Source organism: Parafrankia soli (assembly GCF_001854695.1).
Lineage (GTDB): Bacteria > Actinomycetota > Actinomycetes > Frankiales > Frankiaceae > Parafrankia > Parafrankia soli.
In genome coordinates, this window is sequence record NZ_MAXA01000169.1 from 1 (window position 1) to 57,671 (window position 57,671).

General features: G+C 70.4%; 43 protein-coding genes, 3 tRNA genes and 2 pseudogenes (1 of these 48 running past the window's edge). 34 read left to right on the forward strand and 14 right to left on the reverse strand.

Annotated elements, in window-relative coordinates:
- Positions 1 to 182 precede the first annotated feature (182 nt).
- Positions 183 to 1,241 carry a LacI family DNA-binding transcriptional regulator gene (locus BBK14_RS14075; RefSeq protein ID WP_071062833.1) on the reverse strand — a complete coding sequence of 353 codons (1,059 nt, stop codon included), beginning with the start codon at positions 1,239 to 1,241 and terminating at the stop codon, positions 183 to 185.
- Between the two features lie 267 nt (positions 1,242 to 1,508).
- Here BBK14_RS14075 and BBK14_RS14080 point away from each other — a divergent pair, with 267 nt between their 5' ends.
- From BBK14_RS14080 to BBK14_RS38280, 13 genes are all read left to right on the forward strand, one after another.
- A complete protein-coding gene (locus BBK14_RS14080; RefSeq protein ID WP_241831474.1) occupies positions 1,509 to 2,996 on the forward strand; it encodes an ABC transporter substrate-binding protein in 1,488 nt (495 codons plus the stop codon).
- 14 nt (positions 2,997 to 3,010) lie between these two features.
- Positions 3,011 to 3,952: an ABC transporter permease gene (locus BBK14_RS14085; protein WP_071062695.1), complete on the forward strand. Its 942-nt coding sequence runs from the start codon at positions 3,011 to 3,013 to the stop codon at positions 3,950 to 3,952.
- A complete protein-coding gene (locus BBK14_RS14090) occupies positions 3,949 to 5,697 on the forward strand; it encodes a dipeptide/oligopeptide/nickel ABC transporter permease/ATP-binding protein (RefSeq protein WP_071062697.1) in 1,749 nt (582 codons plus the stop codon). Before BBK14_RS14085 ends, BBK14_RS14090 begins: the two co-directional genes overlap by 4 nt.
- Position 5,698: 1 nt before the next feature.
- A complete protein-coding gene (locus BBK14_RS14095) occupies positions 5,699 to 6,508 on the forward strand; it encodes an ABC transporter ATP-binding protein (protein ID WP_071062699.1) in 810 nt (269 codons plus the stop codon).
- A 30-nt stretch (positions 6,509 to 6,538) separates the two neighbouring features.
- Complete coding sequence (locus BBK14_RS14100) at positions 6,539 to 9,073, forward strand: alpha-L-rhamnosidase (protein WP_071062701.1); 2,535 nt, start codon at positions 6,539 to 6,541, stop codon at positions 9,071 to 9,073.
- Positions 9,074 to 9,076: 3 nt separating this feature from the next.
- Complete coding sequence (locus BBK14_RS14105) at positions 9,077 to 10,432, forward strand: glycoside hydrolase family 43 protein (RefSeq protein WP_071062703.1); 1,356 nt, start codon at positions 9,077 to 9,079, stop codon at positions 10,430 to 10,432.
- The gene (locus BBK14_RS14110) at positions 10,429 to 12,156 is read left to right on the forward strand and encodes a PKD domain-containing protein (RefSeq protein WP_071062705.1); all 1,728 of its coding nucleotides are present in this window, start codon (positions 10,429 to 10,431) and stop codon (positions 12,154 to 12,156) included. The genes BBK14_RS14105 and BBK14_RS14110 overlap by 4 nt, the downstream gene beginning before the upstream one ends.
- Positions 12,157 to 12,165: 9 nt before the next feature.
- On the forward strand, positions 12,166 to 13,875 hold the full coding sequence (locus BBK14_RS14115; RefSeq protein ID WP_071062707.1) for a DUF5605 domain-containing protein: 1,710 nt from the start codon (positions 12,166 to 12,168) through the stop codon (positions 13,873 to 13,875).
- Positions 13,875 to 14,912 (forward strand): family 43 glycosylhydrolase, encoded by a 1,038-nt coding sequence (locus tag BBK14_RS14120; protein ID WP_071062708.1) that lies wholly within the window; start codon positions 13,875 to 13,877, stop codon positions 14,910 to 14,912. Before BBK14_RS14115 ends, BBK14_RS14120 begins: the two co-directional genes overlap by 1 nt.
- The gene (locus tag BBK14_RS14125; RefSeq protein ID WP_071062710.1) at positions 14,909 to 17,278 is read left to right on the forward strand and encodes a glycoside hydrolase family 3 N-terminal domain-containing protein; all 2,370 of its coding nucleotides are present in this window, start codon (positions 14,909 to 14,911) and stop codon (positions 17,276 to 17,278) included. Before BBK14_RS14120 ends, BBK14_RS14125 begins: the two co-directional genes overlap by 4 nt.
- A gap of 9 nt (positions 17,279 to 17,287) precedes the next feature.
- A complete protein-coding gene (locus BBK14_RS14130) occupies positions 17,288 to 18,313 on the forward strand; it encodes a LacI family DNA-binding transcriptional regulator (RefSeq protein ID WP_012157877.1) in 1,026 nt (341 codons plus the stop codon).
- Between the two features lie 128 nt (positions 18,314 to 18,441).
- Positions 18,442 to 19,638: a multidrug effflux MFS transporter gene (locus tag BBK14_RS14135; protein ID WP_071062712.1), complete on the forward strand. Its 1,197-nt coding sequence runs from the start codon at positions 18,442 to 18,444 to the stop codon at positions 19,636 to 19,638.
- A gap of 20 nt (positions 19,639 to 19,658) precedes the next feature.
- The gene (locus BBK14_RS38280) at positions 19,659 to 19,805 is read left to right on the forward strand and encodes a hypothetical protein (protein WP_157904267.1); all 147 of its coding nucleotides are present in this window, start codon (positions 19,659 to 19,661) and stop codon (positions 19,803 to 19,805) included.
- Here the strand turns inward: BBK14_RS38280 and BBK14_RS14140 are convergent.
- The 4 genes and pseudogenes from BBK14_RS14140 to BBK14_RS14150 all read right to left on the reverse strand — a co-directional run bounded on the left by BBK14_RS14140 (position 19,802) and on the right by BBK14_RS14150 (position 22,859).
- Positions 19,802 to 20,869: an integrase core domain-containing protein gene (locus BBK14_RS14140; RefSeq protein ID WP_071062714.1), complete on the reverse strand. Its 1,068-nt coding sequence runs from the start codon at positions 20,867 to 20,869 to the stop codon at positions 19,802 to 19,804. The two genes, BBK14_RS38280 and BBK14_RS14140, sit on opposite strands and share 4 nt — an antisense overlap.
- Positions 20,845 to 21,093: pseudogene (locus BBK14_RS42205) on the reverse strand (hypothetical protein); the annotation flags it as partial. The gene BBK14_RS14140 and the pseudogene BBK14_RS42205, both read right to left, overlap by 25 nt.
- 204 nt (positions 21,094 to 21,297) lie before the next feature.
- Entirely contained in the window at positions 21,298 to 21,855 is a 558-nt protein-coding gene (locus tag BBK14_RS14145) for a GNAT family N-acetyltransferase (protein ID WP_071062716.1), read from the reverse strand.
- Entirely contained in the window at positions 21,852 to 22,859 is a 1,008-nt protein-coding gene (locus BBK14_RS14150; RefSeq protein WP_241831475.1) for an NsdA family TPR-like regulatory protein, read from the reverse strand. Before BBK14_RS14150 ends, BBK14_RS14145 begins: the two co-directional genes overlap by 4 nt.
- A 585-nt stretch (positions 22,860 to 23,444) precedes the next feature.
- On the opposite strand from BBK14_RS14150, the gene BBK14_RS14155 reads away from it, so the two are divergent.
- The 8 genes from BBK14_RS14155 to fxlM all read left to right on the forward strand — a co-directional run bounded on the left by BBK14_RS14155 (position 23,445) and on the right by fxlM (position 30,290).
- Entirely contained in the window at positions 23,445 to 23,777 is a 333-nt protein-coding gene (locus BBK14_RS14155; RefSeq protein WP_131802302.1) for a hypothetical protein, read from the forward strand.
- A 199-nt stretch (positions 23,778 to 23,976) separates the two neighbouring features.
- A complete protein-coding gene (locus BBK14_RS35260; protein WP_083390943.1) occupies positions 23,977 to 24,153 on the forward strand; it encodes a DUF397 domain-containing protein in 177 nt (58 codons plus the stop codon).
- A gap of 160 nt (positions 24,154 to 24,313) precedes the next feature.
- Positions 24,314 to 25,318 (forward strand): hypothetical protein, encoded by a 1,005-nt coding sequence (locus tag BBK14_RS14160; protein WP_198541274.1) that lies wholly within the window; start codon positions 24,314 to 24,316, stop codon positions 25,316 to 25,318.
- On the forward strand, positions 25,315 to 26,313 hold the full coding sequence (locus BBK14_RS14165; RefSeq protein ID WP_071062723.1) for a thymidylate synthase: 999 nt from the start codon (positions 25,315 to 25,317) through the stop codon (positions 26,311 to 26,313). The genes BBK14_RS14160 and BBK14_RS14165 overlap by 4 nt, the downstream gene beginning before the upstream one ends.
- Entirely contained in the window at positions 26,310 to 26,837 is a 528-nt protein-coding gene (locus BBK14_RS14170; RefSeq protein WP_083390944.1) for a nucleoside-diphosphate kinase, read from the forward strand. The genes BBK14_RS14165 and BBK14_RS14170 overlap by 4 nt, the downstream gene beginning before the upstream one ends.
- Complete coding sequence (locus BBK14_RS14175; protein WP_083390937.1) at positions 26,834 to 28,084, forward strand: radical SAM protein; 1,251 nt, start codon at positions 26,834 to 26,836, stop codon at positions 28,082 to 28,084. Before BBK14_RS14170 ends, BBK14_RS14175 begins: the two co-directional genes overlap by 4 nt.
- A 24-nt stretch (positions 28,085 to 28,108) precedes the next feature.
- Positions 28,109 to 28,762, forward strand: a complete 654-nt coding sequence (locus BBK14_RS14180; RefSeq protein ID WP_071062728.1) for a 3'-5' exonuclease — start codon at positions 28,109 to 28,111, stop codon at positions 28,760 to 28,762.
- A gap of 319 nt (positions 28,763 to 29,081) precedes the next feature.
- Entirely contained in the window at positions 29,082 to 30,290 is a 1,209-nt protein-coding gene (gene fxlM, locus BBK14_RS14185) for a methyltransferase, FxLD system (protein ID WP_071062730.1), read from the forward strand.
- Positions 30,291 to 31,123: 833 nt separating this feature from the next.
- Here fxlM and BBK14_RS14190 read toward each other — a convergent pair.
- Both BBK14_RS14190 and BBK14_RS14195 read right to left on the reverse strand, forming a co-directional pair.
- Positions 31,124 to 32,101, reverse strand: a complete 978-nt coding sequence (locus tag BBK14_RS14190; protein WP_071062732.1) for a replication-relaxation family protein — start codon at positions 32,099 to 32,101, stop codon at positions 31,124 to 31,126.
- Complete coding sequence (locus BBK14_RS14195; protein WP_131802304.1) at positions 32,098 to 32,691, reverse strand: hypothetical protein; 594 nt, start codon at positions 32,689 to 32,691, stop codon at positions 32,098 to 32,100. Before BBK14_RS14195 ends, BBK14_RS14190 begins: the two co-directional genes overlap by 4 nt.
- A 1,777-nt stretch (positions 32,692 to 34,468) precedes the next feature.
- On the opposite strand from BBK14_RS14195, the pseudogene BBK14_RS42210 reads away from it, so the two are divergent.
- A pseudogene (locus BBK14_RS42210) lies at positions 34,469 to 35,467 on the forward strand (recombinase family protein); the annotation flags it as partial.
- A gap of 547 nt (positions 35,468 to 36,014) precedes the next feature.
- Here the strand turns inward: BBK14_RS42210 and BBK14_RS14210 are convergent.
- Positions 36,015 to 36,088, reverse strand: a tRNA-Phe gene (locus tag BBK14_RS14210).
- Positions 36,089 to 36,115: 27 nt separating this feature from the next.
- Positions 36,116 to 36,190, reverse strand: a tRNA-Asp gene (locus tag BBK14_RS14215).
- A 541-nt stretch (positions 36,191 to 36,731) separates the two neighbouring features.
- Between BBK14_RS14215 and BBK14_RS14220 the strand changes: the two genes are divergently transcribed.
- The 8 genes from BBK14_RS14220 (at position 36,732) to BBK14_RS14260 (ending at position 50,453) form a co-directional block, all read left to right on the forward strand.
- A complete protein-coding gene (locus tag BBK14_RS14220; RefSeq protein ID WP_071062739.1) occupies positions 36,732 to 40,793 on the forward strand; it encodes an nSTAND1 domain-containing NTPase in 4,062 nt (1,353 codons plus the stop codon).
- On the forward strand, positions 40,794 to 43,031 hold the full coding sequence (locus tag BBK14_RS14225) for a serine/threonine-protein kinase (RefSeq protein ID WP_071062741.1): 2,238 nt from the start codon (positions 40,794 to 40,796) through the stop codon (positions 43,029 to 43,031).
- A 244-nt stretch (positions 43,032 to 43,275) separates the two neighbouring features.
- A complete protein-coding gene (locus tag BBK14_RS14230) occupies positions 43,276 to 45,672 on the forward strand; it encodes a hybrid sensor histidine kinase/response regulator (protein ID WP_071062744.1) in 2,397 nt (798 codons plus the stop codon).
- Between the two features lie 119 nt (positions 45,673 to 45,791).
- Positions 45,792 to 46,649, forward strand: a complete 858-nt coding sequence (locus BBK14_RS14235) for a hypothetical protein (RefSeq protein WP_071062835.1) — start codon at positions 45,792 to 45,794, stop codon at positions 46,647 to 46,649.
- Between the two features lie 130 nt (positions 46,650 to 46,779).
- Positions 46,780 to 46,852: transfer RNA gene (locus BBK14_RS14240), tRNA-Glu, on the forward strand.
- A 921-nt stretch (positions 46,853 to 47,773) separates the two neighbouring features.
- Positions 47,774 to 48,694: a metal ABC transporter solute-binding protein, Zn/Mn family gene (locus BBK14_RS14250; RefSeq protein ID WP_071062754.1), complete on the forward strand. Its 921-nt coding sequence runs from the start codon at positions 47,774 to 47,776 to the stop codon at positions 48,692 to 48,694.
- Entirely contained in the window at positions 48,691 to 49,491 is an 801-nt protein-coding gene (locus BBK14_RS14255) for a metal ABC transporter ATP-binding protein (protein ID WP_071062755.1), read from the forward strand. Before BBK14_RS14250 ends, BBK14_RS14255 begins: the two co-directional genes overlap by 4 nt.
- On the forward strand, positions 49,488 to 50,453 hold the full coding sequence (locus BBK14_RS14260; protein WP_071062757.1) for a metal ABC transporter permease: 966 nt from the start codon (positions 49,488 to 49,490) through the stop codon (positions 50,451 to 50,453). Before BBK14_RS14255 ends, BBK14_RS14260 begins: the two co-directional genes overlap by 4 nt.
- A gap of 16 nt (positions 50,454 to 50,469) precedes the next feature.
- Here BBK14_RS14260 and BBK14_RS14265 read toward each other — a convergent pair whose 3' ends face one another.
- Positions 50,470 to 51,189, reverse strand: coding sequence for a cation diffusion facilitator family transporter (locus BBK14_RS14265; protein WP_071062759.1), 720 nt, complete (start codon positions 51,187 to 51,189; stop codon positions 50,470 to 50,472).
- Positions 51,189 to 51,539 (reverse strand): ArsR/SmtB family transcription factor, encoded by a 351-nt coding sequence (locus tag BBK14_RS14270; RefSeq protein WP_071062761.1) that lies wholly within the window; start codon positions 51,537 to 51,539, stop codon positions 51,189 to 51,191. Before BBK14_RS14270 ends, BBK14_RS14265 begins: the two co-directional genes overlap by 1 nt.
- Before the next feature lie 176 nt (positions 51,540 to 51,715).
- Here BBK14_RS14270 and BBK14_RS14275 point away from each other — a divergent pair, with 176 nt between their 5' ends.
- The 4 genes from BBK14_RS14275 (at position 51,716) to BBK14_RS14290 (ending at position 56,684) form a co-directional block, all read left to right on the forward strand.
- A complete protein-coding gene (locus tag BBK14_RS14275) occupies positions 51,716 to 53,281 on the forward strand; it encodes an ABC transporter substrate-binding protein (RefSeq protein WP_241831480.1) in 1,566 nt (521 codons plus the stop codon).
- A gap of 63 nt (positions 53,282 to 53,344) precedes the next feature.
- Positions 53,345 to 54,298: an ABC transporter permease gene (locus tag BBK14_RS14280; RefSeq protein WP_071062763.1), complete on the forward strand. Its 954-nt coding sequence runs from the start codon at positions 53,345 to 53,347 to the stop codon at positions 54,296 to 54,298.
- Complete coding sequence (locus BBK14_RS14285; protein ID WP_116430073.1) at positions 54,295 to 55,110, forward strand: ABC transporter permease; 816 nt, start codon at positions 54,295 to 54,297, stop codon at positions 55,108 to 55,110. Before BBK14_RS14280 ends, BBK14_RS14285 begins: the two co-directional genes overlap by 4 nt.
- Complete coding sequence (locus BBK14_RS14290; RefSeq protein ID WP_083390939.1) at positions 55,107 to 56,684, forward strand: ABC transporter ATP-binding protein; 1,578 nt, start codon at positions 55,107 to 55,109, stop codon at positions 56,682 to 56,684. Before BBK14_RS14285 ends, BBK14_RS14290 begins: the two co-directional genes overlap by 4 nt.
- Positions 56,685 to 56,714: 30 nt before the next feature.
- Here BBK14_RS14290 and BBK14_RS40030 read toward each other — a convergent pair whose 3' ends face one another.
- The 3 genes from BBK14_RS40030 to BBK14_RS14305 all read right to left on the reverse strand — a co-directional run.
- Positions 56,715 to 57,020, reverse strand: a complete 306-nt coding sequence (locus tag BBK14_RS40030; RefSeq protein ID WP_071062766.1) for a hypothetical protein — start codon at positions 57,018 to 57,020, stop codon at positions 56,715 to 56,717.
- Positions 56,986 to 57,300, reverse strand: coding sequence for an ArsR/SmtB family transcription factor (locus BBK14_RS14300; RefSeq protein ID WP_198541275.1), 315 nt, complete (start codon positions 57,298 to 57,300; stop codon positions 56,986 to 56,988). The genes BBK14_RS40030 and BBK14_RS14300 overlap by 35 nt, the downstream gene beginning before the upstream one ends.
- Positions 57,301 to 57,370: 70 nt before the next feature.
- Positions 57,371 to 57,671, reverse strand: the final stretch of a protein-coding gene (locus tag BBK14_RS14305) for an ABC transporter ATP-binding protein (RefSeq protein WP_071062771.1). The gene runs 1,484 nt beyond the window's last position; only the last 301 of its 1,785 coding nucleotides appear in the window; the start codon falls outside the window, past its right edge; the stop codon is at positions 57,371 to 57,373.

The window sequence follows — 57,671 nt, forward strand, 5'->3', positions numbered from 1 at the left end:
ACGCACGGACATGCCCCTACAGGGCGAAAGGCACAAAAGCCGTCGGCATCAAAGGCGACTTATCGTCACCAGGACTACGTAAACATCCAGTGAGAAGTTGGCGCATCTGTAACGCGCTCGACCGGACGGTCGGCCTCGAGCAGACCCCGGACGCCTACCGGGCMATGGGCCAGCGTGAGGCCTCAGACCGTGCGCCCACGGTTGCTGATCCCGGTGCCGGACGGGGCTGTGGTGGTCCGACGGGTCACCAGGTGCGGGGACACGACGAATTGCCGGGGCTGGGCGCGGCCTTCAATGCGTTCGAGCAGCAGACGGATGCTTTCCGCGCCCGTGCCGTGGCCGGACTGGTCGACGGTGGTCAGGGAGACCCGGTTGATCGTGGAGGTGTAGATGTTGTCGTAGCCGGCTACCGACACGTCCTCCGGCACCCGCAACCCGCGTTCCTCGGCGGCACGCAGCACGCCGAACGCGGCGATGTCGGCCCCGGCGAAGATCGCGGTCGGCGGGCGGGCCCGATCGAAGGCCTGCTGGGCGGCCTGATGGCCGCCCTCCTCCGACAGCCAGGTCTCGATGACGTCCGGTCGCAGGCCGTGGCTGCGCATCGCCTGTTCGTACCCCTGGCGCCGGGCCGTGTGCGACAGCACGAACGTGTCCTCGAACGCGGCCCGCGGCGCACTGGTGTGCGCGATCTGCCGGTGCCCGGCCGCGACGAGATGGTCGACCATCAGCTGGGCGCCCAGCCGTTCGTCGTCGACGACGGTGTCGAAGTTGCGGGGAGTGCCGTGCAGGGCGACAGCTACCACCGGGAGGGCTTGCGCGATCTTTTCGATCCACGCGACTTCGATCCAGGGCGCGATMAGCACCAGCCCGTCGACGTGGCGGTCGAGCAGGGCCTCGATACGGCTCTTCTGGCGCTCGGGGGTCGCGCCGGCGGTGACGAGGATGTCCTGGTACGACGTGTCCTCGAGCGCGTCGCTGATGCCCTTGGCCACCTCGGTCTGGAACGGCGAGGTGAGTTCGACGAGGACTACGCCGACGGTGTACGTGCGGCCGCGCATCGCCCGTGCGCCGGTGTGCGGGCGGTAGCCGAGCCGGTCGATCGCGGCGGTTACCCGGGTGCGCATCTGCGGGCTGACTCCGTACGCGCCGCGCAGCACCTTCGAGACCGCCGAGACTGAGACGCCGGCGGCGGCGGCGACGTCCTGGATGGTGGTGCGTTCGGTTCCCTCGGGGTCTGCCACGTCGCGGAGCGTACTGACGATGCGGGCGTTGTGCAACGTTCTACGAAGCGTCGGCGCGACAATTGGCTCGCTTCAAAATCGTTACCCCGGGGTTTCAGCAGGGCTCCCGGGGTTTCAGCAGGGCTATTGACGGGCTGTGACGCACGTCCCTACAGTGCCGCGTGGAACGTTGCACAAACTTCCTCCCCTCGAAGCCCGAGTGCCCCGTCTGCGGCACCCTCGAAGGAGTTGCTCATGCGACGCAGTAAGTTAGCACTCGTCTCGGCGGTGGCGCTCGCCGCGCTGCTGGCCGGGTGCACCGGAGGAGCGGCGCCAGGTGCCGAGTCGTCCGCCGGCGCCACCAAGAACACGCTCACGCTCGCCATGTCGGCCGACATCACCGGCTGGGACCCCTCGAACCAGCCTGGATACCAGGGCTGGGGACCGGAAGCCATCTGGGACAGCCTGATCAAGTGCGATGCCTTCGGCAAGCCGGAGGCCGACATCGCCGATAAGTGGACGGTCAGCGCGGACGGCAAGTCCTTCACCGCGCACATCCGCGAGGGCCAGAAGTTCTCCGACGGCACGCCGGTCGACTCGGCCGCCGTCGCGGCATCGTTCCAGTACCTCACCTCGCACGGCGGGTCCCAGGGCGACTACAAGGGCCTCAAGACCGACGCTCCGGACGCGCAGAACATCACCCTCACCTGGCCCGAGGCGCAGCCCATGATCATTAACCGGGTCTGCAACCCGAAGATCACCACCAAGGCGCTGCTCGACTCCGGCAAGGTCAACGACAAGCCGGTCGGATCCGGTCCGTACGTCCTGGACGAAACCGCCACTACCCGCGGCTCGGTGTACACGTTCACCAAGAACGAGAGCCACTGGAACACTGCCGCTTACCCGTACAAGAAACTGGTTTTGAAGGTCATCGAGAGCGAGACCGCGCGCGTCAGCGCCCTGAAGACCGGGCAGGTCGACGGCTCGCTGATCACGGCGGCCAGCTACAACGAGGTCGAGGCCTCAGGCCTGAACGTGGTGACGATGCAGGGCCAGACGACGCGCCTGTTGCTCACCGATCACCTGGGTAAGGAGGTCCCGGCTCTGGGCAGCCTGAAGGTGCGCCAGGCGATCAACATGGTCTTCGACCGTGACGCCATGGTGAAGAACCTCTACCAGGGTCACGGCAAACCGGCGTACCAGATCTTCCGGCCCGGCAGCGACGCGTACATCGACGGCATGGCGGACCCGTACCCCTTCGATGTCACCAAGGCCAAGGCGCTGATGGCCGAGGCCGGCTACGCCAGCGGCTTCGACCTGAGCCTGCCGACCATGGCCGGTCAGAACCACGAGACCCTCATGCCATACGTGACGCAGCAGCTCGGCCTGCTCGGCATCAAGGTCAAGCAGGTGCCGCTCTCCGGCGCGAACGCGATCGATGACCTGCTCAGCGGCACCTACCCGGTGGTCCTGTGGCAGCTCGGCAACTTCGGCCAGTCGCTGCTCGACATCGACATCGTGGTGCGATCGACCGGCTACTGGAACCTCGAGCACCAACCCGACGCGACGGTGGATGGTCTGTGGAAGAAGATCCTCACCGGCGACGAGGCCACCCGCAAGACCGCCCAGCAGGACATCAACAAGTATGTCATTGAGCAGGCCTGGTTCGCGCCGATGGTCAACCCCGACGGGTTCTACGCGCACAGCCCGGACGTGAAGATCGATCACGTCTCGGACCACGAGGCGCTGACCCCGAAGCTGCGCGACTTCAAGTAGCCGGGAGACCTGCGATGATGCTCACGCTGCTGAAGAACCTCGCGCGCTCGCTGGCCGTGCTGCTGGTGGTCACCTTCGCCACGTTCACGCTGATGTTCGGTAACGGGGACGGCATCGCCCGGGCGGTGCTGGGCCTGAACGCCCGGCCGGAGGACGTCCAGCGTGAGGTCGTCACTCTCGGTCTCGACCAGCCGCTGCTGGTGCAGTACTGGCATTGGCTGCGCGACGCGGTCACCGGCGACCTCGGCGAGTCGTTCTACACCGGACAGTCGGTGACCGAGGCGCTCTCGTCGAGGGTGCCGGTCACCCTCGCCCTGGTGATCATCACCCTGCTCCTGACGGTCGTGCTCAGCGTGCTGCTCGGCGTCACGGCCGCCGTCAAGGGCGGCTGGGTCGACCGTCTCCTGCAGTTCGTGACCGTGCTGGGCACCGCGATCCCGTCGTTCATCATCGCCATCGTCCTGGTCTTCACCTTCGCCATCGCCTGGCGGGTGCTGCCGGCCACCGGCTACGTCACGCCCGAGATCAGCGTCTCGGGCTGGGCGAAGTCGGTGACCCTGCCGGTGCTGGCGCTGCTGGTCGGTGCGGTGGCCAGCGCGGCCGCGCAGTTCCGGACCGCGGTGCTGGACACGCTGGGCCGTGACTACATCCGTACGTTACGGGCCCGCGGGATCAGCGAACGGCACGTGATCTTCCGGCACGTGCTGCGCAACTCCGCCGGACCCGGTCTGACCGTGCTCAGCCTGACCACGCTGGGCCTGCTGGGCGGGGCGGTCTTCGTCGAGCAGGTGTTCGCGCTGCCCGGCATGGGCCAGCTGGCCAACCAGTCGGCCCAGGTCAACGACGTGCCCATGGTGATGGGCACCGTGCTCGTGACGATCGTGATCGTCCTGGTCGTGAACTTCCTCGGTGACCTGGCCACCACTGTGCTGAACCCGAAGGCGAGGATCCGATGACCGCCGAACGGGTAGTGGGCGACACCCGGCGCCGGGTGTTCCGGCAACTCCTGCGCAACCCRCAGGGCGCCGTGTGCCTGGCCTTTCTCGCCCCGGTCGTGCTGGTCGCGGTGACCAGCCAGTGGCTGGCGCCGTACTCGCCGACCGAAACCGACCTCGACGCCACCAACGCCGCGCCGTTCAGCGACGGGCACCTGCTCGGCGGGGACAGCGCCGGCCGCGACATCCTGTCCCGGCTCATGTGGGGCTCGCGGCAGACCGTCCTGGCGTGCGCCATCATCCTGGTGATCTCGCTGGCTGTCGGTGTCACCAGCGGCTTGGTGGCCGGCTTCTATCGTGGGCGGTTCGAGGTCGCGGCGGGCTTCGTCTCCGACGTGGTCATGTCGCTGCCCGGCATCGTTCTGCTGATCGCCCTGTACGCCCTGACCGGCCCGAACATCCCGGCCGCGATGGCCGTCTTCGGCCTGCTGATCGCCCCCACCTACTACCGCCTGGTCCGCAACGTCGTGCTGGGCGTGCGCAACGAGCTCTACGTCGACGCGGCCCGCGTGGCCGGCCTGTCCGACCTGCGGATCGTCGGCCGGCACGTGCTCTGGGCCGTACGGGCGCCGGTCATCATCCAGAGCTCGTTCGTGCTGGCCGCGGGCATCGGCATCGAGGCCGGCGTGTCCTTCCTCGGCCTCGGTGACCCGGCCGGGGCGTCGTGGGGCATCGTGCTGCAGAACTCGTTCAACGGCATCTACAACAACCGGTGGGCCGTGGTCTGGCCGGCGCTGCTGATCAGCCTCACCATCCTGGCCCTGGTGCTGCTCGGCAACGCGCTCAGCGACGTCCTGCAGTCCTCGGCCCGCAGCAAGACACTGTCGCTACGGGCCCGCCGCGCTGCGGTGACGGCGGCGCAGCAGGTCGAGCCGACCGAGGACTCGATCCTCGTCGGGAGCTCCAACGATGTCGTGCTCTCCGTCCGGGGACTGCGGGTCGCCTACCCGATGGCCGGCGGGGAGATCCGGGAGGTAGTGCACGGCGCCGACCTGGATGTGCGGCGCGGCGAGATCCACGGCCTGGTGGGGGAGTCCGGCTCCGGCAAGTCGCAGATCGCCTTCGCCACCCTGGGCCTCCTCCCGCGCGAGGCGCTGGTCCTGGGCGGCAGCGTCCTGCTCGCCGGCGAGGATCTGCTGGCCGACGTCGCGAAGATGCGGGCGGCCCGCRGGCGCCGCATCGCGTACGTTCCGCAGGAGCCGATGTCCAATCTGGACCCGTCCTTCACCATCGGCAAACAGTTGACGTACGGGCTGCGCGCGGTGACCACTCTCGACGCGAAACAGGCCCGGGAGCGGATCACCAAATTATTGGTCCGGGTGGGCATCACCGATCCCGAGCGGGTGATGGGCCTGTACCCGCACGAGATCTCGGGTGGCATGGCCCAGCGCGTGCTGATCTGCGGCGCGGTCGCCGCCGACCCGGACGTCATCGTGGCCGACGAGCCCACCACCGCCCTCGACGTCACCGTCCAGGCCGAGGTCCTCGAACTGCTGCGCGAACTGAGCCAGGAGCGCGGTCTGGCCATGATCCTGGTGACCCACAACCTCGGCGTCGTCGCGGATCTGTGCGACACCGTGAGCGTGATGAAGGAAGGAAACATCGTCGAACGCGCCGACGTCGACGCCATCTTCGAGTCCCCGCAACAGGCGTACACCCGGGAACTGCTCTCGTCCTCGCGCAGCGTCGAGCTGATGGAGATCTGACATGACCGATCAACCGCTGCTGCGCGTCCGCGACCTGGTCGTCCGGTTCGCCGGCCGCCGGCGGGCCTCGACCACCGTCATCCACGGCGTCTCCTTCGACCTCGCCGCCGGCGAGACCTTGAGCCTGGTCGGCGAGTCCGGCTCGGGCAAGACCACCATCGGGCGGGCCATCCTCGGCCTGGCCCCGGTCAGCGAGGGCACGGTCGAGTTCCGCGGCGAGATCATCAGCAACGTCCCCCGGGCCCGCCGCCGCGAGCTCGCCCGCGACGTGCAGGTCGTCTTCCAGGACCCGTACTCGTCACTCAACCCGTCCATGACGGTCGGCGACATCCTCGTCGAACCGCTCACCACGGCCGGTGTCGAGGGCGGACGCACCCGCGTGAAAGAGCTGTTGGACGCGGTCGGCCTGCCCGCTGACGCGGCGAACCGATACCCGCGGGAGTTCTCCGGCGGGCAGCGCCAGCGGGTGGCCATCGCCCGCGCACTCGCCCTGGATCCGGCGGTGATCGTCTGCGACGAGCCGTCGAGCGCGCTCGACGTGACCACGCAGGCGCGCGTGTTGCGCCTGTTCCGCGACATCCAGGAGGCGACCGGGGTGGCCTACCTGTTCATCAGCCACGACCTCGGCGTCGTCAACGAGATCAGCGACCGCATCGCCGTCCTGTATCGCGGAGAGATCGTCGAACTCGGTGCGGCGAACCAGGTCGCGACCGCACCGCGGCACGAATACACCCGCCGGCTGCAGATGGCCGCGCCGGTCGCCGACCCGCGCAAGCAGCGCGAGCGGCGCCGGCTGCGCCTGGCCCTCTGACCTTCCACCCCTCGTCACGGGAGTCTCTGCATGGTTCAGCCCTGCGCACCTCGTTTCGAACACCGCACCGAGCCCGGCCCGGTGCTCGGCCTCGGCACCCCAGCCCCCCGGCTCTCCTGGACCGTCACGCGCGCGGAGGAGGGCTGGCGCCAGACGGCCTACGAGGTCCAGGTCGCCGGCAAGGTCTTCACCGTGCGCAGCGCCGAGCAGGTGCTGGTCCCATGGCCGGCCCGGCCGTTGCGCTCACGCGAGCGGGCCGAGGTCAAGGTCCGGGTGGCGTACGGCGATCACTGGAGCCCGTGGAGCGAAGCGGCCACCGTCGAGGCGGGCCTGCTGGACGCGGCCGACTGGACAGCGCGCTTCATCAGCCCGGTCGACCCGGGCGAACGGGCGCCCGTCGTCGTCGGCCACGTCGAGGTGCCCGGGCCGGTCCGCAGCGCTCGGCTGTACGCCACCGCCCACGGCATCTACGTACCGTCGATCAACGGCCGCCGCGTCGACGACACCGTCCTCGCGCCGGGTTGGACATCGTACGAGCACCGGCTGCGCTACCACGTCTACGACGTCACGACCCTGATCCGGCCGGGCGAGAACGTCCTGGAGTTCGTGCTCGGCAACGGCTGGTACCGCGGACGGCTCGGCTGGACCAACCAGCGCGCGATCTACGGCGACCGCCTCGCCCTGCTCGCCCAGCTGGAGATCACCACCTTCGACGGCGCCGTCCGCGTACTGGCGACCGACGGCACCTGGCATGCCCGGCCGAGCGAGGTGCTGGCCGACGACCTGTACGACGGCCAGACGACCGACCTGCGCCCGCACGACGCACCGGCGACCGGCGTCGACATCGTCGAGGGCGATCTGACGCGGCTCGTCGCCCCGGACGGCCCTCCGATCCGGCCGACCAGCGTGCTGCCCGCCCGCAAGGTGTGGACCTCCCCGGCCGGCAAGACGCTCGTCGACTTCGGCCAGAACGCCGTCGGATGGATCCGCCTGCGCGTCCGGGACCTGCCCGCGGGAACGACGGTCGTGGTCCGCCACGCCGAGGTGCTGGAAGACAAGGAACTGGGCACCCGGCCGCTGCGATCGGCCCGCGCCACCGACACCTGGGTGCTGTCGGGCCACGACGAGGTGCTCGAGCCCTCGCTGACGTTGCACGGCTTCCGCTACGCCGAGGTCACCGGAGTGCCGGACCTGCGCGAGCAGGACATCGCGCTGGTCGTCGTCGGCTCGGACCTGCGCCGCACCGGCTGGTTCTCCTCCTCGCACGAACAACTGAACCAGCTGCACGAGAACGTCGTCTGGAGCACCCGCGGCAACTTCGTCGACCTGCCCACCGACTGCCCGCAGCGCGACGAGCGCCTCGGCTGGACCGGCGACATCCAGATCTTCGGGCCGACCGCGACCTTCCTGTACGACACCGCCGGCCTGCTGCGCTCCTGGCTGGCCGACCTGGCCGCCGAGCAGCGCCCCGACGGCTCGGTGCCGCACGTCGTCCCCGAAATCGATCGCGCCCCGGAGTTCCGCACGCCCGCGGCGGCCTGGGGCGACGCCGCCACCGTCGTGCCCTGGACGCTCTACCAGCGCACCGGCGACCTGCAGATGCTCGAACGGCAACTGCCGAGCATGAGCGCCTGGGTCGACAAGGTCGCCGCCCTGGCCGGCCCGGACCGGCTCTGGCGCGGCGGCTTCCAGTTCGGTGACTGGCTCGACCCGACAGCTCCGCCGGAAAACCCCGGCCGGGCCAAGGCCGACCCCGACGTGGTGGCCACCGCCCACTTCGCCCGCTCGTCGTGGATCGTGGCCGAATCGGCCCGCCTGCTCGGCCGGGCCGCCGACGCGGAGAAATACCGCACGCTGACCGACGAGGTACGGGCCGCCTTCGTCCGGGCCTTCGTGACGCCGCAGGGCCGGATCCACTCCGACGCGCAGACCCTGTACGCGCTGGCCATCGAGTGGGATCTGCTGCCGGAGGCGGAGCAGCGCGTGGCGGCCGGGCACCGGCTGGCCGAGCTCGTGCGCGACGGCGGGTTCCACATCGCCACCGGCTTCGTCGGCACGCCACTGGTCTGCGACGCCCTCACCAGCACGGGCCACCTCGACGTCGCGTACCGCCTGTTGTTGCAAACGCAGTGCCCGTCCTGGCTCTACCCGGTCACCATGGGCGCCACCACGGTGTGGGAACGCTGGGACAGCATGCGCCCGGACGGCACCATCAACCCGGGGGAGATGACCTCCTTCAACCACTACGCCCTGGGCGCCGTGGCCGACTGGCTGCACCGCACGGTGGCCGGGCTCGCACCCGCCGTTCCCGGATATCGGCGCCTGCTCGTGCACCCCCGGCTGACGCCGGAGCTCACCGGCGCTGCGGCCACCCATCTGACCCCGTACGGGAAAGCCTCGGTGTCCTGGCTTCGCTCGGCCGGCCACCTGCGGCTCGACGTGCACGTGCCGGTCGGCGCGTCGGCCGAGGTGCACGTGCCGGGCGCGGAGCAGCCCGTGACGGTCGGCCACGGCGACCACCGCTGGCTCGTGGCTGACCCGGTGTCGTGCTCCGAGGGGCGGTGACCGATGTCTGAGCCGATCATTGCGGGCTTCTATCCCGACCCGACGGTCTGCCGAGTCGGTGACGACTATTACCTGGCCCATTCCAGCTTCGAGTACTTTCCCGGCGCGCCGATCTGGCACAGCCGCGACCTGATCCGCTGGACGCAGATCGGCCACATCCTGACCCGCCGCAGCCAGTTCGCCCGCGGCGACTGCCGCCCGTCCTCCGGGCTGTACGCCGGGACGCTGCGGCATCACGACGGGCGTTTCGTCTACGTCACCACGAACGTCAGCGACTTCGACGGCGGCCAGCTGATCGTCACCGCCGACGACCCGGCCGGCCCGTGGAGCGAGCCGGTTCGGGTGCCCGAGGCGATCGGCATCGACCCGGACCTCGCCTGGGACGACGACGGCACGTGCTACCTGAGCTGGAAGGCGATGAGCCCCACCGAGGGCGAGATCGGCATCCGCCAGGCCCCGCTCGACATCTCGTCGGGCAAGTTCCTCGCCCCGGCGTACCCGATCTGGCAGGGCAGCGGACTCGCCGCGGCCGAAGGGCCGCATCTGTACGCCATCGACGGCCTCTGGTACCTGCTGCTCGCCGAGGGCGGCACCGAGCGCGGGCACGCCGTCACCGTCGCGCGCGGCCCGCACCCGTCCGGGCCCTTCGAGGGCTGTGCGGCCAACCCGATCCTGAGCCACCGCAGCACCATCCACCCGGTGCAGAACACCGGCCACGCCGACCTGGTCCGCGCGCCGGGCGGCGGCTGGGCCGCCGTCTATCTGGGTACCCGGCCGCGCGGCTGGACGCCGGGCTTCCACGTCCTGGGCCGGGAGACGTTCCTGGCCGGCATCGACTGGGTGGACGGCTGGCCGGTTTTCGACGAGGACCGCTACCAGGTCCCACCGCTCGACACCGGCTTTACGGAGGTGTTCGGCGACTCACCGCCGCATCTGCGCTGGGTCGCCGACGGCAGCGGCCTGCGGTGCACCCGGGTGCGCGATCTGCGCTGGTCCGCCGAAGCGACGCTGGACGGCCCGGGCCGCTTCGAGGTGCGCATCGACGACCGGCACGCGTACGGCCTGACCCGCCACCACGACCGGGTCGAGGCGACGGCCCGCGTCGGTGACCTCGGCGCCGTCCTCGCCACGCTCCCCGTCGCGGATGGTCACACGGTCCTGCGGATCGAGGCGGTGCCACCGCCGTCACGCGACGCCGGGCCCGACGAGATTGTCCTCTCCGCCGGCTCGCACGAACTCGCCCGCCTCGACGGGCGCTACCTCTCCACCGAAGTCGCGTCCGGGTTCACCGGCCGCATGCTCGCCACCGCCGGACCGCACGTCCGGTCGGTGACCTACCGCCCCCAGGAGCAGCCATGAAAGCTGTCCTGAGCTCTCTCCTTCTCACCGCCGGCCTCATCCTCGTCCCGGCCGGTGCCGCGTCGGCCGCACCGCCCGACTGCGCCGCCGCCACGCCCGGCGGGCCGGTTCAGGTCACGCCCGGCTGTGTCGACCCGCTCTACGCCGACCCTGTCGTCGACAGCGAGCAGGACCTGAGCACCCCGGTCACGCATCGCCGGGTGTCCGGGCACTTCGACGGTACGGGAGTCAAGTTCACGATCTACCTGCCGCCGGCCAGGCAGTGGCAGGGCCGCTTCTTCCAGTACACGTACCCGATCTCGACCGAGAACGCCCTCGACCGGGCGGTCGCATTCGGGGCCGCCAGCGGCGCGTACACCCTCCAGACCAGCGGCACAGGCGGCTACCGCCACGCCGCCGCGGCCGCGAAGTTCGCAGAGACCGCGGCGGCCGCCTACTACCGGTCCGGGTCCCGGCGAATCTACGGCTACCTGTACGGCCCGTCCGGCGGCTCCTTCCAGACCGTCGGCGCCATCGAGAACACCACCGGAGTGTGGGAGGGCGCRGTCCCGGTCGTGCTCGGCGTGCCCACCTCCATCCCCATCAACTTCTTCGTGCGCGCGCAGGCCCGGATGGTCCTGCGGGACGTGGCCGACCAGATCGCGGACGCCGTACGCCCGGGCGGCTCCGGTAACCCGTACACCGGCCTCACACCGGTGCAGGCGGCGATGCTGCACGAGACCACGAGCCTGGGCGTTCCACTCAAGGCCTGGGCCGACCCTGACTACGTTCTCGGCCTGTCGGCGCCGGACGGCCTGCTCGGCTTCGGTGCCGTGATCAAGCAGCTCGACCCCACGTACGCCGACGACTTCTGGTCCAAGCCCGGCTACCTCGGCACCGAGCAGTCGGCGCTCGGCGACATCGTCCGGGCCGAGCTTGCCCGGACCGGTGACCGCTGGGCCGTCGCCCTGCCCTCCTACTACCGCCACCAGGTCCCGCCGGCGGGCGAGGGTTACGACGTCTTCGACTCGCTGCGCGGCCGCTATCCGCAGCGGCCGTTGCTGGTCGGCCCGGCGATCGCGACCAGCGTAGCCGGCGGCGGCACCTACACCGGCCGGATCAACGGCAAGGTCATCGTGGTCGACAACCTGGTCGACAGCGACGCGTACCCGTGGCACGCCGACTGGTACGCCCGGCGCGTCCAGTCCCCGGGCGACTTCCGCCTGTACTACAACGACAACGCCGACCATCTCGAAGGCCCGGTCACCGGGGCCAAGGCCAGCCGGATCGTCTCGTACGACCCGATCGTGGAGCAGGCGCTGCGCGACCTCGCGGCCTGGGCCGAGCGCGGCGTGCGCCCACCGCAGTCCACGCGTTACACGGTCACCGGCGGCCAGGTGCGCGTCCCGTCGACGGCCGCCCAGCGGCGCGGCATCCAGCCCGTCGTCGACCTCACCGTCCGCGGCCGCGACCGCGTCGACGTCAATGCCGGCGAGAAGGTCGACTTCCGGGCCCAGGTCGCGACACCGCCCGGCGCCGGAAGGATCGTCTCCGCCGGCTGGGACGTCACCGGATCCGGCACCTTCACACCGGCCACCCCGGGCTTCACCGCCAGCCACCGGTTCACCGAACCCGGCACCTACTACGTGTCCCTCAAAGTGGCCGCGTCCCGGTCCGGCCACGCGGAGTCGTTCGCCATGGTCGAAAACCTGGATCGGGTCCGCGTCGTCGTCCACCCCCGCTGAGGAGTCTCCATGCTGACGCATTTCATCACCGTCGGGCAGGTGCTCGACGCGCCGGGCGGACGAGACGTACTGGAACGGTTCCTGCCGCAGGCCGTCGACCGCGCCGACGTCCGTGAGCTTCTCGTCCTGTTCTTCCTGCGGGTGACCCCGGGGCTGCGCGATGACGAGCAGGCCAGGGCGGCGTTCTGGGCCGAGATCGACGCGCTGATGGAACCGGTCATTCTCCGGCCGCACGCCGCCGCCATCGCGCCATCGGCGGTCGGCGTATCGGCGCCGCACGCGTCGGCGCCGTGGACCGTCGCAGGCTCACCCACGCGGTGGGGGCTGCTGGAGATCCAGCTGAGCGGTCCGTCGGACGGGAACCCGTTCATCGACGTCGAGCTGACCGCCGAGTTCCGGTGCGGCGAGCGGTCCTGGACGGTCGGCGGCTTCTATGACGGCGACGGAACCTACCGGCTGCGGGCGCTCGCCGAACAGGAGGGGACGTGGCAGTTCGTGACCTCCTCCACGACCCCGGCGCTGGACGGGATCGAGGGCGAGGTGACCGTAGGCCCGGCGGCGCCGGGAGCGCACGGGCCGGTCCGGGTGGACGGCTTCCATTTTGCGTACGCGGACGGAACCCGTTACCGGCCGTGGGGGACCACCGCGTACGCCTGGAACCACCAGGACGACAAGACGCAGGAGCAGACGCTGGAAACGCTGGCCGCGTCGCCCTTCACCAAGCTGCGTATGTGCCTGTTCCCCAAGCATTTCGTCTTCAACAACGCCGAGCCCGTCCAGTTCCCGTTCCCACGGGTCAACGGCTCCTTCGACCACACGCGGTTCGACGTCGAGTTCTTCGCGCGCCTCGACGAGCAGGTGCGCCGTCTCGGTGAACTCGGCATCGAGGCCGACGTCATCCTCTTCCACCCGTACGACAAATGGGGTTTCTCCGATCTGGGACGGGCGGTGGACGAGCGAGTCGTCAGGTACGTCGTGCGGCGCCTGGCCGGCTACGCGCACGTCTGGTTCTCGCTGGCCAACGAGTACGACGCGGTACCCGGCAAGACGATCGCGGACTGGGACCGGATCGGTGAGACCCTCACCGCCGAGGACCCGCACGGGCACCCGGTGTCCATCCACAACTTCATCGAGCACTTCGACCACACCCGGCCGTGGATCACCCACGCCAGCGTCCAGCACGGCCGGGTCGAGGAGGTCACCGGCTGGCGCGAGCGCTGGGGCAAGCCGGTGGTCATCGACGAGACCGGTTACGAGGGCGACCTCGAGTTCGACTGGGGCAACCTGACCGGCGAGGAGATGCTGCGCCGATTCTGGGAAGGCGCGGTGCGCGGCGGTTACGTCGGTCACGGCGAAACGTACTGGAACGCCGAGGAGAGGATCTGGTGGGCGAAGGGCGGTCAGTTGACCGGCACGAGCCCGCGCCGGATCGGCTTCCTGGCCGAGATCGTCGCCGCCTCACCGACCGGTGTGCTCGAGCCTCTACCGTCCGACTACGACCTGCCGTGGGCCGGTGTCCAGGACGAGTACCTCGTCAACTACTACGGCCTCGGCCGGCCGAGGGAGCGTCATATCCTCCTGCCCCCGGGCCGTTGGCACGTTGACGTCCTGGACACCTGGGAGTGCACCGTCGAGCGGCTGCCCGGCACGTACGAAACCCTCGCGGTCGTCCCGCTGCCGGCCAAGCCCTACCAAGCCGTGCGGCTGGTGAAGGCCTGATGCGGACGTCCTTCACGCCCGGCCAGGTCTGGCTCGACACCGACGGCAAGCGGATCCAGGCCCACGGTGGCTCCCTTCTGCACGTCGACGGCACGTTCTACTGGTACGGCGAGAACAAGGAACGCTCGACGCCGGGCAGCGGCATCTGGCACTGGGGAGTCCGCTGCTATTCGTCACCGGACCTCTACAACTGGACCGACCGTGGCCTGATCATCCCGCCCGACGTGGACGACCCCTCCGCACCACTGCACCCGGCCATGTCGATGGACCGGCCGCATATCCTGCGTCATTCGGGCTCGGGGCGGTACGTGTGCTGGATCAAGGTCATGTCCCCGGCCGGGCAACGCTCGACGGTCCTCGTGGCGGACGACATTCTGGGCCCGTACCAAATGGTCGGGAAAGATCTGAAGCCCTTGGGCATGAACGCCGGGGACTTCGACCTGGTCGTCGACCCGACCGACGGCAAGGGCTACTACTACTTCGAGCGCGTGCACAGCGAGCTGATCTGTGCCGACCTGACCGACGACTACACCGGCGTCACCGGGTATTACTCCACCCACTTCCCGCTGGTGCAACCGCCGTACGTCCGGGAAGCGCCCGCCTATTTCGCCCGGAACGGCCGGCACTATCTCGTCACCTCGGGCACGACCGGCTACTACCCGAACCCGTCCGAGGTTGCCGTCGCCCCCAGCTACCACGGCCCGTGGACGGTTCTCAACGACCCGCACCCCGGCGACCCGAGCCGTAGTTCCTACCAGTCGCAAATCAGCTCGGTCTTCCGGCACCCGCACAAGCAGGACCTGTACATCGCGCTGGCCGACCGCTGGCTGCCGCGCTACACCGCTTCCAGCGAGGCGGCGATCKCCATGCACGCCGAGCGGTTCGCCCCGTTCGGCGGCCATCACGACGGCCCGTGGTCCGAGCTCACGGAGATCGACACGTCGATCGCCGACTACGTCTGGCTACCCTTCCGGTTCGACGGGGAACGCGCCCTCCTCGACTGGCACGACGAATGGCGTGTGGAGGACTACCCATGAGCCCCACCTGGCGCGACGAGCACCTGGAGGCCGGCCACCGGGCCGAGCTGCTGCTGGCCGAGATGACCACCGCCGAGAAATGCCATCAGCTCACCGCCCGGATGGCGTGGTCGCTGGTGAAGGCCGACGGCACCGACGCCGACGGCGCCGAGGACGTGCTGCGCCATCCGCCCGGGCATGTGGCGCAGCTGATCCTCGACGACCCGGCGCAGTTGGCCGCGATGGTCGGCACGATCCAGAAACAGGTGCTGTCCCGTAGCCGGCTCGGAATTCCGGTGCTCTTCCACGCCGAGGCGCTCAGCGGCTTCCTCAACGGTGGGCACATGGTGTTCCCCTCCGGCACAGGGCTCGCCGCCGGATGGAGCCCCGACCTCGTCGAAGAGATGACCGACCTGATCCGGCGGCAGATGCGCCGCACCGGTCTGATGCACGCGCTGTCACCGGTGCTCGACGTGGCCCTCGACCCGCGGTGGGGACGCGTGCACGAGACGTTCGGTGAGGACCCGTACCTCTGTGCGGCCTTGGGGGTGGCCTATGTGCGCGGCCTGCAGGGGACCGACGTCTCGCAGGGCGTGATGGCCACCGGCAAGCACTTCCTGGGATACGCGGCGCCGCCGGGCGGCCTGAACCTGTCGGCCTTCGAGTCCGGCGCCCGGCGCACGCGTGACCTGTTCGCCTATCCGTTCGAGGCGGCGATTCGCCTGGCCGGGCTGCGGTCGGTGATGAACTCGTACGCCGACGTCGACGGCGTACCCGCCGGGGCCTCGCCGGAGGTGCTGCAGGACCTGCTGCGCGACACGCTCGGCTTCGACGGCTTCGTCTCCTCCGACTACACCACCCTCGAGCAGCTCGTCGACCGGCAGCGGATCACGAAGGACGCGGCCGAGGCCGGCCGCCTGGCCATCCGGGCCGGGCTCGACGTCGAGATGCCCAATCCGTACGGGTACGGCGACGTGCTCGCCGCCGAGGTCGAGCGCGGGGTGGTCGACGTGCGGCACGTCGACGACTGCGTCCGCCGGGTCCTGCGGGCGAAGTTCGAGGTCGGGCTCTTCGAGCACCCGTACCCGGTGGAGAGCATCGACGTGGCCGCGGCGGCCCGCGAGGGCGCCGACCTGTCGTTGGAGCTGGCCCGGCGCTCGATCGTGCTCGGCCAGAACAACGGCATCCTGCCCCTGACCCCCGGCGGGCTCGACATCGCCGTCATCGGGCCGCACGCCGACGCGCCGACGTTCCAGTTCCCGACCTATACGTACGTGTCGTGGCGCGAGGCCAACGAGGCCGTGATGCGCGGCGAGCTCGGCACCATGAACGGCGCCGAGGAGACCGTGTCGGCCTGGTATTCGGCCCTGTTCGGAGCGTGGGACGGCGACAGCGTGGCTCCCTCGCTGGCGGCTGAGATCGGTGATCACGCCCGCACGGTCCGGGTCGAGCGCGGCTGCACCCTGACCGAGGATCTAGGTTCTCTCGACCCGGCGGTCGAGGCGGCGCGGGCGGCGGACGTCGTCGTGCTGGCGCTGGGCGGGGCGAGCCTGTGGTTCACGGGGGAGCGGACCGAGGGGGAGGCCAGCGACACCGCGGACATCACCCTGCCGGCGGCGCAGGTGCGGCTGGCCGAGGCGGTGGCGGCCACCGGCACCCCGCTGGCGGTCGTGCTCGTGCAGGGCCGGGCCTACGCGCTGCCGAAGGTCATCCAGGACGCCGCGGCCATCGTCGTCGCCCCGTACGCCGGACCGTTCGGCACCCAGGCGATCGCCGACGTGCTCTTCGGCGTGGTCAACCCCTGCGGCAAGATGCCGTACAGCCTGCCCCGGCACAGCGGCCAGATCCCGGTCTACCACCACCAGAAGGCCGGGTCGGGCTACCGCAATCCGTTGCCGCCCAGCGTCTCCCGTCACTATCTCGACCTGGAGGCGACGCCGTTGTGGCCGTTCGCCCATGGGCTGAGCTACACCACGTTCGCGCTGAGCGACCTCGACTGCGGTGCCGACATCGACGCGTACGGCACGGCCCACGTCAGCGCCACCGTCGCCAACACGGGGCCACGGGACGGGGCCACGGTGATGCAGCTCTACCTGCGGGTCAACACCTCACCGGTGACCCGGCCCGCCCAGCAGCTCGCCGGCTTCACCCGGGTCGAGCTGGCCGCCGGCGAGAGCCGCCGCGTCACGTTCGAGATCGACGCCTCGCAACTGGCGTACACCAATCTCGCCCGCCAGGTGGCGGTCGAGCCGGCCCTGGTGGACGTCTTCGTCGGCCTCGACTCCGACGACCGGTCGCTGGCGGGCTCGTTCGCCGTGGTGGGGTCCGCGCGGGTGGTCGAGGGCGCCGAGCGGTCCTTCCTCTCGCGAGCACGCCCGCACCCATAGGATCGGCGGGTGGTCTCGACGCCGGACAGCCAGGAGGCGCGCCGCGTCACCATCCAGGACGTGGCACGCGAGGCCGGCGTGTCGGTCTCGGCCGTCTCCAAGGTCGTCCGGGACGCGTACGGCGTCAGCGAGGGTATGCGGGAGAAGGTCACCGCCGCCATCGACGCGCTCGGCTACCGCCCGCACACCGGCGCCCGGGCCATGCGCGGCCGCTCGTACTCCGTCGGCGTGATGCTCACCGAGCTGACCTCGCCGTTCCAGCCGCAGATCATCAACGGCATCACGGCACAGTTCGAGCCGACGCCGTACCAGGAGATCCTGATCGCCGCCGGCACCTCGCCCGACCGGCAGAAGCGCAGCATCGAGGCCTTGATCGACCGGCAGGTCGACGGGCTGATCGTCATCGCGCCCTGGATGGAGCAGGCGTGGCTGGAGAAGCTGGGCGCGAGCCTGCCGACGGTCGTGCTGGCCCGGCATGGCGGCTCCGGCACCTTCGACACGATCGTCGGCGACGACTTCGAGGGCGCCCGCCTCATGGTCGACCGCCTGGTGGCCCTCGGGCACCGGCGCATCGTGCACACCAGCCAGCCCTCGGGCGGCCTGGAACGCCCGTACGTCCTGTCGCACACGCCACGGCTCGACGGCTACGAGGAGACGATGCGAAGGCACGGGCTGGAGCCGGACGTCATCGTCACCAGCTACTCGGAAGAAGGCGGATACGAGGCCGCCCGGCAAGCGCTGGCCCGTCCCATCCCGCCGACCGCCATCTTCGCCGGCGCGGACATCGCCGCGCTGGGCGTGCTGCGCGCGGCCGAGGAACTCGGGCTGCGGGTTCCGGAAGACCTCAGCGTCGCCGGGTACGACAATATCTACATGTCGACGATCGGCCGCATCTCGCTGACCACGATCGACCAGTCGGCCCAGCTCACCGGTTCCCGCAGCGCCCGGTTGCTGCTGGAGCGCATCGACGGCCGCACCCAACCGGTGCACTACCTCATCGCGCCGCGCCTGGTGGCTCGCGACACGACCGCCTGACACCTCCTTGACGATGGCTTCCCATACCGCCTACGCTGTTTTGTAGAACGTTGCACGGACTGGCCGGCAACGACCCTCCGGGGGCAGTGTGCAGCCGTTGACCGGCTGCCCGATCGACAAGGGCCCCCGTGAATTCCGCATGCCGCACCCTGCTCGTGCTCGGCTTCCTCGTCGCGCTCGGGCCGTTCACGGTCGACTTCTACATTCCGGCGTTCCCGCTCGTCCAAGCCGACTTCGGCACGAGCGCAGCCGCCGTGCAGCTCACGCTGACGGCCACCACCATCGGCTTCGCGCTGGGCCAGCTGGCCATCGGCCCGTGGAGCGACAGCATCGGGCGGCGCCGGCCCCTGCTGGTGGCCACCGCCCTGCACGTGGCCGGCAGCCTGGGCGTCGCCGCGGCGCCCACCGTCGAAGTCATGCTCGTCTTCCGGCTGCTGCAGGGCGCCGGAGCCGCCGGCAGCGGCGTCGTGGCCCTGGCCATGGTGCGCGACCTCTTCGACGGTGCCCTGTTCGTGCGGATGGCAGCCCGGCTCGCCGTGGTGACCGGGCTCGCGCCGGTTGTCGCACCTTTCGCCGGTTCGCTGATGCTGAGCCACATGTCCTGGCGAGGCTTGTTCGTCTGCATCGCGCTCTACGGCTTGGCGGTGCTCGCCGTCGCGGCGTTCCTGGTCCGGGAGACGGCCCCGTTGGTGCGGCGAGCGGGGGCGCCGCTCGGGCGTTACCGCGTGCTGGTGACGGATCGCGGCTTCGTCGGCGCCGCCCTCGCCGGTGGTCTGCTGGTCTCCAGCGTCTTCACCTACATGAGTTCGTCGTCGTTCCTCTTCCAGGAGACGTACGGCCTCTCCGCCCAGCGGTACAGCCTGGTCTTCGCGGCGAACGCGGTGGGCTTCGTGATCGGGGCGCAGACGTCAGCGCGGCTCGTCACCCGGATCGGGCCGCGGCGGCTGCTCCGATACGTACTGYCCTCGCTCGGCTTCCTCGGCTTCACCCTGCTGCTCGCGGCATTCGCCGGCGAGAACGTGGTGGTGGTGACCTTCGTGACGGCGCTCTACTTCCTCCTGGCAGGCGCCGTCGGGCCCTGCCTGCAGGTGATCGGCATGGCCCCGCACGGGGAGAGGGCCGGGACCGCCGCCGCGCTGATGGGCGCCGCGAACTTCGGCCTGGCCGGCGCGACCGCGCCGGTGGCCGGACTACTCGGCGTCGGCTCGATCGGCCCGATCGGCCTCGTCATGGGGCTGACCATGACGGTCGCGGTGGTTGTCTTCCGGGTGTTGGCCCGCGACCGGCGCGAAGCGCGGGCCGGGGCGCCTTCGCCGGTCCCTTGACGCGCGATCGGTCGCGTCCGATGGGCGAGCGGGTCGACCTGCTGCTCGCCGAGATGACCCTCGACGAGAAGCTGGGCCGGCTCGGCAGCCGATGGATCTTCGACCACGTCTGGCAACCTGTGGGGTGCCAGAACGCGGCTACCGGTGTTGATGACCTGGGGTTTTAGGCGGCTCGCTCGTATTCGTTGATCAGGCCGCCGAGGACGGGCCGGCGTTTGATCCGCTCCTTCGCCATGTCGGCGACGGGGTGATCGGGCCGGGGCGGTTGAAGGTCGCGGCCGCGGTGGGGTCGTCGTCCGTTGTAGTGGGTCGCGTACTCGGCCAGGACGGTGCGCAGATGCCGTTCGCCGAAGATCAGCATCCGGTCGGTGACCTCGGTCCGGACGGTTCGGACGAACCGTTCCGCGTAGGTGTTCGCCTGGGGAGCCCGAGGTGGGATCTTGACCGTGGTGATGCCGGCGTCGGCGAGGACTGCGTCAAAGGAGGCGGTGAACTGGCCGGCCCGGTCGCGGACCAGGAACCGGAAGTCGGCAGCCCGGTCACCGAGGTCCATGAGAAGGTTCCGGGCTTGTTGGGTGGTCCACGGTCCGTCGGGGTGGGCGGTGACTCCGAGGACGTGGACGGTGCGGGTACCGACTTCCAGGACGAAGAAGCAGTACAACCGCCGCAGCGTCACGGCGCAGTCCACGTGGAAGAAGTCCACGGCCAGCATCGTCGAGGCCTGGGTGCGCAGGAACTGCCGCCAGGTCGTGTCGGTCTGCCGCCTGRGCGCCGGTGGCAACCCGAGGGACGTCAGGACCCGGCGGATCGTGGACGCGCTCACCCGATGGCCGAGCTTGAGGAGCTCACCCTGGATCCGCTGGTACCCCCACGTCGGGTTCTCGGTCGCGAACCGCTCGATGAGGGTGACGATCTCCGCGCTGACCGAAGGTCGGCCCCTCCGCCGCGAGTAGGTCCATTTCCGTGTGATCAGACGGCGGTGCCACCGCAGGACGGTGCCCGGGGTGACCAGCCGGTGGGCTCGCAGCGTCTTGGGCAGGAGTCGGATGAGTGCGGCGAGGACCGCCCGGTCCGCCCAGTCCCATCGGGGCTTGGGCTGGGTACGGCGCAGCACCGCGACCTCATGTCGTAACACGAGCAGCTCGATGTTCTTGGACGCTGACGAACGGCCGAGGAGGACCAGCCAGCCGCACACCCGCACGAAGATCAGGTAGAGCAGGCGAATGGACATACCTGACCATCATGCCGCCGGCCCCGTACGGCCGCATCGCCCCAGCTCACAGACCCAGGCCCACTTCTGGCACCCCACACGATCCGGTCCATGGTCAGCAGGGTCGACAGTCGGTGCACGATGGCGATCACGGCCCGGCTCGCACAGAGGTCCTCCAACGCTTCCTGGACGAGTCGTTCACTCTCGCTGTCGAGAGCGCTGATGGCCTCGTCGAGCACCGGGATGCATGATCGGAGAGATCGATTGCTCCGTCACGACCCCGGCATGTATCCCCCATTTTTGTGGAGCCGACGAGGTAGCCGCCCAAGGCGACGCTGCGCAGAACGTGAAAAAGGGTCCATATGAGGTCCGGTCCGGCGCCTCCCGAACTCCCAAGAACTGGCGGCGTCGGGCCAAGGGCTGCGGTTCACGCTCGTACGCAGCCGGTCTCAGTCTGTGTGAGCAGCCCACTCGGCGCGGCTGATCGCGTAGACGTTGTTCGCCTTCCACGGGCCGACATCAGCGATCTCCCGGAAGGTCATCCCGAGCTTGCGTGCGATYGCGTTCATGCCCGCGTTCTCCTGGTGCGTGACAGTGATCAGTTCGTCGTCGTCGAGCGCTTCGAAGCCGAAGTCGAGCGCTGCCGCGATCGCTTCCGTGCCCAGGCCCTGGCCCCAGTGGTCGCGACGCAGGGAGACTGCGACCTCGACTGCAGGCCAGCCCTCCCCGAAGTAGGTGCCGGCACGACCGAGGAACTCGCCGGCCTGTCGGTCCTCGACGGCCCACATGCCGTGTCGGCGGATGGCCCACATGCCAGTGAGGTGGGTGACCATCCGCTCGGTTGCGGCCATCCCGACGACCCCGCCGAGGTAGCGCATCGTTTCCTCGTCGGCATTCATCGCGGCGTACGGCTCGAGGTCGGATGTTCGCCAGCCACGGAGAACCAGCCGACTGGTGATCACCGTGGGTATCTCGATGAGTGACGGCGCTCCGTAGGTGAGGGTCATACCTGATCTCCTGTTGCTATCGCGAGCCGCGGTCGGGCCTCCCACCGGTCCCAGAAGTCCCGGACCGGTTCGACCTCAGCATGACCCGCGAATCCCGCGGAGACTTCGACGATTCGCGCGGCGGTGGCCGCCGTGGGGCGAGCGTCGAGCAGCTCGACCGCCCGGCTGGCCAACGCGGCGCCTTCGTCGATGACGGGACGGGGCCGGTTGGTGAGGCTCCATGCGAGTGCGAGAAGCGCGCCGCCGTGGTCCTCGAATCCAACGGCCCGGCCGGAGTCGTACTCAGCGACTGCACGGCGGGCGAGTGGTTCGGCCTCGGTGCCGGCACCGATCCGGGCAAGGACGCCGGCGGCGAACATGTCCGCGGTCGCGGCGCTGAACGGGCTGCACCCTGGTTGCACCGGCAGATCGCTCACCGAGGAGTGCATCCGCTCCAGGGCTGCGCGGGCACCATCGGTGTCGCCGAGCGCGCCCAGTGCTCGTGCTTCGTACCCCGCAATCCGCGCCCGGGTGTACTCGTTGTCGGCGAGCTCGGCTGTCTGCTGGGCCGCCGTCGCGGCCTCCTGGTATCTGAGGCCGTAGAACGCGAGGGTGGAGATCATCTCACCGACACTGGCGGTCAGCACGGCATCGTTGATCTGCTCGGCGTGGTCACCGGCGAGGCGGATGAATCTGCGGCTGGTCACCGGGTCGCCCAGGTTGAACGCCAACCGTCCGAGCATGTACGAGGAGTAGCCGGCAACGGCCGTGAGCTTCGCTTGCGAGCGAGCCCGGCCGCCACCACTCCGGAGTAGATCATGCGCGGACTGCCAGGTTGCCCACACAGCGGGCACGAGCTGGTGATGGGGCACGCTCGTGAACACAGCAGCGTGCGCGTTGACCGCGTCCTCGAGCTCCTCCAACGTGAGCACGTCAGGCCCGGAGGTCGTCCACTCCCGGTACGTCTGGGCGGCGACCAGTCCCGCCGCGACCAGCTCGAACGCCTGCCGACGGTTCGCATCCACCGTCTCCTCCTCCCTACGGGGGTCCAGCCCAATGGCGCGGGCCTTCTTCTCCCGGACCGCCTCGGCCCGCAACCGCCGAATGTTCCCCCCGCCTTGCAGCGCAGCCTCGAATGCTTCCGTTAGATCAGGTGACGGTATCTCCTGGCCGAGCATCGCCCGCGAGATCTGCTGCCGTCGGAACCCTGTCCGTGCTGCCAATTTCGAGTTGTCGGTACGTGCGTCAGCCCTGAGTGCGGTGAGCAGCGTGGAGAGCTCGGCGAGAGCGTCGTTCCTCCGACTACCAGCTTGCACCGTCCGCCTCCCGTTATCCCTGTGTCGGGTGACCGCCCGCAGCCGTTGCATGCAAGCCACGGGAAATTGCAGTCTGTTGCACCCTTGGTGCGCAGTGTGTCATGGGACGTGCACGGCGGGGAACACGCCGACCACTCTCCCGGACCAGCAGAGGAGCGCATCGTGCACTCGCCTACGGAAGCTCCTGGCAGGTCCGCCGGCCGGACGCCCGCCACTGGCCACCGCCCCCACCCTGACCCGTCGCCGTCCAGCGCCGTGCGGCGTCCTGGTGTCGGGCCGGGGGCGGTGGTCGGGGTGGGGATGGAGCCGGTCATACCGGCCGTTGACGGTGCTCTCTCCTCACCCCTCCCGATCCGCATCCCACTCACGACCTGGCCGGCGGGGGTCCGGCGCCTGTCCGGCACCGGCCGCGGTCATGTTGTCCGTCCGCTCGGTGGCCGGGCCGGCGCCGCTGAGCAGACGTGGATCGTGGTCGTGCTCGACGCTGAGGGCGATCCGCGGGAGGCCGTGCCCGGCTTCTCCTCGATGGAGGCCGCTGACGCCTACGCGGAGTTCGACCCGGACATCCTCCGCTGGAGGTCCGTGCCGTCCCGTCCCGCTATCCCGGATCGCAAGTCCGGGACCTGAAAACGGGGGCCGCCCTTCCCATACGCGGCCCGTCCACCACCCCGCCCGCGCCCGTGACCAGCTCTCGCGGGGTGGCCCTGACTGCCGCCTGCTCCGGTGCTGACGAGGTCCGTCGGGGCAGGCGGCCCTACCAGGAAGGACCATTGTGTGTGGCCTGCACTCCGCCCCGGATGCCGGCTCGGCGTGGCAGAAGCCGTCGATGCCCCATCCGACAGCGGTGGACGCGGTCGAGGTCACCCAAGGCTCATGCGTAGTGCTTATCCGCTCGTCGCTTGGTCGGATACCGGTCGGGGTGACCCCAGGTGCGTGGGCCGCGTTCGTGGACGCGGTGAAAGCCGGCGAGTACGACCATCGACGACCTCCGGGAACGCCATGAGAGCGCCTAAGATCATCGGCGCCTGTAGTGAAGGACTGTGCTATCGAAGCAGAGTCCTGCCCGGTCGCACCAGCCCCCATCCACTGCTGTCCTTCGAAGCCGCCTTATATCGAACAGCGACGAGCCGATTTACGGGAGTGATATGCGGCTAGGCTACAGCATGTGGGGTTTCCTCGGAAACGGTGTTCTCGACACCCCGGATGGCGCCCGCGCCTACCGAAGATTTTTTGTCGATGGCTTGCGCGCACAGGGCTGCGACATCGCGTTCCTGCAGGAGAACCGGGATTTACTCGAAGCAGACGACGATCTGACGCTCGAATACATCTGGGCGAACGGCTGGCCTCCGCTCGATGGTCTCCTTCTCGAATGGCGATGGCCACTTCCCGGCCGTAACACAACGACATGCGGTTCGGCAGGTCACACCTGCGATCTGCACCGCCAGGCCGCGCTTATAGAACGCTACACCCTTTCCGCGCAGATCCCGACGTTGGTCTGGGATCTCGACAGGCAGCTACCCGATAATGATCCTCTTCGGTCGGCTCCCAATGTCGCGGTCGGCGAGTTCGCGTTGACCCCCTTCCCGGGAGCCCGTCATCTCCCGTGCCCGGTTCCCGACCCTCTCCTCGATGCCGCTGACCCTGAGCTGCTGGCGGCCCGATCGTATTCGCTGCCGCTTGTCTACGTCGGCAATCAGTACGACCGCRACGACCGCTTTGGCCGCTACTTCGCTCCAGCCGCAGCCGTGGTTCGACACCGGGTTGCTGGGAAATGGCCGCGTACCTCGGGATGGGCGCACGTGAACTTCACCGGTCGTGCCCGTTACCAGGAGGTGGAGCAGATCCACCGGGAGGCCCTGGCGACGGTGCTCCTGCTCCCCGAGCGGTATCGGCGGGTGGGGCACATGACGTCACGGTGGTGGGAGGCGCTGCTCGCCGGATGCCTGCCGCTTCTCCCCAGCGACACGTTCGGGGCCGACCGGTACGTACCCAGCGAACTGCAGGTGAGCGACGGGCGGGACGTCGTCGACCGATTGGCATGGCTGCAGTCCATCGCCGGAAGCAGCCGGCACGCTGATCTCATCGCGGAGTGTCTGGCCAGGGTCGAACCATTCCGGTGCTCGGTACAGGTCGAGTCGGCTCTCCGTATCTTCGAGGAGCTTCGATGATCTCCGGGCCGACGTTTCAGTCGTTCGCGCTTGCCTATCGGGCAGTGCTCGCCCACATCAGAGAGACCCCTCGGTACGCAACGAGCACCCGGACAAAGAGCGCGCTGGAGACGACGAACGTCAGTTTCACGATTCGTAATCCGGTCGACCGGACTCCGYACCTTGCGGCACGGCGATCAAACATCATCTTCAATCATGCCGAGGCGCTGTGGTATCTGACCGGCCGTAACGACCTCGACATGATCGCACACTATGCTCCGGTGCTGCGAAACCTCTCCACCGATGGTCAAACGCTGACCGGAACGGCCTACGGCCCCCGCCTGTTCGGCGCCAACGGGCCGGACGGGCGCAKCCAGTTCAACCGTGTGATCGACCTGCTACGAGCAGATCCCGACAGTAAACGTGCGGCCATGATTGTCATGAGGCCGGACGAGCTTGTCGACTCCGGCAATCCTGATGTGGCGTGCACCCTCGGCCTCCAGTTCATGCTGCGCGGCGGAGAACTCCACATGACCGCCTACATGCGCGGGAACGACGCGGTGATCAGCCTCCTCGGTGACACCTTCGCGTTCACCTTCCTCCAGGAACTCGCCGCACTTCAGCTCGGTGTCCAGGTCGGCACCTACACCCACCACGTCGGGTCGATGCACATCAATATCACCGACCTCCCGAAAGTCGACGCGATGCTCGCCGAGCGTGGCGGTCCGACGTTCCCTGCCGCGGTCATGCCCCCGACCACCCGGACGATGCTCGACCAGGTCGTCGGCTGGGAGGAGCAGCTCCGCGCGAACTCCGCGACGTTCACGCCCCGCGAAGGCGCGGGCATGGCCCTGTACTGGCGTCAAGTGGTCGCGCTGTTCGAGGTGCACCGACAGCTCACCCACCACCGCGAGGAACCGGTGACCGCCGAGGCGCTGGCCATGCTCCGCCCAGGACACCGATGGCTCGTCGAGCGACGATGGCCGTCCCGCGTCAGGCCGGGGACAGCGCGATGACGGGCCCGGTCGACTGGGCCGCCTGGTCAGTGATCCTCCTCAAGCCGGACTGCGTCGCCCGCGGCCTCGTCGAGCACGTGCTGACCTGGGTCGCCACGGAGGCCCGCCTCGTTGGCCAAAGGATCGTCACGCCGACGGAGCCGCAGATCTTCACCCACTACGAGGATCTCCTCACCGAACGCCTGGCCCATTTCACCTGGGTCGACGTGCCGGCTGACCTGCGGCGCACCTACGTAGGCCAGCGCGTCGGTATCGCCCTCGCGCACGGCCCGGACGTCGCGCCCCGGCTCCGCCGGCTGATCGGCCACTTCGACCCCTCGCAGGCCGGCCAGGACAGCATCCGCGGCCGATTCGGGAGCGACTCGCTCAGCCGCGCCCAGGCTGAACAGCGGCTGATCAGAAACGTCATTCACACGTCGGACGACCCCGCAGGGGCCCGCCGCGAGTTCGGCATCTGGTACGGCGCCGCCGCCACCCACCTACTTCGCCCCGATACGGCCACGGCCGAAGGAGCACGGACATGACGTCCATCCCGCTGATCGGCAGCCCCGGGCCGGGCACCCTTCAGTACCTTTCCAACGCGGCGAAGGCCGCACTCGACCCGTACATGGCGCAGATCGTGACCAACCGCAAGAGCGGCCTGTCGCTGAACCACATCATCGGCTGCCCGCTCGACTGCGGGTACTGCGTGCGCCACTTCTGGGGCAACTTCGAGCACAAGACACCCCAGATGCTCTGCTCCACCGACGACGCGATCGGCATGCTCCTTGGACACGGGGCGTTCCGCCCGTCGATCACCCCGTTGCAGATCTTCAACAAGGCCACGGACCCGTTCCTGCCCGGAGTCAAACCGCACCTGTTCCAGATCCTCCGCGACCTCGACGCCCGCGGCCTGGACAACCTCGTGCTCATCATCACCCGGTTCACCGTGACCGAGCAGGACATGGCCGAGCTTGAGCAGCTGCGCCACCTACGGGTCACCCTGCTGTTCACCTACTCCGACATCACCGACAGCCGCGTCGAACCGATCTCCAAGAGCGGCCTGACAACCAAGTCGATCGCCACCGCGTGCGCGCACCGAAGCCGAACCCGGGTCGTGCTCTACTGGCGGCCGATCGTGCCCGGCTGGAACGACCAGCCCGACACCATGAACCACGTCCTGACCGTCGGCGCCGACGCCGACGCGATCGTGTTCACCGGCTACTACCACAAGGAACAGAACGCGGCCTACCTGCGCGACCTGGGCGTCGAACTCCCCTACAGCGACGAGGAGTTCCACCGGCGCAAGACCCTGCCCGGCGAGCTCGACGAACGGGTCATCGCGGCCTGGCGGACATCCGGGATCTCCACCCCGCTGTTCAGGAAGACCAGCTGCGGCGTCTCCGCCGCCCACGGCGTCGCCGACTACAACGGGCACTGGGGTGTCCGCGAGCTGTGCGACATCTGCCCGTCCCAGCAGATCACGCTGTGCCGGGACGGGTACCGCCAGCCCACCCCCAAGGAATTCGAGACGGTCCTGGACGAGCTCGGCTACCACTCGAGCTACCTCATCGACGGCGGTCACATCTGGACCCACGGCCTGGGCGAGCAGCGCCGCTACGCCATCCAACACGCCCTCGGATTCCAGATCTGGGAACTCGACCAGCCGCACTTCCTGCACGCGCACGGCCGGTCCCTGACGGGCCACGAGCTCGACCAGGGGCAGAATGCTGGGCTCGCGGAGGTTCGCCGTTCCTTCGGCACCGCGGTGCGGTTCGATAGCGACGACTGAGCCCCGAGGCAGATCGGACAGCCCGTGACCGACGGCCCCTGGCAGGACGCCGCGCTCGTCGCGATCGACCTGGAAGGTAGCGGCGCTCAGGACGGTGAGCGGGAAGCCATCCTCGAAGCCGCAGCCGTTCCGTTGCGCGGCGGCGTCGTGCAGGCCGCAGAGGGCTACTGCTCGGTGGTGAACCCGGGGCGGCGTATCCCGCGCCGCCCCTGGATCTCTCCTGGGTTGACGGACGACGTCCTGGCCGCCGCGCCGCCGCTGAGCACGGTCGAACGGGAGTTGGCGGCGCGGCTGGACGGCCGGATCCTCGTCGGTCACAACGTCGCCGTCGACTGGCGGCTACTCCGGCGCCGCTGCCCGAACCTCCGGCCCGCTGGACTCATCGACACCTTCCGTCTCGCGCGGCGGCTCGGGAAAGGGACGGCGGGCAGCTCGCTCGGAGCGCTCCTCACCCATCACAACCTCGCCGAGCAGGTGAACATGCTGGCCCCCGGAGGGCAGCCACACCGTGCTCTGTGGGACGCCGTCGGCGCCGGCCTGCTCCTCACGGCTCTCGCGCAGCAGGCGGGCGGGCCAACACCGATATCGCTGGGGCAGCTTCGGCATCTCGCCGGGCTACCGCTTGACCCTGCTAGTCCGGCTCGGCCGGCAGGGGAACAAACCGAACTGTTCGGGTAGGCCGGCCGGACAGTCGTCTCGTACCTGCAGCGGGCTGGGTACGGAGCCTGCTCGGCATGCCCGGGAGATGTCTTCCAGGGCTACGCGGATCCGGCACAAGCCTCGTGACCGGCCTGCAGGGGCCGCCGCCGGCGCCTGTGTTCTCGGGGACCGGTGATTCGGCGCAGATCACGTTCCCGGACGCGGCAGCGGTTGAGGGCTGCGGACTGACTGGACCGGTGCCGGCCTCGTCGGAAACACCCCCGGCCTGCTCCGCCAGACCACCCGCTGAGACTCCTGCTTCCTCCTCTGCTGACCACACCGACTGGAAGGATCATCGTTGAACACCGCGACCTCGACCCACGACGCCACCCCCGACGAGCTGCGCGCTGCCATGGTCGACCGGCTCGCCATCTCGGGAGCCGTCCTCACCGGCGCGGTCGAGGACGCGATGCGCACCGTGCCCCGGCACCTGTTCGTGCCCGACGCCGCCCCCAGCGAGGCATACGCGAAGCAGGCCGTCGTCACCAAGCGCGCCCCTGACGGGACGTCCCTCAGCTGCGCGTCCGAGCCCGGGATCGTGGCGATGATGCTGGAGGCGCTCATCGTCCTGCCCGGCCAGCGGATCCTTGAGATCGGGGCCGGCACCGGCTACAACTCCGCCCTCCTCGCGCACCTGACCGGGCCCGGCGGGCACGTCACCACCATCGACATCGACCCCGACGTCACCAGCAGCGCGACCACCGCCCTCGCCGCGACCGGCGTCGAGGACGTCACGGTCATCACCGGGGACGGCGTCTTCGGTGACCCGGACARCCACGTTCACGATCGGCTGATCGCCACGGTAGGCGTCTGGGACATCTCCAGCGCCTGGTGGGACCAGCTCACCCCCGGCGGCCGGCTCGTCCTGCCCCTGCGCTGGCGAGGCCAGACCCGCGCGGTGGCCTTCCGCCGCGACAGCAACCGGATGATCAGCGAGACGGTGGAGCTCTGCGGCTTCGTCCCCATGATCGGACAGGAAGGCGAGCGGACCGCCCCGATCCACCCCGGCGACCTCGTCGCGCTGCACTGGGATCAGGACCAGGCCATCGACCCCGACGCCCTCACCGGCGTACTCGCCCGGAAGCGGACGATCGCCTTGTCCGGCGTCGAGGTCGGACCCTACGACCCCTTCGACGGGATCTGGCTGCGCCTGACCGCCACCGAGCCGGGATGCTGCCGCATCGCGGCCACCCCCGAGGCAGTGAAGTCCGCCCTGTGCGCGCCCGCGACACCCCAGCGCAGCCCAGCCCTCATCAAGGGCGACTCACTCGCCYACCTCAGCCTCGCCCGCAACCACAGCGCGCCCGGCCGTCACATGCTCGGCGTCATCGGCCACGGCCCGAACCGCCACGACCTGACCGACCGGCTGATCGAAGGTATCCACACCTGGAACAGCGACCGGGCAGCGATCCCCACCGTGACGGCCTACCGCGGCCTCGCCGGTCTCGCGCACCAGGCGTCCGGACTGATCCGCAAACCAGACAGCCCTCTCACAATCACATTCTGATACGCGCGGCAGGCCAAAACTCGGCCGCCCAGCCGCCGATGCCGCAGAACACTCCGACGACGCGAGCACATATCCACGCAAGCGACACCGGCTGACATCGCCCGGCCGGCAGCAGCCAGCGGATCCCCCAAAGACCTGAAGTTCGGCACGGGCCCGACCCTGGGACCGATGAAACGCCGGGCCCAGGGCAAATAGCCGCCCGGAGGCGGAAAACCGTGAGGTGGTCCGGTGTCCGCCCCCCGGGCGGGCGCCGGGCCGCCGCACGTGTTTTCCTGCCTCCGGGCGGCGTAGCCTGGCCGACCATCGGAGGGGGCCGCAGGCCGCTGACCTGGGATTTTACCGACCAACTCCCCCTCCGTCCTTAATCGGAGGGAATGCTGGATGGAATATCTGCGGGAATAATGGAGGGTATAACGGAGGGTGGGGGTTTCGATTTAGCCTGCATGACAGGAGGGGGTTCCGGTGCATGCAGCTCGCCGGGTGGCCCGAGGCGAGGACGGTTTCTTGCGCGGCGGCGGGATGGATAGCCTCGCGACAGGCGGTTTTGGCTTGAATTTCCACGCTAGCATTTCCCCCACCCCACATTAAATCATTCCACGCTATTAATGTAAATTTCGGCATGGGTAATCTCAATGACGTGTACGGACCATAGAACACGAGTCTCTGATTTCCGGGGTTGTCCCTGGGGAGCCCATGGCCGGTCTCGATTTTGCCGACGGCGGCCAGCACGGTACGCGGCAACCCGGCTCAGGTAGCCGCCGCAGCGACGCACAGCCACTGGTAGTCGGCGGGCATCTCCTGCACGGCGGCGCGCAGTCCGACGACCAGCCGGCTCACGCGGGGCCGAGCGGGGACCGAGGCCCGAACTGCGGCGCGGGTGGGCGGGGTGTCGGTGCCGGGTCCGTCTCGTGGCGGTCGTCGTGCGGGTCGGGGTCGCCGGACGGGGAGCGGGCGAGGATCGGCGTGCCGTAGCGGGCGGTGAGTCCGTCGAGGTCAGTGCGGGTGGTGGCATGCAGCGGCAGCCACACCCCCCGGGCGGGTGCGAGGTCGGGCGGGTCGGCCGCGGTCGTCGGGGCGGTCAGGGGGGCGGGGGCGGCGGTGACGATGACGACGCCGGCCGGGGTGGCGGCGAGCCTGGCGCGTAGTTCCCGTTCCCGGTAGGCGGACGGCAGCCAGATCAGGACGGGGCTGGTCAGGCCGCTGGAGGCGGCGAGCCTCGTGTAGCCCGGGATCTTGCGGGCGACCTGCGAGAGGGATTCGCTGCCGGTGTCGAACTCGACGAAGAAGTCGAGCCGGCGCTGGCCGGCCTGCCAGGTGCCGTAGCCGTCTGGACGGATCCACTGCCGCCACAGGGCAGCGGCACGCCGTTCGGACCACCAGACGGTCAGTCCTTCGTTGTCGGGGCGGGTGCGGCTGGCATACACCCAGGCGGTGAAGACCGCGTTGACCCCGACAAGGTGACCGAGGCGGGGCGAGCTCACCCAGGCGTGCAGTTTGTCGCGGCGGTAGCCGAGGTCGGCGACACTCTGGCCGCGCTCGGCGGCGAGAATCGCCGCGCCGACCGGCCCGAGCATGTAGTGGTAGGGGCCGGTACCGCGGCCTTGGCCGTAGTAGGGGCGCATCCGGTCGACGGTCTGCAGCCGGTGCAGGGTCGCCAGCCGCATCCGGGCCATCCGGTCGCCGTCGAACGCGAGGCGGGTCAGCTGGTGGCTGGTCAGGACCCGGTGCTCGTGCAGCATCGCGAACATCCACCGATCCCGGCTGGTCATCCGCCCGGCCACTTCCAGCAGCCTCTGCTCGGCACCGCTCACTGGCCGCCTCCCACCAGGGCGGGTCGGAGATCGCGCCCGGCTTCGAGCACGGAGGTGCACCGGCCTGCGGCGACCCGCAACGCGGCGGCGTCGGCCTGATCGATCACGAGGCGGGCCGCCGCCGCCGTCCACGCCGTGTCCTGCTCCGGAGCGCCTTCGGAGCCCTCGGGGGAGGGGCCGCCGGAGGGAGCGCGCGCATCCCCGCCGGAGGGGGACGGCACAGATGCGGACAGCCGGGCCGGCGCCACACCCTGCAGACGGTTCACCTGCAGCAGACGGGCGCCCCTCGGGCTGATCACCTCCCGTCCGGTCGCCTGTGCCAGCAACCGCTGGGCTTCCATCCACGGCCACGGCGGCAGCACTGCCAGCACCGGCAGGTCCATCCCAGAGCTGCGGTAGGACGCCGCCTGCGCCAGGCCGGCCCGGCGCCCACCGAGCACCAATCGGGCTGTGATGCCCCGCGCCCCGACCGGCAGCCCGGCGAAAACATCGATAAAGCCGGGCAGCGCCTCCTCGTCGAGGTCGGTGATATCCCCGCGGTAGACAGGGGCCAGCGCTGCGGCGCTATGACGCAGCACCGGCGTCGCCATCCTCACTGCCGCGGCATTCCACGTGTCCGACTGCCGCGGATGCGGAAGAGACGCCCGCGCAGCGGGCCGGGCCGCCAACGGTGTCTGCGGCCAAGTCACCTCCATCCGCAACTCCCGCAGGCTGAACCACCGGTCGGCCTGCCTCGGGACATCAGCGCCGTTCACCCCCGATCCACCCGGGGATTCCAGCAGCGCCAGGAAGATCTCGGCCCGATCCAACGATGATTCCGCAGCATTATCAGAGTCGTGTAGCACGATGGATGTCTCCCGTCCTTGGAGCCAGCGTTCCGTCGGCTCCAAGGACGCCACACCACATCTGACGGTGATCTGACACTCGTCCACGCCCAGGTAGATGAGGCGCAGGGGCGTCCGGAAGCGACCTGACGGTGATCTGACGGTGATCTGACACATCGCCTCGGAGGACGGGAATGATCAGGTATCAGATCTGTGTCAGATCACCGTCAGACACCCTGGAGTTCACTCGGACTCGAACAGCTACCTCGGCTGCCAGCTGCCGTTCGCCAAGCGGTGTCCGCCGAGATCCTGTTGCGGAGAAACCGAGCTCCCCAGCCTCTGTCCCGCCCGACCTGAGGTGCTGTTGGATCAATCCATTCACCGTCCATCCCACAACCACCCCGAAACCCAAGGGCCCTACCCAGAAGCCACGGCCCGCCCGCACCGTTTCCCACCTCCATCAAGATCGAAAATCTCGCTATCTGCCCAACGATAGTGAAATTCCCACCAACGCTACCGGGAGCCTCGACCGCTCTATATCGCGGTCCACCGCGCTCCATGGTCAGCCGCCGCCTCGGTTGTCCCGCGCTACCGGAACACGCCGCCAAAGTCATCATCGACCATCCGCCCTACCGCCACGCCGCGCACGTTTCTCCGCAATCTCAGCGAGCTCGCGGGGCAACTGCCACCCCGGGCGGGAAGCCTCCTCGCTGTCCATTTCCACCGGTGCGGCGGACGACCTGCTCGTGGACACCGTCACCGCCGGCCGCGCCGCCGCCCGCATCGTCGGCCTGGGCGGCAACCGTCTGATCCCCCTCTCGGCCTCGTCGCCCTCCACAGCGCTCGCGCTGCCCAAGCGTCCGGCGCTCCCTCCACCTCACCGCCCCCGCAGACATCCTTCTTCGCGCGCCCACGACGTAGCCCACCCGCCCCCCTGCCTGCGCTCGGCCAGCAGGCCCGACAACAGGCCTGACCTGGGAGAACGTGATCTGACGGTGATCTGACACAAGTTGCAGACGCAACAACAGTCAGATCACTGTCAGGTTCCTTCGCTCACCATGGGAGCGCAGCGCGGACCCGGTAGATCTCTCCGAGGAGTCCGGCACGGAACCCACCCAGCCCCGTAAGCCCACCCGCCGCCCGGCGCAGGCCCGCCAGGACCCCGCTCCCCGTCAACCAGCGGCGTCCAAAGCACCGCCGACGCCGAAAGCAGGAACGTCAACCCCCGCATTACCTCCTCTGCGCCCAGCCCTCTTCACCACCATGACTCCCCAGCAATTCACCGAGGCCGTTGAAACGCTCGCCGACCTCATCGCACTGAATTTCCCTCCCGACGGGCCCATTTCCCGCCAGGGAGGTCCTCCGGACATTGAGACAATTTGACGACCCCAATACAACGAGCGAAAATCATCGTCGCCGATCCGACGGCACAATCCACAGGAGAGGACCGAGAGAAGCGGATGTTTCAAATACTCCCCCTGCAGCTATCGGGGGCGCACTACCCCCAGGACAAACCCATAATCGGCAACGGCCGGGGAGAAGAATGACCGCGACGAGCTCTGGCCCCCTATGGGGGTCGACGATTCCGCAACCGACTGTCCGGGTGGCGCTTTCCCTCCGGGCCTCGACCGATGAAGAAAACCAGCCCTACTCCCTGGACGGGCAGGAAGCTGGACTGAGGAAGTTCGTCGCGAGTCAACMAGGCTGGACTATCGTCAAGATTTATCGCGACCGTAAGTCTGGCGCCACCATGGACCGCCCTGGGCTGCTCCAGGCAATATCGGATGCCCGAGCCCACCGCTACGACGTACTTCTCGTCTACCGGGTCGACCGCATCGCCCGCTCCCTACGGGTCCTCTGCCAGATCGTCGACGAACTCGACAAGACAGGCGTCACCTTCAGATCCGCCACCGAGCCGTTCGATACATCCACCCACATCGGGCGCATGCTGATGCAGATCCTCGGCATGTTCGCCGAATTCGAACGCGCCGCCATGATCGACCGCATCCGCAAGGCACTGCGCGCGAAGTCAGCCAAGGGCGGATGGCACGCCGGCAGGACCCCATACGGCTACACCGTGGACGAGAACAAACTCTTCCTCGTCCCCGTACCCGACCAAGCACTCGTCATCGAGGAAATCTTCCACCTGTACACCCGACGCCATCTCGGCAGCAAGGCAATCGCGAACCACCTCAACGAGAAGGGACTGCGGACCCGCGACGGAGGACTCTGGTCCGACCGCTACATCACGACCCTGCTCCGGAACCGCGTCTACACCGGGGAGATCCACTACGACGATTCCTGGCACCCAGCCCCGCACACACCTCTGGTCGACAGCGACACCTTCGCCAAGGCCACGAAGATCCTCGACGCCCGATCAAGAGATCACACGCTGCGCGCCTCGAACCCCGCCGAGTACGAACTCACCGGCCGCATCGTCTGCGACCGCTGCAACGCCGCCTACACCGGAGCCCTCGCCCACGGACGATCCCGCGAGTACCGCTACTACATCTGCCACAACCGGCAACGCTTCGGCAAGAGCCGCTGCGACAACGACCGACTGCCCGCGGAGGCCCTCGAGGACGCCGTCCTCAACGCCCTCATCAAGGTCTACAACAGCTCGGCGATCTTCGACGCCGCCATCGCCGCCCACCAGGCCAGAACTGCGGAACCCAAGGAAGACCACGGCGAACACCTCGCCCGGCTGGAAAACCAGATCAACGCGATCCGCGGCAAGATCCGCAAGTACCAGACCGCGTTCGAAGAGGGCACCATGCCCGAGGACGCCTGCGGAGAACGCATCCGAGACCTCGCAACACAGCTCGGCCAGGTCCAGGACGAACGCGACAAGATCAAAATCGAGATGGTGGAGGAACCGCCCGATCCCGTGCCACTCGCGAAGATCGGCGACATCCAAGGTCTCATCTTGACCTTGCTGGCGGAAGCCCCGGCGAAAGAGGGCGGCAAGCCCCTGCGCAGGGCAGTCCTACACACGCTGACCGAAGAAATCCGTGTAAGATCAAGGTCGGACATCACGCCGACGTTCCGCATTCCCGACCAGGACGCGGTTCGGGTTGTCCCAGATCCTGTGGGCAGGGGCGGGGTCGAACCGCCGACCTTCCGCTTTTCAGGCGGACGCTCGTACCGACTGAGCTACCTGCCCATATCTTGCTCTGTGTTGCCGATAACGCGGTCCCGACGGGATTCGAACCCGCGACCTCCGCCTTGACAGGGCGGCGTGAACTCCAGACTTCACCACGGGACCATGTGTCTATCTTCAGTTGTCGCTCTGGCCATCCTGAGTGGTCGTGCTACTCGCAGTGGACCAAGCCGGCTGGTCGTGCCCGGCTGCTCAGGAACTGGAGGTCATGCTACAGGACGATGCGACCCATCCGGGCTGTGGGGGGCAGGAAGTTTTCCTCGATACATGATCGATCGGCCCGCCATGATCCTCGGTACGCACAGGGCCCCGGGCGAGGCCGCTCGCGGCCGCCCTCAGACGGGTCCATCGCGGCGCCTTCCCTCCAGCGGACTCCAGCCGGCGCGCCTGTCCGGCCTGGTCTCGAGGAGTCGAAGATCATGGATGATCATCCGCGGAGCGCGTCCTTGATCCCGTGGACGCCCGCTCCCGTGTGCGCGGTGGCGTAGCAGGCGCCCGTGGCCGAGCCCGGGTCCAAGGACGGCGGTCTCCGGCCGAGCGGCGGATGCCCTGTCGTCTAGGTGACTGGTGTGCGGTCAAAGTCCGCGATAGACCACAATCGGTGAGGTTGCCCGATCGGCCCACTGCCCCGGAGACGGGTGAGGTCATGACATCCGAGCGTTCGGAGCGCGGCGGACCGCACGGTTCCGGTGAGGGTTCGCCGGGCGCCGCGTCCCGGCCGGACCAGCGGACCCCTCGGACGGCGGCCGGGACCGCGGCGGAGATGCGTACGCCGCCGCTGGTCGAGTCCCAGGCTGCGCCCACCCAGATCATCGACGGATACCCGTCGAAGCCACCGGCCGGCGTCCCGCCGGCCGGTGTGTACTCGACGGCCTGCCCGTACCCGGGGCTGCGCGGCTTCGACGAGTCGAGTGAGCAGTGGTTCTTCGGGCGTGAGCGGATGGTCGCCGACCTGGTGGCGAGGGTTTCCTCGGAGGCGTCGAGGGTGGGGCCGCTGGTGCTCGTCGGCGCCTCGGGGTCGGGGAAGTCGTCACTGCTGCGTGCCGGGCTCCTGCCCGCCCTCGCACGCGGAGCGCTTCCCGGCTCGCGTGGCTGGCCACGGCTGGTGATGACACCGGGCGAGCACCCGCTCGAGGCGCTCGTCCAGCGTGTCGTCGAGGCGACCGGGATGCCGACGATGGCGCGGATGCTGGGTGACAGCCTGCGCCGGGAGCCGGAGCGGCTCAGCGAGATCGTCCGTGAGCTGCTCGCCGCGCGCGCCACGCCTCGGTCTGCCCCAGAGGACGGCGAGACCACGATCCGCCGCGGCCCACGAAACGACGCCACCACGCTCTACAGGCCAGGCAACCCTCACGAGCCAACCGATCCCCGCGAGCCGCGGATGGTGATCGCGGTCGACCAGTTCGAGGAGGTTTTCACGCTCTGCGCGGACCAGGCCGAGCGGGAGGCCTTCGTCCGGGCCCTGTGCGCGACCGCGGCGGGCAGTGCGGCCGTCGTGATCGGCCTGCGGGCGGACTTCTACGGGGCGTGCGCCTCCTTCCCCGAGCTCGTCGAGGTCCTGCAGGTCAATCAGGTGGTGGTCGGGCCTATGGCGGCCGCCGACATCCGCGAGATCGTGGTGAATCCGGCTCGTGCCGCAGGTGGGGACGTCGAGCCCGGGCTTGTCGAGCTTGTCCTGCGCGATCTCGGCGCCGCCGCCGGCACGGGGATCACCGGAAGCGACCAGGGCACCGGCCACGGCAGCAGTCGCAGCCCCGAGCTCGTCTCCAACCTCAGCTCCGGGTTCGTGGCTGATCCGGGCTCGCTGCCACTGCTCGCCCACGCGCTGCGCGCGACCTGGTTCGCCCGTGCGGGCGAGGCGCTCACCGTCGCCGATTATCTGCGCGTCGGCGGGCTGACCGGGGCCATCGCCCAGACCGCCGAGGCGGCCTACACGAGTCTGGATGGGGCCGCCCAGCAGGCCGTCCGACCGCTACTGATGCGCATGATCCGGCTTGGTGAGAACGGCGCGGACACCCGGCGGCGGGTGCGGCGGGCAACGCTGCTCGCGGAGGTGCCGGGGCCGGAGTCGGCGACCGTCCTGGATGCGCTGGTAGCCGCGCGTCTCGTCGAGGCCGATGCCGACGGGGATCAGGACGGTCTGCAGATCGCGCACGAGGCGTTGCTGCGTTCCTGGCCACGGCTGCGCGAGTGGATGGACATGGACCGCGCCGGCGCCGTGGCGTTGCAGCAGCTGCGCGACGCCGCTGAGGTGTGGGAGCGGGGCGGGCGGGATCCGTCCTACCTTTTCGCCGGTTCGCGTCTCGCCGCGGCCCGCGACTGGATGGACGACGACCTGGACGTCGATGCGACGACCAGGCAGTTCTTCGACGAGAGTGTCCGCGCGGAGGCCGAGCAGCAGCGGGCGGCGGCGCGTCGGACCCGTAGGCTGCGCCAGCTCGCGGCGGCGCTGGCCGTCCTGCTGCTCGTCGCCGCGTCGCTGGCGGGTCTGACGTTCCAGCAGAGCACCTCGTCGGGGCGGGCTCGGGACCGGGCGCTCTCGCAGCGGATCGCGACGCAGGCGGAGGCCGCCCGACGGGACAATCCGGCGCTGGCCGCCCAGCTCAGCCTGGTCGCGCTGCGCACGGCGGACACGCCGGAGGCACGCGGGGCCGTCCTGTCGTCGTTCAACGGCGGCAGCGGGGTGCCCACGCGGTACCAGGCGCACACCAAGTCGGTCGGCACGGTGGCCTACAGCCGGGACGGTCGCCTGCTGGCGACGGGCAGCGACGACTGGACGGCCGCGGTCTGGGACGCGACCGATCCGCGGCGGCTCACGCCACTCGCACGCATCCCGGACGAACGCGGTGGCGGGCATGGCAGGGCGGTGAAGGCGGTGGCCTTCAACCGGGATGGGACGGTGCTGGCGACCGGCGGCGCCGACGGGCTGGCCAAGCTGTGGGACATCACCGACCGGGCCAGGCCGCGTCTGCTGGCGACCCTGCCGAAGGCGGATTCGGAGGTCTACGGCCTGGCGTTCGACCCGACGTCTGATCGTCTCGCCGTCGGTGGCTACGGGAAGTCGGCGTTCATCTACGACGTCTCGGATCCGGCGCGCCCGGTGAAGGAGGGGCAGCTCTTCCTGCACCTGGCGCAGGTGGTGGCGCTGGAGTTCAGCCCGGACGGCGCGTTCCTGATCGCCGGGGACGAGGGCGGTTCCGCCCTGCTGTGGTCGGTCGATGATCCGAGCGGTCCGCGGCCGCTCAAGGTGCTCGTCGAGGACGGCGGCCCGAGCGCGGACGGCGCGGGCCCGATCCGGTCGGTCACCTTCGGCGGCGACGGCCACACGGTCTACACCGCCGGGAACGGCGGCTACGTCCGCAAGTTCTCCGGGCCGGATCTGCCGCGTCTGGAGTACGACGGCCGGGCGGGCAGCGGGGACGCGCCGATCACCGGCCTCGCCGTGGACCCGGTCAGCGGCCTGGTCGGCGTGGGCGGGTTCCGGTACGTCGGAGTTCCGATTTTCGATGTGGACGTCGACCAGTACAGCCTGACCTTCCTCGACGAGGGCGCCACGGTCTGGGATGTGGCCTTCAGCCCGGACGGCCGCCGGCTCGCGTCGGTCTCGGTGGACGGCTCGCTGCGGATCTGGGAGATGCCCGGCCCGGCGCTGATCGGACGCGACGGCACGCAGGAGGACGCCGTCGTGAACCCGGTCACCGGCATCGTGGCGATCACCACCGACAAGGCGGTCGAGCTGTGGGACGTCGATGATCCCTACGCGCCCCGCCGGCTGCACGTGCTCACCGACGTGACCGTGGACGAGTTCGACCCGACGGGCTCGTCGGCCTTCAGCCCGGACGGGAACGTGCTTGCCGTGGGCACGGGCAAGAACATCGTCTTCTACGACGTCCGCGACCCCGCGAAGCCGTCCCGGATCTCGGACGTGCCGGGGCCGGCCGGGGGCACCGCGGAGCTGTTGTTCAGCCCGGACGGGAGGACCCTGGTGCTCGGCGGTCTGAACTCCCCGCCGGAACCGGCGTTCCAGGCCAGGGTCGAGACCTGGGACGTCACCGATCTCTCCCGGCCGCGGCGGCTCGCGTCGCTGATCGCGCACCGCTCGTCCGTCCGTGACCTGAGTTTCTCCCCGGACGGCCGAATCCTGGTGAGTGCGGCCGAACGCTCGGTGAAGCTCTGGGACGTGACGGACCCGCGTCGGCTCCGGCTGGTCTCGGAGCTGCCCGAGTTCCCGGGCGGGGTCTGGGAGGTGCGCTTCTCCCCCGACGGCAGGACGCTCGCGGCCGGCGGGGCGAACCCGTTCGCGACGCTGTGGGACGTGACCCGCCTGGACGCGCCGCGCCAGATCGCGGACCTGCCGGGCCATTCGACGTCCGTGACCAGCGTCGCGTTCAGCCCGGACGGCACGCAGCTCGCCACCGGCAGCAACGACAACACCGTGCAGGTCTGGGACGTTACGGAACGCGACTCCCCGACGCTCGTCGAGAAGCTCGCGCGCTCGGCCGGCAGTGAGGCCGGTATCGGGGAGATCCTCTACACCCTGGATGGCAAGAAGCTGGTCGGTGTGATCTTCACCGTGCCCGCGGTGGTGTGGGACCTTGATGTCGACCGGGTGCGGGCCCGGATCTGCGAGCGGGCGGGGGTGGGCATCACGGCCGCGGAGTGGCGCCGTTTCCTACCGGATCTGCCCTACGATCCGGTCTGTGGGTGATTGTTCCGCCGCCTCGGCGGCGTCGGCGGCCAGTCTGATGTGATCGTCGACCGCGCGCACATCGAGGCGGCGCTGCCCGGCTACGAGGTCGGCGACCTGATCGGGACGGGCGGGTTCGGCCTGGTGTTCGCCGCCCGGCACGTCCGGCTCGAGCGGCCGGCCGCGATCAAGATCCTGGTACCGGAGATGGCCGACTCCGAGTCGGAGCTCGGGGTGGGCCGGGAGGTCTTCGCCGCGGAGGCGCGCCTGCTCGCCCGGCTCACGCATCCGCACATCGTCCGCGTCTTCGACTACGTCGAACGGCGCGACCTCTGCATGATCGTCATGGAGCTCTGCGCTGGCGGGACGCTGCGCGCCCGCGCCTCGCGCGGGCTGGCGATGGCGGAGGTGGTCGCGTTCGGCCTGGCGATGGCCACCGCGCTGGACGCGGCGCACCGCAGCCAGGTGATCCACCGCGACATCAAGCCCGACAACGTGCTCTTCACCTCCGACCACACCCTGAAGATCACGGACTTCGGCATCGCGAAGATCGTCGAGACGACGACGGGCCGCGGCAACACGATCGTCGGCACACCCGTCTACATGGCGCCAGAGCAGTTCACCGGAGCCCCGCTGCGGCCGGCGACCGACCTGTACGCGCTCGGGACGGTCCTCTACGAGCTGCTGTCGGGGCAGACACCGTTCTCCCGCCGGCTCTCCCCCGTAGAGCTCGCGGAGCAGCACCTGCGCGGCTTCCGGCCGCCGCCACCCGGATCGACGCCGCCGGCGATCGGCGGGGTCGTGGTACGGGCGCTCGACCCCGACCCGGCGCGACGCCAGCAGAGTGCGCTCGACTTCGCGCTCGAGCTCGCCGCCGCGGCCGCGCGGGATTTCGGCCCCGGCTGGCTGTCGGCCTGCCCCGTCCCGGTCCATCTGCCGGACGTCGTCCTCATCGCCGCGACCGCGTCGACTCACGCCGGACCGGCGTCGACTCACGCCGGACCAGCGTCAGCGCACGCTGGACCGGCGTCAGCACAGGCCGGACCCGACACCGTCGCACCCGCCGACACCGCCGCCTCCCCCGACGCAACCGCCCCCATCCAGGGCCCCGTCCTTCTACCCAGGGGCCGGGACACCGCGGCGGGCCGGGAAACCAGCACCGCGGACTCACCCCTCACCCGGCGCCAAGGCCTGCTGCGGCGGTGGGCGGGACGGCRCTCGCCCCGTGACGAGCAACCCGCGACCGGCCCGCCGGGGCGGGACGGCCGTCCCGCCCCGGCGGGCCGCGCCGTCGTGCACCTGCGAGTGGAGAGCCCGTTCGCGCTGGCGGTCGCCCCGGACGGCGCACTGTACGTCTCACAACCGCTGGCGCACCAGGTCCTGCGCGTCGACGCCGCGGACGCCGCGCCCGGCACGACCAAAGGCGKAACCCCCCGGCCGACAGCATCCCGGGTGACGGCGTTCCAGGTAACGGCGTCCCAGACCGTGGTGGCCGGGACGGGCAAGGCCGGGCGGGCCGGGGACGGTGGCCCCGCCACCGCCGCGGAGCTGGACAATCCAGCCGGCCTCGCGGTGACCGAGGACGGCGCCCTGCTGATCGCGGACTGCTTCAACGACCGCATCCGCCGGGTCGACCCGGACGGGACGATCACCACCGTGCCGACGCCCGCAGCGCTGCGCCGGCCACGCGCGGTGACGACCGGCCCCGGCGGCGTCCTCCTCATCGCGGACACCGACAGCCACCGGGTCTGGCGGCTCGGGCCGGGTGAGACGGCACGGGTGATCGCCGGCACCGCCGAACCGGGTTACTCCGGCGACGGCGGGCCGGCCACGCGGGCCGCGATCGGACGTCCACAGTCTCTCGCGGTGGACGGCGCGGGGCGCCTACTCATCGCCGACCCGGACCAGCGGCGGATCCGGCGCGTCGACCACGCGGGACGCATCGGGACCATGGCCGGCACGGCGTACGGCGGTCGGCCCGCGGCCGATGGCGCACCGGCGACCGGCACCGACGTGGGCACCCCGACCGGGCTCGCGGTCGGGCCTGACGGCACCGTCTACCTGGCTGATCCCGCCGGGGACCGGGTGCTGGCGATCCACCCGGACGGCAGGGTCGCCGTCGCCGCGGCGCGGTCGGGCGAGGTGCCCGTGCTCGATCCGAAGCAGGTCGCCGTGGGTCCCGACGGGACGCTTTACATCGCTCAGCCGGGCCGGCACCGGATAACCGCTGTGGCCCCTGCGTACCTCCCGCGCTTCTGACTGTCTCGCAGGGGCACACGTGGGACCACGGGGGTTCTCCTTCCACCCGACTGCGGAACGGAGCAAGATGAGGCGCCGTGGGGGAGTCCGTCACCAGAACTACCTATTCAAGTACTCAAATAGCATTTTATGCGGCGAGATACGAGGTCATACGGACGATTCACGTTCGGATGACACTCGTACACGCACCTGAAAGCCGGGCACCCGCCACGGCGCGGCCGCCCCTGGGCCCGGACCACAGCCCGTGAACGGCTCGGCCACGGCGACCCTGGCCAACGCCGCGACGACGGCCGCCTACCTCGCGATCTGCCTGTCGATCGCGCGTGGCCTGTGGCGGTCGGGCCAGTGGCGCAACAACCCGCTCGGCCTGGCCACCGCCGCCATCTTCTTCACCTGCGCGATCGGGCACGGCTCGCACATCCTCCAACTCCCGCACGCCACCGGCCCGGCCGCACACGGTGGGCACAGCGGCAGCGGGCATGGTGGCGGCGGGCCCGCGGGGCCGGCCGGCCGCACTCTGATCGACGTCCAGTTCCTCACCACCACCTGGGACGTCGTCACTGCAACCGTCGGCATCTGGTATTGGACGCTACGGAGTCGCTTCCCGGCTCTCGTTCGCGGTACCGCGCTCTTCGAGGATCTTCGTCTGCGAGAGGCCACACAGCAGACCCTGCGCGAAAGCGAGGAGCGCTACCGCGGCATCGTCGAGACGACGGCCGACGGCGTCGTCCTGCTCGGCCCGGACGGGCACATCACCTACCGCAACGCCCGGTTCGCCGCCATCGTCGGCGGGACACCGCTGGGCACCCGGTTCACGGACCTGGTGTCCGACACCGACCGCGCCGAGATCACGGCCGCGCTGGACGCGGTGCGGGCCGGTGCCGTCCGCCGCCTCGAGACAGCGCTGCGGCACTCCGACGCCCGCAAGGTCTGCGCCCAGGTCGCGCTCACCGCCCGGCTCGGGCCGGCCGGCACCGTCGACGGGACGCTCGCGATCGTCACCGACGTCACCGAGCAGAAGAACATCGAGGCCCAGCTGCGTCAGGCCCAGCGGCTCGACGCCCTCGGCCAGCTCGCCGGCGGCATCGCGCATGACTTCAACAACCTGCTCACCGTCATCGACGGCTACGCCACGCTCGTGCTGGCGCGCGGCGATCTCGACGAGGGCGTCCAGCGCGACCTGACCGCCGTACGGGATGCGGCCGCGCGCGCCACCGGCCTGACGAGCCAGCTCCTCGCCTTCTCGCGCACAGTCGACGTCCGCCCCGGGCCGGTCGACCTCAACGACCTGGTACGCGGGCTCGAGGAGATGCTGCGCCGCCTCATCCGCGAGGACATCGAGCTGGTCGTGATGCCCTCGGCGCGGCCCGCGATCGTGCGCGTCGACCGCGGGAAACTCGAGCAGGTTCTGGTCAACCTGGTCGTCAACAGCCGGGACGCGATGCCCGACGGCGGGCGGCTGTTCATCCGGGTGGTCGTCGACGACGTCGCCTCCGCGTCCCACCCCGACGTCCCACCGCGGCGGCTGGTGCGGCTGACCGTGGCCGACACCGGGCACGGCATGCCCGAGCACGTCCGCGCGCGCATCTTCGAGCCCTTCTTCACCACCAAGGACCCTGGCAAGGGAACCGGCCTCGGGCTGGCGACCGTGTACGGGATCGTGCGCCAGGCCGAGGGCACCGTCGAGGTCGACTCCGTCCCGGGACTCGGCGCCACGTTCCGGGTCGACCTCCCCGCGTTCGTCGAACCCACTCTCACCGAACCCGCGCTCGCCGAACCCGCGCTTACCGAACCCGCGCTTACCGAACCCGCGCTCAACGACGCCCCGTTCACCGGACCCGGCGCCGCCGCACCTGGCCTCGCCGAATCTGGCCTCGCCGGACCCGGCATCACCGCCCCCGGCATCACCGCAGTCGGTCTCCGCGACCCCGACCGACACGCGCCCGGCCGACACGGGCCCGGTCTCCCGTCGGCCGGCGCTGTCGCCACGACAGCCGGCGGAGCGGTCGAGGACCACGCCCGGGGCGACACCGGCGCCGACCTGAGCGGCCGGCCGCGCGGCGCGGTCAGGACGAACCGCCCCGCCCCGGTAGGTGCGCCGGAGCGATCAGCCGCGCCGAACGACCGGTACCGGCCAGACGCCGCCCGGCACGCCTGGAGTTGCACGACCATCCTGCTCGCCGAGGACGACGACGCCGTCCGCCGCCTGGCCGAGCGGGTGCTGCGCGGTGTCGGCTACCGGGTGGTGTGCGCGGCCGACGGCCGAGCGGCACGGACGCTCGCCCGCCGGCTGACCTCCGTCGATCTACTCGTCACGGACGTGATCATGCCCGGCCGCAACGGCCGTCAGCTCGCCGAGGAACTGACCCGGATGTTCCCGGGCCTGCCCGTCGTCTTCACCTCCGCCTACAGCCGCGGGATGCTCACCGACGGCGGTGGTGACCTCGGCGTGGCCTACCTGCCCAAGCCGTTCACCCCCACGAGCCTGACCGAGACCGTTCGCGCCGCGCTGGCCGCCCGTCGTCCCGCTACCCTCGCCCCCGCCGGACCGGTGCGGCTCCCCGCCCCGCCCGCGCCCCCGCGCGTGACCGGGGCACCGGCGGGCCGCCACCGCGAACGCCGGCCGCGTCGAGAGTCCTGACGACATCCACCCCGGCAACCCCGCCGGGACGTGAGGATGGAGGCGTGACCGACGAAGGAGCGGGCGACGGCACCACGCCGGGCGGAGCCGTGGGTGACGGCGCTGTGGGCGACGGCACCATGCGGGACGGAACAGCACGGGAGCGGTCCGGCGGGCGGAGCGCAGCCGTGCCGGGCTTCCTCCCGAGCACCCACGCCTTCGGCTTCACCAACTCCTTCCCCCGCCAGCCCGTCCTGCGGATCCCGGTCGTGGGCCTCGGCACGGTGCCGATCGGGGACGCCAGTCGTGGCCTGTGCGGCGGGATGATCTACGCCGTCCGCGACATGTTCGAGTTCGGCGTAGCGCCTCCGGAGATCACCAGCCCACCGGCCGCCGGGACGCCCCTCTACCGCTACATCGTGCGCCGGCTCTTCGACAGCTTCGACATCCCGCGCGGGGTCTACCGCTACTACCGCCTGACCAGYGCGGCCGACACCGACCTGCCTCGCGGCCCGCTGACCCGCCCCGGCGTCGGGCGGATCAGCGTCGACCGGGAATGGCCGCGGATCCGCCTCGACCTGGATCGCGGTCTGCTCTGCCCGCTCGGCGTCATCACCGTCCACTCGGCCGACCCGCTGCGCCTCGGCCTCAATCACCAGGTCCTCGCCTACGCGTACGAGCAGCGCGGAAACCGGGTCAGGCTGCGGGCCTACGACCCGAACACACCCCGGGCGAGATCCGACGACGTCACCCTGTCATTCGAGATCACACCGCCGCTCGAAGTACCGTCCCCCCGCCCGGCGGCACCGCCGCACGGGACCACTCCGGTCACTCCGGCCACATCGGCCGCGCCGGTGACCATCGAACACACGATCTCGATCGGCGGACGTCCGGTACGCGCGTTCTTCCGGTCGCGCTACCGCCGGGTCGACCCACGCCCCGCGCTCAGTCTGCCCCCGGGGCCCACGGTTGCCCCGTCAAAGCCTCCGCCGACATGATCGACTTTGCGTCCTCCGGCCAGCGGTCGACGGCACGCGTTTGTCGGCGGAGCGGACGATCCCCTATGCTTGCCCTGTTCTGAAGCCCGGTGCTGTGGTGGATCATCCGCTGCCGCATCTCCGGTTCGCTGCCCCCATCGTCTAGCGGCCCAGGACGTCGCCCTTTCAAGGCGGTAGCACGGGTTCGAATCCCGTTGGGGGCACACTCTTAGTAGTCAAGATACTACTGAATACACTTGATGCGCTAGTCTGATCGGTATTTCTTCACATGAAGAAGCACCCTAACCGCATCGCGTGTCCGATTCAGTCGACGGCGGTCCTGCGCGCGATGAACTCGATGGGGCCGTCCATCGCGGGCAGCCGGTGAGAAGTGCCGCAGCCGGCAGGGCGTTGCCGAGCAGGGCGAGGCTGGAGGCCATGGCGGCGCCGATCATCGCGACGCCGTGCCCGCCGTCGCGCAGGCGCCGGATCTGGTCGAGCTTGCCCGCGCGGGAGACGCCGGCGATTCACTTCGTCGACACCCACGGCGTCGGCGACCGTCCTGCCGCGTGCGGGCCCTACCATCTCCCGAGTGCCCTTCCGTCGTACAGCGGCGGGTGAATGCCGTAAGCACAACACCGCCGTGCGGCCAGCACTGCTGCGCGGCGACGGGACAGGCCGCTCAGGTCAGCTCACAGCCGTCGTAAGTCACCTGACGGAAGCTAGACCTTCTACATCCTGTCGGAGAAGGGCGGGCGGGGATCCCGGCCATGTGACGTCGGGCAATTGATCCCCGGCGCCTTCGATCTGGGAGGCGAAGCCGCGGCATCCGGAGTCGAGGGGGGTCGGCGTGGACTCCCGCGGCGGCCGGGGCTGATGGCCGGCGTCCCAGCCGAGCACGGCGTGCTACGACAGCGGACCTGGGCCAGGCACTCGGCCACTCATCGGCACGGCTCCGCCCGACCGAACCCGCCCCGATCCGCCCGCACGGCCCACCCAGCTCGCCCGCCCACGCCTCCACCACCACAGCCCGGATCGTCCACCAGGGCCGGCGAGGCAGTTGCCCTGTTTCAGTCCGGCCGCCGCCGAAGTATCGTCCCGCTTGACGAAAATGGTTCTGGTTTCATTTAGCCGGGAGTGTATCGATGCGCACACGGACAGTCGCCGCCGTGATAGCCATGGTGGGAGTCACGGCGGGGGTTGCAGCCTGCGGCTCGTCAGACGACGGGGGTGGTGGGCAGGAGTCGGCCGGCGGGAGCCCGGTGTCCGTGGTGGCGTCGACGAACGTCTGGGGTGACGTTGTCCGGCAGATCGCCGGGGACCACGCGAGGATCACGTCGATCATTGACGATCCCAGCGCCGATCCGCATTCCTTCGAGGCCGACGTCCGGGTCCAACGGGAGCTGTCCGAGGCGCAGATCGTGGTCGCGAACGGTGGTGGCTACGACGACTTCGTCGACACGATGCTGAGCGCGGCGGACACCAGGGCCACGGTCCTCAACGCCGTCGACATCTCCGGCAAGGAGCCCGCGGCAGGCGAGGAGCTCAACGAGCACATCTGGTACGACTTCCCCACCGTGGCGGCCGTCGCGGCGCGAGTCTCCGACGCCCTGGCGAGTGCCGACCCCGCGCATGCGTCGGAGTTCGAGGCCAACGAGAAGACCTTTACCGCGAAGCTGACGACGCTGGAGGGCACCGAAGCCACGATCAGGGAGACCGCGGCCGGCGCGGGAGTCGCGATCACCGAACCGGTCCCGGTCTACCTGCTCGAGGCGTGCGGGCTGACGAACGAGACGCCCGAGGAGTTCAGCGAGGCGATCGAGGAAGGCGAGGGCGTTCCGCCGACGGCTCTCGCGGATACTCTCGCCCTGTTCAGCGAGGGGAAGGTCAAGCTGCTCGCCTACAACGAGCAGACGACCGGGGTGGAGACCGAGAAGGTGCTGGACGCCGCGGAGGCTGCCGGTGTGCCGGTGGTGCCGATGACGGAGACGCTGCCGGCTGGCAAGGACTATGTGACCTGGATGACCGAGAACCTGAGCACGGTGGCCGGAGCGCTGAAGGCATGAGCTCGTCCGGCCTGGTGCTGCGGATCCGGGATGGTTCGGTCGGGTACGGCACCCGCGTCCTGTGGTCGGGGCTCGATCTCGACGTGGCCCCGGGCGAGTTCCTGGCGGTGCTGGGGCCGAACGGGGTCGGCAAGACCACCCTGCTGCGGGTCGCGCTGGGTCTGTACCCGCTGCGCACCGGCACGATCACGATAAGCGGCAGGCCGCCGCATCGGGGCAGCGGTCAGATCGGCTACGTGCCCCAGCATCGGGCCACCGCTCCGCTGGCATCGGTGCTGGCACGGGAGCTGGTGCGCTTCGGCCTGGACGGAAGGCGGTGGGGACCGGGCTGGCCCTCCCGGGCCGCACGGCATCAGGTCGACCGGGCGCTCGCGGCGGTCGACGCCGAGGCCCTGGCCGGCCGGCCGGTGGCGGGGCTCTCCGGCGGAGAGCTGCAGCGTGTCCGGGTCGCCCAGGCGCTGGCGACCGAGCCGGCACTGCTGCTGTGCGACGAGCCACTGGCGTCGCTGGACGCGCCCCGCCGGGAGGCCCTGTCAGCCCTGATCGACCGGCGGCGGCACACCCACGGCACGGCCGTCGTCTTCGTCACGCACGACATCAACCCGATCCTCCCGTACGTCGACCGCGTCCTGTATCTCGCCGCCGCCGGCCACCGGCTGGGGCCCGCCGCCGACGTCCTGGCGTCGAAGAGCCTGTCCACCCTGCACGAAACCGACGTCACGGTGGACTGGTCAGCGGGCCGGATCTTCATCAGCGGCGTTCCGGACAGCTCTCGCGACCTGCAGGGGGTCCGGTGAGTCTGTGGGACCGGATGTTCGTCTTCGAGGACTACGGCGAGCTGCTCTCCCTGCTCCACCACTCGGTCATCGCCGGGGCGGTCCTCGGTGTGGTGTGCGGTGTCATCAGCGTCTTCGTGGCCTACCGGGATCTGGCCTTCGCGGTGCACGGCGTCAGCGAGCTGTCCTTCGCCGGCGCGGCGGGGTTCCTCCTGCTGGGCGCGAACGTCGTGACCGGCTCGCTGATCGGGGCGGTCCTCGCCGCGCTGCTGATCGGGCTGATGGGGGAACGTGCCCGGGACCGCAACTCCTTCATCGGCGTGCTCATGCCCTTCGGCCTGGGGCTCGGCGTGCTGTTCCTCGCCCTGTACAAGGGGCGCGCCGCGAACAAGTTCGGCCTCCTCACCGGCCAGATCGTGGCGGTCGACGCCTCCCGGCTCGCCGTGCTCTCCCTTATCTCCGGGGTTGTCCTCGTGGCCCTGCTGGTGCTGTGGCGGCCGTTGACCTTCGCCAGCCTCGACCCGGAGGTCGCCACCGCCCGGGGAGTTCCGGTGCGTCTGCTGGGGCTGGTCTTCATGCTGCTGCTCGGCGCGACCGTCGCCGCGGCGATCCAGGTGGTGGGTGCCCTGCTCGTGCTGGCGATCGTCTGCACGCCGGGGGCGGCGGCGACGATGGTGACCGCCCGCCGCGGCCTGGCGGCGGCGCTGTCGGTGCTGTTCGCGACCGCGTCCACGGTCGGTGGAATCCTGCTCGCCCTCGGCGGCACCCTCCCGATCAGCCCCTACATCACCACGCTCTCCTTCGCCTGCTACCTCGGCTGCCGAGCCTTCGCCGCCGTTCGTAACCGCCGCTCTCGCCGGGGCCGCCCATCGGACCGGCACCAGCAGGCCCGTCCAGAGGACGAACAGCGCACGGCGAGGCTCGTCGCCACGCCCGCGACTCGCCCGTTGTCGTCGACGTCCGCGCATCCCCCGGCGCCGTGACCGGCGCCTCGACGGATCACGGGCAGCAGGCACAGCCACAGGCGTCGCGCGCGTCACACCGGCCGGCGGCGCCCAGTGCCCGGGCGGCCGGCGCGTGGGCGGCGGCGCAGCACGCTTCACCCCGCCAGGCATCTCGCGCCTCCTTGAGTGCGAGACCGGCGATCACCAGTGCGGCGATCGAGTCGGCGGCGGTCCAGCCGAGGGTGGCGTGCAGCACGAGCCCGGCCAGCAGGACCGCGGACAGGTAGGTACAGAGCAGGGTCTGCTTCGAGTCCGCGACCGCGGACGCCGAACCCAGCTCCCGGCCGGCCCGCCGCTGGGCAGCCGACAGGAACGGCATCACGACCAGCGAGGTCGCGGCGAGCACGATGCCGACGGTGGACGGTTCCGGCTCGCTGGCGCCGGCCAGCGCCCGCACGGCCTCGACCGCGACGAACACGGCGAGGGCGACGAACGAGCCGGCGACGACCCGCAGCGCGGTCCGCTCGCGGTGCTGCCGGGTCTCGTCGTCGCGGGCGGAGAACTGCCAGGCGACGGCGGCGGCCGAGGACGTCTCGATGATGGAGTCGAGGCCGAACCCGACCAGCGCGGCGGAGGAGGCGAGGCTGCCGGCAGTGAGCGCGACCACGGCTTCGACCGTGTTGTAGGTGATGGTCACCAGCACGAGCAGCCGGACGCGGTGAGCAAGCGCCTCCCGGCGGGCCAGTGAGGGACCCGACGTGATGGCCGTGGCCATCAGCAGCAGCCCTTCGTCGCCGCGTCCGGGCAGGTCGGCTCGGTGGCGACCGCGACGACAGCCGCACGCAGCTGGTCGAGAGCCGTACCGATGCGGGCGTCGGCGAGCTCGTAACGAACGCGCCGCCCGACCGGGACGGCGACGACCAGCCCGCAGTCACGCAGGCAGGCGAGATGGTTCGACAGCCGGGTGCGGGAGATCCCGAGCAGGTCGGCGAGGTCGGCGGGGTGGGCGGGTGCCTCACGCAGGGCGAGCAGCAGCCGGGCGCGGATCGGGTCGACAAGGGCGCGCCCGAACCGGGTGAGGCCGTCCAGATCGGTGGCGAGAGCTGTCACGCCAGCAGAATACATGAACTCCTGAATTCAGATTCTCATGAATTCAAAAGTTTCCGGTGCAGCCGTATCCGCTTCAGTCGCCAAGTTGTTGGCAATGACATCCGTTTTCGCTAACCTCTGTCCGACATGCCGGCGCTGCCCCGTCCTCGACGCGGCGCGCCCTGGGGGGTTGGAGGCTTTCGGTGACGACCATGCTCGACCGACGACTACTGCTGCGGTCAGGCGCTCTCGCCCTACTCGGAACGGCGGGGCTCGCCGCCTGTTCCGACGACAGCCCGACGGCGGAGAAGCCGGCTTCCCCGGCGCCTTCTCCCCGCCGGGGCGGAACACTGCGCGCCGCGTTCGTCGGTGGCGGGGCGGCCGAGACGCTGAACTTCCTGATGGGGCCGACCCCGCTGGACTACATCCGCGCGCGTTCYATGCACGGTGCGCTCGGCATCCTCGACCCGAACGAGCCCGACGGAGTGCGGTACGAGCTGCTGGAGGGTATCGACGCGGCGGCGGATCTGACCAGCTACACGCTGCGGGTCCGCCCCGGCGCCACGTTCACCGACGGCTCCCCGGTGACGGCACGGGACGTGCTGTACTCGCTCAAGGCGCCGACGAAGCTCGGTTCCCTGCCGTACCTCAAGCCGCCGGCGGCGAACTTCGACCTGGCCGGCGCACGGGTCGAGGGCGACCGGACGCTGGTGCTCCCGACGAGGTCGCCGATCGCCGACGGCCGCCTCATCCTGTGCCAGAGCACGCTGGTCCTCAAGGACGGCACCACCGAGTTCACCGCCACGATGCCGACCAGCGGGCCGTTCCGGCTGACCGGCTTCGAGCCGGGCCGGGGCAGCTCGTTCGCGCGCAACGACGACTGGGTCGGCCTGACGCTCGGCGGCGGGCCGTACCTGGACGGACTTGAACTGCGCACCGTCGCCGACGCCACCGCCCGGGTCAACGCGCTGACCGGCAAGCAGGTCGAGTTCGCCGCCGGCCTCGGCCCGGTGGCTGCCCGCACTCTGGCGGACAGCGACGCGTTCGAGGTCGTCACCGCGGAGCTTCCCTACGCGACCATGCAGTCGTTCGCGCTGAACCTGTCGTTCCCGCCGTTCGCCGATGTCCGGGTCCGGCAGGCGTTCAAGTTCGCCATCGACCGCCAGCGCATCGTCGACACGGTCTACTTCGGCCGCGCGTTCGTCGGCAATGACCTCGCCGGCCTCGGGTTCGCCGACTACGCCGACGACATCGAGCAGCGGCCCCACGATCCGGCGCGGGCCCGGTCACTGCTGCGGGAGGCGGGCGCGGAGAACCTGGCCGTCACCCTCACCACCGCTCCCGAGATGTCCGGCATGACCGAGACGGCGACGCTCTACGCCGAGCAGCTGCGCGAGGCCGGGGTCAACGTGACGCTGGACGAGCGGGCAGCCGGGCAGCTGTTCTCGGACTACCCCGCCTACGTGCGCCTGCCCTTCGCCGCGAGCTACAACCCGCCGGTGCCGCCGCTGTCGAACTACGTCATCACCCGTGCCGGTGGGGCGCCCTCCGCTTTCGGCTTCAACCGGCCGGACGTCGACGCACTGGTCAGGACGGCGCGCAGCGCCACCGGCGAAGCCGCCCGGCGCGACGCCGCCAAGCAGGCCCAGCGCATCCTCTGGGACGAGGGCAACTCGGTCGTCCCGGTCTTCGTCCCGGCGATCAACGGACAGGCGGCGAACGTCCACGGCGTCGCCGAGGACCTGTTCACCGACTTCAGTCAGGCCTACCTGGCCTGAGCCCACCCGCGGCCGAAGACAGACAGAGCCGAAGGCGAACAGACGGGACAGGTCGACACGTCCATGACGCTCGGGTTGTTGGTGCTGCGGCGGCTGGCGGCCGCCGGCGCCGTCCTCGCCGTGCTCTCCGCCGTCATCTTCCTGGCGACGGACGTGCTCCCCGGGGACGCCGCCGGCGTGCTCGCCGGCGCGGACGCCACCACCGCCGACCGGGCGGAGCTGACCCGGCGGCTGCACCTCGACGAGTCGCCGGTCACCCGCTACCTGCACTGGGCCGGCGACGCGCTGCACGGTGACCTCGGGCAGGGCCAGGTGGGTGGGCGGGCGGTCAACGAGGTGCTCGGTGACACCGTGCCGAACAGCCTCGCGCTCACCGTGCTCGCGCTCGCGCTCGCGCTGCCCTGCGCGGTCCTGCTGGGCCTGGTGACCGCGGCGCGCCTCGGCGGGCGCGCAGACCGGGCGGTGTCGCTGGTCACGCTGGCCGCGGCGGGTCTGCCGGAGTTCGTCACCGCTGCGCTGCTGGCGTGGGCGTTCGGGGCACTGCTCGGGGTCCTGCCGCGGGTGTCGCTGGTCGACCTCGGCGAACGGCCGTGGGAGTCACCGGAGGTGATGGTGCTGCCGGCCCTGACCCTCGCGATCGTCGCGACGGCGATCGCGACGAGGCTGCTGCGCTCGTCCGCGGCCGACGTGGCGGCGGCTCCTTATGTGCGTGCCGCCCGGCTGCGCGGCGTGCACGGCCTGCGGCTGGCACTGCGGCACCTGCTCCCGGCCTCGTTCGCCCCCACCGCCCAGGTCGTCGCGGTGCTCTTCGGTGGCCTGCTCGGCGGGGCGGTCGTGGTCGAGAGCGTGTTCAACTATCCCGGCGTCGGCTTCGAGCTGGCGCAGGCTGTGGCCAACCGGGACGTCCCGATGGTGCAGGGGCTGTCCCTGGCGCTGTGCGCGCTGGCGCTGCTCGGGCTGCTGTGCGGCGACGTCGTCGCGGCCGTCGTCGACCCGCGCACCCGGAGAGGGCGGTGAAGCGGCCAGCCGGCGGCACATCGGCCCGCGGCACGGTGGCCGGCGGCGCGGTCGGGCTGCTCGTCGCCGCGAGTCTGCTCGGCCCGGCACTGGTCGGCGGCTCGGTGAGCGCCCAGGTCGGCCTGCCGTTCGAGGCGCCGTCGTCGGCGCACCTGTTGGGCACCGACGTGGTCGGCCGCGACGTGCTCACCCGGCTGGCGCACGGCGGGCTGCCGGTCGTGGCCCTCGCCCTCGGCGGCACCCTGCTCGCCAGCCTGGTCGGCGTCGCCGTCGGGGTGGCGGCGGCGCTGTCCCGGGGACGGGCCGGCGAGCTGACGGTCCGGGTCGTCGACGGGTTCGGTGTCCTTCCCGCCGTCCTGCTGATGCTGGTACTCGCGACCGGTTTCCCCGGCAGCGACCTCGCGGTGCTGGTCGCGGTCGCCGTTGTCGGCGTTCCCTTCTCCGTGCGGGTGGTGCGCGCCGCGGCGCAGCAGATCGCCGCCAGCGGCTATGTCGAGGTGGCCCTCGCCCGCGGTGACCGGCGGTCCGCCGTGATCCGCCGTGACGTGCTGCCGAACATCGTGCGCCCCGTGCTCGCCGACGCCGGGCTGCGCTTCTCCGCGGCGGTCCATCTCACGGCGGCGGCGGGCTTCCTCGGGCTCGGACGGTCAGCCCCGGCGCCGAGCTGGGGCCGGATGGTGGACGAGAACGCGCCAGGCGTGGCGCTCACGGTCTGGCCGTTCCTCGCACCGGTACTGGCGCTCGTCGTCCTGTCGGTGTCGGTGAACATCCTCACCGACCGGCTCGCCACCATACTGGCGGAGCGATCATGACGACCACCGAACGCCCCGGCCCTGGTCTGCACGACCCCGTTCCGCGAAGCGGCGTCGAGGAGCTGGTCCGCGTCGAAGGGCTCACGATCGGCCCGTCCAGTGGCCCACCGGTGGTCGAGGACGTCGGGTTCGAGGTCCGGCGCGGCGAGGCGGTGGCGCTGGTCGGGCGCTCCGGCGCGGGCAAGACCACGACGGCGCTGGCCCTGCTCGGCCACGTGGCTCCCGGCCTGGCCGTACGATCGGGCACGGTGCGGGTGGTCGGCGAGGACGTCCTCGCCGCCGCGGTCGCGACCCGGCTGCGCGGGCGGACCATCGCCTACCTGGGGCAGGATCCCGCCAGCGACCTGCATCCGACCCGCCGCCTGCGTGCGCAGCTGCGGGAGGCGGCCCGGTCCGAGGCCGACGTCGGCCGGCTGCTGTCCGCCGTCGGGCTGCCCACCGAGCCGGCCTTCCAACGCCGCTACGCTCATCAGATCTCCGGTGGGCAAGCGCAGCGGGCCGCGTTCGCCCTGGTCCTCGCCGGGCAGCCGGACATCCTCGTCCTCGACGAGCCGACCGCGGGCCTCGACGCCGTGCTCACCCGCGCCATCCGCGACCTGATCGGCGAGCTGGCCGCCAGGCACGCGGTGGTGCTCGTCAGCCATGACCGGGCACTGGTCGACGCGGTCGCCACCCGCACCGTCACCCTGGGCGCCCGGCACCCACCCGCCTGGCGGCCACCAGGCGTCGGAACGCACTCGATGCCTGCCGCGCTCGCGCCCACGCCCGCCGCTCCCGTGCCCGGCACGGCTGTGCCCGGCACGGCTGTGCCCGACGTGCTTTCGGTCTCCGGGCTACGGGCCTGGCACGGGCGCCTGCCCGCCCTTGTCGGCATCGACCTGACTGTGCCCGGGGGCGGCTGCGTGGCCGTCGTGGGCCCGTCAGGGTCCGGCAAGTCGACGTTGGCCCGCTGCATCGCCGGTATCCATCGCGGCCGGGCGCTCGCGACGATGCGGCTCGCCGGCGCGGAGGTCCCGGTCACTGGCCGCCGGGCTCGGGAGCAGCGGCGCGCGGTCGCGCTCGTTCCCCAGGACAGTGTCGGCGCACTCAATCCCAGGGAGTCGGTGCGCCGGGCACTGCTGCGGGCCGCCGGCGCGAATCTCGGGCCACACCGCCTGGCATCACAGGGCGGGCCGGGTCACCAGACCGACCCGGATGCCCTGGTCACGGAGCTGCTGGGTCAGGTCGGACTTCCGGCGGGCCACGCGGACCGCCGGCCCGGCGCGCTGTCCGGCGGCGAACGCCAGCGGGTGAGCCTCGCCCGGGCGCTGGCCTGCCAGCCGCGACTGCTGCTGTGCGACGAGGTCACCTCGGCACTCGACAGCCAGACCGGCGAGCAGCTCCTGGAGCTGCTCGCCGGTCTGCGGACACGGCTCGGACTCGGCGTCCTGATGATCACGCACGACCTGTCGGCCGCCCGGCACGCCGAGTGGACGCTCGTCCTCGCCGACGGCGCGATCGTGGATCAGGGGCCGCCGGAGACCCTGAGGACCAGCGGGTCACATCCCGTCACCCAGGCGCTGTTCGGAGCCTGACCCGGGCGCGGTCGGGAGCGACCCGGACGGTCAGTGGTCGTCCCAGTGGCCGTCGTGCGCGGCGTGCCGGTGGCCGTCGTGCAGGTAGTCGACGTGGTCGCCGTGCGGGACGGCCACGTGCCCGCAGCCCACACCGTGGGCGTGGGCGTGGCCCACGCACTCGACGTGCCCGGTCGGCTCGCACTCGTCGTAGTGGTCCTCGTGGACGCGGTGCAGATGCCCGTCGTGCAGGTAGTCGGTGTGGTCGCCGTGCGGGAGGGCGACGTGCCCGCAGCCGAGCCGGTGGGTGTGCTCGCCGGCGTCATGGTGCGGGCTGTGCAGCGTCGGGGTGCTCATGCGGCTCCTCCAGGGAGTGCGCGATCGCGTCCAGCACGATGTGCGCGACGTGCTGGTCAGCAAGGAGGTAGGCGATCTCACGGCCGTGCCGCCGGGTGACGACCAGCCCCGCGCTCCGCAGCACCCGCAGGTGCTGGGAGACCAGAGGCTGGCTGACCCCCAGCGATGCGACCAGCTCGTGGACGTGGCGCTGGCCTTCGGCCAGTTCCCGGACCACTGCCAGACGCACGGGCGAGGCCAGTGCGCGCAGCAGCGTCGCGGCGGGCTCAAGGCCGGTCACGCCGTCCACGCACAACACATAAACACTTTCGCATGTGTCCTGGCAAGCCGGGTCGGGTGGGACGCGGCTCTCACCCGACGCCCACCGCCGCGTCCGCCTCCGCGCGGGCACCCAGATGCCACCCGCGGGCCGCCTGGCGGGAGCGCCAGAAGCCGGCATAGGTCCCGTCGGCGGCGAGCAGCTCGTCGTGCCGGCCCCGCTCGGTGACCCGCCCGGACTCGACGACGAGAATCTGGTCGGCGCCACGCACGGTCTCCAGCCGGTGCGCGATGACCAGCACCGTCGCCCGCCGCGCCAGCGCGGCGAAGGCCCGCTGGACGACAGCGTCGGTCTCCGGGTCGAGCGAGGCCGTCGCCTCGTCGAGGAGCACG

Bases quoted from the DNA above. Each gene is read 5' to 3' on its own strand.
- BBK14_RS14085 (WP_071062695.1), top strand. From the start codon at position 3,011: ATGATGCTCACGCTGCTGAAGAACCTCGCGCGCTCGCTGGCCGTGCTG.
- BBK14_RS14095 (WP_071062699.1), top strand. From the start codon at position 5,699: ATGACCGATCAACCGCTGCTGCGCGTCCGCGACCTGGTCGTCCGGTTC.
- BBK14_RS14100 (WP_071062701.1), top strand. From the start codon at position 6,539: ATGGTTCAGCCCTGCGCACCTCGTTTCGAACACCGCACCGAGCCCGGC.
- BBK14_RS14105 (WP_071062703.1), top strand. From the start codon at position 9,077: ATGTCTGAGCCGATCATTGCGGGCTTCTATCCCGACCCGACGGTCTGC.
- BBK14_RS14115 (WP_071062707.1), top strand. From the start codon at position 12,166: ATGCTGACGCATTTCATCACCGTCGGGCAGGTGCTCGACGCGCCGGGC.
- BBK14_RS14125 (WP_071062710.1), top strand. From the start codon at position 14,909: ATGAGCCCCACCTGGCGCGACGAGCACCTGGAGGCCGGCCACCGGGCC.
- BBK14_RS38280 (WP_157904267.1), top strand. From the start codon at position 19,659: ATGGGCGAGCGGGTCGACCTGCTGCTCGCCGAGATGACCCTCGACGAG.
- BBK14_RS35260 (WP_083390943.1), top strand. From the start codon at position 23,977: ATGCCCCATCCGACAGCGGTGGACGCGGTCGAGGTCACCCAAGGCTCA.
- BBK14_RS14170 (WP_083390944.1), top strand. From the start codon at position 26,310: ATGACGGGCCCGGTCGACTGGGCCGCCTGGTCAGTGATCCTCCTCAAG.
- BBK14_RS14175 (WP_083390937.1), top strand. From the start codon at position 26,834: ATGACGTCCATCCCGCTGATCGGCAGCCCCGGGCCGGGCACCCTTCAG.
- BBK14_RS14195 (WP_131802304.1), bottom strand. From the start codon at position 32,691: ATGGCGACGCCGGTGCTGCGTCATAGCGCCGCAGCGCTGGCCCCTGTC.
- BBK14_RS14220 (WP_071062739.1), top strand. From the start codon at position 36,732: ATGACATCCGAGCGTTCGGAGCGCGGCGGACCGCACGGTTCCGGTGAG.
- BBK14_RS14250 (WP_071062754.1), top strand. From the start codon at position 47,774: ATGCGCACACGGACAGTCGCCGCCGTGATAGCCATGGTGGGAGTCACG.
- BBK14_RS14255 (WP_071062755.1), top strand. From the start codon at position 48,691: ATGAGCTCGTCCGGCCTGGTGCTGCGGATCCGGGATGGTTCGGTCGGG.
- BBK14_RS14265 (WP_071062759.1), bottom strand. From the start codon at position 51,189: ATGGCCACGGCCATCACGTCGGGTCCCTCACTGGCCCGCCGGGAGGCG.
- BBK14_RS14270 (WP_071062761.1), bottom strand. From the start codon at position 51,539: ATGTATTCTGCTGGCGTGACAGCTCTCGCCACCGATCTGGACGGCCTC.
- BBK14_RS14280 (WP_071062763.1), top strand. From the start codon at position 53,345: ATGACGCTCGGGTTGTTGGTGCTGCGGCGGCTGGCGGCCGCCGGCGCC.
- BBK14_RS14290 (WP_083390939.1), top strand. From the start codon at position 55,107: ATGACGACCACCGAACGCCCCGGCCCTGGTCTGCACGACCCCGTTCCG.
- BBK14_RS40030 (WP_071062766.1), bottom strand. From the start codon at position 57,020: ATGAGCACCCCGACGCTGCACAGCCCGCACCATGACGCCGGCGAGCAC.